Origin of the sequence: Sphingomonas sp. NCPPB 2930 (assembly GCF_042867205.1) — a bacterium.
GTDB lineage: Bacteria > Pseudomonadota > Alphaproteobacteria > Sphingomonadales > Sphingomonadaceae > Sphingomonas.
The window spans coordinates 115,344-172,658 of sequence record NZ_JBHZQU010000004.1 but is presented as its reverse complement, the minus strand read 5'-3'; the positions used below and the strand labels follow the sequence as shown (position 1 = coordinate 172,658).

Sequence of the window (57,315 nt, the reverse complement as noted above, 5' to 3'; positions counted from 1 at the left end):
CGTCGCGTCGGGCTCGCGCGGACGGACGGTGAACGGCAGGAAGGGCGGAGCGCCCGGCGTCACTCGGAACTCCCGTCCCGACCACCCCGCCAGAGGATCACAAGCCCCACGCCCGTCAGGATCGCCAGACCGAACCAAGTCAGCGCATAGGACAGATGGCTGTTGCGGAAGGTGACGACGGTCAGTCCGCCGACCGGATAGCCGCCCGGATTGGCCGTGGCGTCGGCATCGATGAAATAAGGGGCGACGGGACCAAGGCGCTTGGCGGCGGCAATGGCGGCGACGTCGCGTGAGTACCAGCGATCCTGCACGGGATCGTTGGAGCGCAGAAAGCCCCCCTTGGGCTCGGTCATCCGGATCAGGCCGGTCACCGAAACCGGGCCGGAGGGACGATCGTGAACGACGCGCCTTTCCGCCGGAACGAAGCCGCGATTGACCAAGACGGTAAATTGCGGGCCGACCAGTGGGGTCAGCACCCAATAGCCGGGACCGCGCTCGGTCACCGCCTGGACGAAGGTTTCGCGATCGTTGCGGAAGACACCGCGTGCCGTCACGCGGCGATAGGTGTCGTCGGCATCGGCGACGGGCGGGGCCGCCACCGGGGAGGCATGGAGCCGCGCCTCGACACGGGCGATCAGGTCCAGCTTCCAGACCCGGCGTTGCAACTGCCAGACGCCGAGGGAGACGAAGCCCGCGATCAGGGCGATCCCGATCGCGGACAGGATCGCCAGCCCCAGCGGCGAGCGGCCCCGCCGCTCACCGCTTGTGCCGGCGTCCGTCATTACATGCCACCGCCCATCTGGGCGGCCATGTCGGGCATCATGTTGGTGTTCATGTGATACATGACCCAGATCGACCCGCTGAGCGTGATGACGACTAGCACGGCGGTAAAGACCAGGGCCATCATCGTCCAGCCCCCCTCCGACTTGGTGTTCATGTGGAGGAAGTAGATCATGTGGACGACGATCTGGACGAAGGCCAAACCCATGATGACGAGCGCGGTCGTCTGGGTATCGCCCAGCGCGCCGGTCATGACCGCCCAGAACGGGATGGCCGTCAGGATCACCGACAGCACGAACCCGATCATATAGCCCTTCATCGAGCCGTGACCATGCGTGTCGCCATGCGCGTGGAGGTCATGGTCCAGATTGGCGTGATCGCCATGGCCATGCGGAGGACGAGCGCTCAACGGAGAACTCCCAGCAGATAGACAAAGGTGAAGACGCCGATCCAGACGACGTCCAGGAAGTGCCAGAACATCGACAGGCACATCAGGCGCCGCTTGTTCGCCTCGATCAGGCCGAAGCGGCCGACCTGCACCATCAGCGTGACCAGCCAGATCGAACCGAAGGTGACGTGCAGACCGTGCGTGCCGACCAGCGTGAAGAAGGACGATAGGAAGGCCGAACGCTGCGGACCCGCGCCCTCATGGATGAGGTTGGCGAATTCGTAGAGCTCGATCGACAGGAAGGCGAGACCGAACAGGCCGGTGATGCCCAGCCAGATCAGCGTGTTCGACTTCTGGTTCTTCTCCATCGCGATCATGGCGAAGCCATAGGTGATCGACGACAGCAGCAGCATCGAGGTGTTGAGCGCGACCAGCGGGAGTTCGAAAATCTCCCGCGGGGTCGGCCCGCCCGCATAGCTGGTGCCCAGCACGCCATAGGTGGCGAACAGGATGGCGAAGATGAGGCAGTCGCTCATCAGGTACATCCAGAAGCCGATGGCGGTCGAGCCACCGGATTCGTGATGATGATCCTCGTCCTCGACCAGATAATAGGTCGGGTTCTTCGCCGGATCGGCGCTCAGAACATCGGTCGACATGGATCAGGCCCCCTGACCGAGCAGGCGACGCCGCTCGTTTTCCGTTGCCACGACTTCATCGACGGGGATGTAGTAATCGCGGTCATAGTTGAACGTGTGCCAGATGGCGACGACGACGACACCGATCAGCCCCAGGGCGGCGAGCCACCACATATACCAGATCATGCCAAAGCCCGCGGCGGTCGACAGACCGGCGATGATGACGCCGGTACCCGTATTCTTGGGCATGTGGATCGGACGATAGCCCTCGGCCGGAGCCTGCGCCTTCTTGTCCTTCATGTCGTACCAGGCATCCAGTTCGTGGATGACGGGCGTGAACGCGAAGTTGTAGTCCGGCGGCGGCGACGAGGTCGCCCATTCCAGCGTACGGCCGTCCCAGGGATCGCCCGTCACGTCGCGCAGCTCTTCCTTCTTCCAGATCGACACGCCGATCTGAACCAGGAAGGCTCCGATGCCGCCCGCGATCATCAGCGCGCCGAGCAGCGCGACGACGAAATAGATCTGCAGCGACGGATCGTCGAAGTGATGGAGGCGACGCGTCACGCCCATGAAGCCCAGGATGTAGAGCGGCGTGAAGGCGACCCAGAAGCCGACGACCCACAGCCAGAACGACACCTTGCCCCAGAACTGGTTGAGCTTGAACCCGAAGGCCTTGGGCCACCAATAGTTGATCGCGGCGAAGGCGCCGAACAGCACGCCGCCGATGATCACGTTGTGGAAGTGCGCGATCAGGAACAGCGAGTTGTGCAGCACGAAGTCAGCGGGCGGAACGGCCAGCAGAACGCCGGTCATGCCACCGATGGTGAAGGTCAGCATGAACGCGATGGTCCACATCATCGGCAGCTCGAACCGGATGCGCCCCTTGTACATGGTGAACAGCCAGTTGAAGATCTTCGCACCCGTCGGGATCGAGATCACCATGGTGGTGATGCCGAAGAACGAGTTGACGCTCGCGCCCGAACCCATGGTGAAGAAGTGGTGCAGCCAGACGAGGTACGACAGGATCGTGATGACGATCGTGGCATAGACCATCGAGGTATAGCCGAACAGACGCTTGCCCGAGAAGGTCGAGGTGACCTCCGAGAACACGCCGAACAGCGGCAGGATCAGGATGTAAACCTCCGGGTGGCCCCAGATCCAGATCAGGTTCACGTACATCATCGGGTTGCCGCCGAGATTGTTCGTGAAGAAGTTGGTGCCGACATAACGGTCGAGCGACAGCAGGACGAGGGTGGCGGTCAGCACCGGGAAGCTGGCGACGATCAGGACGTTCGCGCACAGCGAGGTCCAGCAGAACACCGGCAGCTTCATCATGCTCATGCCCGGCGCGCGCATCTTGATGATGGTCGCGATCAGGTTGATGCCCGACAGGGTCGTACCGACACCGGCCACCTGGAGGGCCCAGATATAATAATCGACGCCGACATCGGGACTGAAGTCCAGTTCCGACAGCGGCGGGAAGGCCAGCCAGCCGGTCCGCGCGAACTCGCCGATGAACAGCGAGGCCATGACCAGCACGACGCCGCCCGCGGTCATCCAGAAGCTCAGATTGTTGAGATACGGGAAGGACACGTCGCGCGCACCGATCTGGAGCGGCACCACATAGTTCATCAGGCCGGTGATGATCGGCATCGCCACGAAGAAGATCATGATGACGCCGTGTGCGGTGAACACCTGATCATAGTGGTGCGAGTTCAGGAAGCCCTGATTGTCGCCGAACGCGATCGCCTGCTGGCCGCGCATCATCAGCGCGTCGGCAAAGCCGCGCAGCAGCATCACGATGCCCAGGATCATGTACATGATCCCGATGCGCTTGTGATCGACCGTGGTGAACCACTCCTTCCAGAGATAGCCCCACAGCTTGAACTTGGTGATGAGCGCCAGCACCGCGATGCCGCCGACCGCGACACCCAGGAAGGTGCCGACGACGATCGGCTCGTGGATCGGCAGCGATTCGATCGATAGCCGTCCGAAGATGGTCTTTATGATGTGTTCCATGATGGCGTGCCTCAGCCGCGACCCGCACCGGCATGACCAAAGGTCTGCGGGCCGGGGGTCTGCGGGATGGAAAGGAAGGACATGCGGCGGTTCTTCATCTCACCGGGCTCCTGCACGCCCTTCGACGGGACAGGCTCCTTGCTCTGATGCGGCGAGGTCTGGATTTCCTCCGGCGACTTTTCGAGCGCGCCCTTGGTCCGATCACCGTGCATGGGGCCGGTATTGTTGACCGGCGGATTGCCTTCGCCGACCTTCATCTTGTGCGGGTCGCCGCCACCGGTCATCCGGTCGTGCATCATCACGTCCGACATGCACGGCGTGTTGTCCGCGACGCAGCGGTTGACGACGCGATCGAACAGGCCGCCCTGCACGCCGTTGAAATACATGGCGGGCACATATTCGCTGGGCTTCTCGACCGTCAGGAAGGCGGCGCGGGTCAGCTGGCCATGGCCCTTGCCCTGACCGGCCTGCGAGGTCCGGACCTTCTCGACCCACTGGTCGAAGCCGTTCGCCTGGAGCGCATACACCGGGAAGTGCATGCCCGAGAAACCGGCGCCGCTATAGTGCGACGACAGGCCCTTGAACGTGCCCTCGCGGTTGATGACCGCATGCAGCTGCGTCTCCATGCCGGGCATGGTGTAGATCATGCCGGCCATGGCGGGGACGTAGAAGGCGTTCATCACCGAGGTGCCGGTCAGGCGGAACTCGACGGGCCGGTCGACCGGCAGCGCCAGTTCGTTGATCGTGGCGATGCCCTGTTCGGGATAGATGAACAGCCATTTCCAGTCGAGCGCGACGACCTGGACCTCGAGCGGCTTGACGTTGGAGGCGATCGGCTGGCCGGGGGCCGTCCGTTCGATCGGGCGATACGGGTCGAGCAGATGGGTGCTCGTCCACGTCACCGCGCCCAGGCAGATGATGATCAGCAGCGGTGCCGACCAGATCACCAGCTCGAGCATGGTGGAGTGATCGAACTCCGGATCATATTCGGCCTGCGTGTTGCTCTTGCGATAGCGCCACGCGAACAGCACCGTCAGCGCCATCACCGGAATGATGATGAGCAGCATCAGGGCCGTCGCGATCAGCACCAGATCGCGTTGCTGCACGGCAACGTCACCGGCAGGGTTTAGCACGACCGCATCGCATCCCCCCAGCATGGCCAGGAGGGGCAAGGCGGCCCAGCGAAGAGGGCGCAGGCGCGCAAGGCTCGACGAATGAGACATATGGCAAGGGCCGCTACGCCTTTGCTGCACCTGCGCACATTGGACAGTTTGTCCAATCCCCCCGGCCCGTCGAAAGGCGCATAGGCGCAACAGAATGGCGGTTTTGTGCGGTCGTTTTGCGCCGCCACCGTTCCGCCGAGATGAAAATGCAAGAAATCAGGACTGGCAGCCGATGAGCGCAGAGTTAACCGCATCGACCTCGACGCCCCTTGAGCGGGACGCGCGGCTGGTCAATGCCCGCGATCCGCACCATGTCGCCCCGGGCGACATCGCCATCGGCGTCATCATCGGGCGTACGTCGGAGTTCTTCGACTTCTTCGTGTACGCCATCGCCTCGGTGCTGGTGTTCCCGTCGCTGATCTTTCCCTACGTCGACGCGCTGACCGGCACGATCTATTCGTTCGCGCTGTTCGCGCTGGCGTTCATCGCCCGCCCGATCGGCACCTTCATCTTCATGGCGGTCGACCGCAATCTCGGTCGCGGCGTCAAGCTGACCATCGCACTGTTCCTGCTCGGCGGGTCGACCATGGCGATCGCCTTCCTGCCCGGCTATGCGCAGATCGGCACGTCGGCGGCCGTGCTGCTCGGCATCTTCCGCGTCATGCAGGGCCTAGCGCTGGGCGGGGCGTGGGACGGCCTGCCCTCGCTCCTGTCGCTCAACGCGCCAGAGCGTCGTCGCGGCTGGTATGCGATGATCCCGCAGCTGGGCGCGCCGCTCGGCCTGCTGGTGGCCAACGGCCTGTTCGCCTTCTTCCTGACCACCCTCAGTCGGGCGGACTTCCTCGACTGGGGCTGGCGCTATCCGTTCTTCGTGGCGTTCGCGATCAACGTCGTGGCGCTGTTCGCACGCCTGCGCATCGTCGCCACGCCCGAGTTCCAGCGCCTGTTCGAAAGCCGCGAGCTTCAGCCCGCGCCGGTCGGCGAGACGCTGAGCACCGAGGGCCGCACCGTCCTTCTGGGCGCCTTCGCGCCGCTCGCCAGCTTCGCCATGTTCCACATCGTGACCGTGTTCCCGCTGTCCTGGGTCGTCCTGTTCAACAAGGAGCGCCCGCAGGACTTCATGATGATCGAGATCATCGGCAGCATCGTCGGCGTGTTCGCCATCCTCGCCTCGGGCAAGATCGCCGACCGGGTCGGCCGTCGCACGCTGCTGGGCTTCTCGGCGGCGGGCATCGCGGCCTTTGCCGGCTTCGCGCCGCAGCTGCTGGATAATGGCGGCACGGGCGAGACGATCTACATCGTGCTTGGCTTCCTGCTGCTCGGCCTGGGCTTCGGCCAGTCGTCGGGTGCGATCAACTCGGGCTTCTCGTCGCTTCGCCGCTATACCGGCGCCGCGATCACCTCGGACCTCGCCTGGCTGATCGGTGCGGGCTTCGCACCGCTCGCCGCGCTGCTGCTGTCGAGCCATTTCGGCCTGCTGTCGGTCGGCGCCTATCTGCTGTCGGGTGCGGTCGCCACGCTCGCCGCGCTGGGGATCAACAAGGAACTCGCCAAGCGCGCGTCCTGATCCCGATCGACCAATCTCATGCGGGCGGCCGGTGGAGCGATCCGCCGGCCGTTTTGTTTTGGCCGGATCGCGCCCTACATCGGTTTTCGACAGGGGATGCATGACGGGAAACAGGATGACGAACAGGAAGCGCTGGATAGCAATGGCCGCCGCGGCGATGGCAGGGATCGGCATGGCCGGAGCGGCGGACGCGCGGGTGCCTGCGGGCACCTGGGCCAATCCGTCCAACACCGTGCAGGTCCGCTTCGCCCCCTGCGGCCGTGGCCCCGACGCGGAGCTGATGTGCGGCACGGTGGTCTGGGCGAGCGAACAGGCCAAGGCCGATGCCGCGCGCGGCGGCTCGCCCCGCCTGGTGGGCACGCGGCTGTTCACCGATTTCGAGGAGGAAGAGCCGGGGCGCTGGGCGGGCACGGTCTTCGTGCCGGACATCGGTCGCGAGGTCGAGGGCACGATCACCCAACTCGATGCGCGGACTTTGGTCGGCGAGGGATGCCTGCTCGGGCGGCTGGGCTGTCGCGAGCAGCGCTGGCACCGGGTAAAATAACCGCACTCGATCAGGGAACCCGGGGGCGTCTGCCGCGTCCCCGTCGCGAACATTCAGGAAAGGCACGCCATGGCGGACGACACGCTGACGGTTATCAAGGAAACGGTCGAGGACAATGTCGCGGACCGGCAGGTCGAATTCGTGGCCGAGCTGGAGGGCGAGGAATATCAGTTCGCCGTCCAATACGACCTGCTCGAAGCCCTGAGCGGCGACGTCCCCGATGGCGATGCCGTCGAGATGTTCGATCGCTACTCCGACGATATTCTCGACGCCGCGCTGACCGCGCTGGGCCGGGACATGGAGCAGGCGCTGGTCGTGGTCAGTGAGAATGATCTCGACTGAGCGTCAGACGCCGAACAGCCGATCGATCTGCTGGGCGAGCTCCGCAAGCGTATAGGGTTTGCGGAGCAACGCGAAGCCATGGCTCCCCTCGTCGGCAATCACCCGGCTATAACCGCTGGTGAGCAGAATGCGCAGCTGTGGGTGGAGCCGGGCGATATCGTGCGCAAAATCGATGCCCGACTGGCCCGGCATCATGACGTCGGAAAATACCAGGTCGAACCGCTCCGCCCCGGCCTTCAGTTCCTCCATGGCCGCCGCCGCATTGGTCGCGATGACCGTGCGATAGCCCAGCGTCTGTAGCGCCTCGACCGCGAACTGCCCGACCTCCACATTGTCCTCGACCACCAGCACGCAGCGCTCAGTCCCGTTCGCTGCGCGCGGATCGCCCTGCTGCCGATCGGCGGCGGGCAGGCCGTCGGTCCGGGGCAGGACCAGGGTGAAGGTCGCGCCCTGCCCCGGCGTGCTCGCGACATGCACATCGCCGCCGGACTGGCGCGCAAAGCCGAACACCTGGCTGAGACCCAGGCCGGTGCCTGCCCCCAGCCGCTTGGTGGTGAAGAAGGGTTCGAAAATCTGGTCGAGCCGGTCGGCGGGCATGCCCTCGCCGGTATCGATGATCGCGATCCGGACCTGGTCCGCTCCTTGCGGCTCCGCCTCCGACCAGACGCGGATGGTCAGCGTCCCCTTCCCCGCCATCGCGTCGCGGGCATTGACCGCCATGTTGACGATCGCGGTGTCAAACTGGCTGCGGTCGACATGGGCATGGCACGGCCGATCCGGCAGATCGAAGACCAGCCGGATGCCCGGCCCCGACAGCGTGGCGATCATGTCGGACAGCGTCATGATGCTTGCCCCGACATCGACCACCTCGGGCGTCAGCGGTTGCCGCCGGGCAAAGGCCAGCAACTGTGCGGTCAGCTTGGCGGCGCGGTCGGCGGCATCCGCGATCGCCTCGATCTGGCGCTGGCGGCGCTCGGGCGGGAACTGGGGGCGGCGAATCAGGTCGATCGAGCCGCGAATGACGGTCAGCAGATTGTTGAAGTCGTGCGCGACGCTGCCGGTCAGCTGGCCGATCGCCTCCAGCTTCTGCGCCTGACGCAGCTGCTCCTCGGTCTGACGCAGCGCCTCCTCCGCCGCTTTCTGCTGGGTGATATGGCGACCGACCGCGAAAACTTCGCGCGCGCTGGAGGCGCCGACCCAGGCGATCCACTCGTAATCGCCCTGGGCGTGGCGCATTCGAACCTCGATTCGCGAGACCTGCCGGGTCAGCGAATTGCTGAGGGCCTCTTGCGCCCCGGCCAGATCGTCGGGGTGAACCAGTTCCATCACCGACCGTCCGACCAGCGCCTGTCCGCCATAGCCGAGCAGCTTGCCCCAGGCCGGGTTGGTCCGCTGGATCACGCCTTCGGCATCGAGCACGGCGAGCAGGTCGGGGGATACGTCCCACATGCGGTCGCGCTCGGCGGTCCGTTCGATGATCCGCTGTTCGAGCGTGACGTTGAGCCCGCGCAGCTCCTCCAGCGCCTGCGACAATTGCAGCTGGCTGTCACGCAGAGCTGCGTCGGCATGGACGCGCGCCGTCGTCTCGTTGGTGAAGATGAACAGCCCCGCGACATCGCCCTGGCCGTCGAGAACGCGCGAATAGGAAAAGGACCAGAAGGTGTGCGCCTCGCCCCGGTCGGTATCCAGCTTCCAGGGCAGATCGACGAAACGCTGGGTCCGCCCTGCCAGCGCATCGTCGATGATCGGCCGCGCCTGTTCCAGCGCGTCGGCCCATACCTCGTCGAAACGCGCGCCCATCGCCCAGGGCAGTCGGGGACCGAGCAGCGGAAAATAGGTTTCGTTGAAGAAGAAATGAAGATCCGGCCCCCAGGCCAGAATCATCGATTCCGGTGAGTTGAGCACCAGGCTGAGCGCGACGCGGAACGTTTCCGGCCAATTTCGGGGCGGTCCCAGAGGATGGTCGGTCCAGTCGCGCGCGAGGATCAGGCGCGTCGCCTCGCCGCCCCCGTCGAGGAAGGCCAGGGCGGGATCGGGCTGGGCGGCGGTCATCGCCCCGCTGCTAGCAAGTCGGCCGCGGGTCCGCCACCATGCTCGGCTAGAGTTCCTCGCCCGCCAGCGTGGCCGCCGCCTGAATGACCGCCAAATGGGTCAGCCCCTGCGGCATGTTGCCCAGATAATGCCCCGTCTCGGGATCGATCATCTCGGCATAGAGCCCCGCCCCCCGGCTATCGAGAGCCTGTGTCGCGGCGTCGAACGCGGCCTGAGCCGCATCCTGCTGGCCCAGGATCGCGCGCGCCTCGATCATCCAGAAGGTGCAGGCCAGGAAGCATGCCTCCTCCTTCTCCACGCCCGAATAGCGATAATGGAACGCCCCCGCCCCCAGTTCGCGGTCGAGCGCGTCCAGCGTCCGGGCCAGCCGGTCCTGCCCATCGAACCGGAAGCGCACGGCAAGCGCCAGACTGGCGTCGAGCGCTTCGCTGTCGGGGTGCATCAGATAGGCGCCACGCGCTTCCGACCAGCAATGCTCGCCGATCCACGCCTCGATCCGGTCCCGCTCCCGCGCCCAGCGGTCGCGACAGGTGGTGGGAATCTGTCCCTCGTCGGCCAGCTCCACCGCGCGGGCCAGCGCCTGCCAGCAGCTGATCTTGGACATGGTGTAATGCCGTTCCTCCGGCAATTCCCAGATGCCCGCATCGGGCTGGCGCCAGCGATCCGCGCAGGCATCGGCCAGATGCGACAGCGTCTCGGCACTGGAGGTGTCGAGGAAATTGCCGCACGCGACGAAGCGGCTCGCCGTCTCGAATATGTCGCCATAGATGCCGTGCTGATGCTGGCCACCCGCCAGATTGCCGACACGCACCGGCCGGGAATGGCGATAGCCGCTCACCGCGATCTCGCGCTCCGCGGGCACGGGGCGTCCGTCGAGCGTGTAGCAGACCTGAGGCTGTCCCTCGCCCAGCCGCTTGAGCAGCCAGGTAAAGGCTGCCTTCGCCTCGGCATGCGCGCCGATCCGCAGGAACGCCTTGATCGTATAGCCCGCGTCGCGAACCCAGGCGTAGCGATAGTCGTAATTCTTCTGCCCGCCGATCCCCTCGGGCAAGGAGGTCGTCGCCGCCGCCGTGATCGCGCCGGTGGGCGAATAGAGCAGCAGCTTCAGCGCGAGCGCGCTGCGTAACACCCGGTCGCGCTGGGCCTCCAGCACTTTCAGTCCGGCGGCCCATTGCCGCCATTCGGCGTCGGACAGGTCGATCCGAGCATCGATCTGTTCGATGTCCTGGCAGACCAGCGGCTCGTCCTCCCCGGCGATCAGCGCGATCCGGGCGCGATCGCCCGGCGCGACCGAGGTATGGCCCGTCACCAGCCCATCCTCCAGATGATCGATCACGACATGGCCGCAATGCCGGAATATGCCGAGCACCCGGTCGACATGGAAGACATTATGCCCCCCGGCGGGCGCGAAATAGGGGCTGACCGTGTCCGCGCGTCGGCTGAAGCGCAGGGTGATGCCGAAGCGGACATGGCCGTCCAGCCCCTCCACCCGCCGCGCCAGCTCCGCCCAGGGCAATCGCCCCGCCGTGCCGCTGTTGATCGACTCGACCAGCTTGGCGCGGCCCGAGGCGGTGGTGAAGATCGTCTCCAGCACGTTGCTGTCGGGGCGATAGCGGCGCTCGACCGTGAACGGCTCGACCGGGGTGATCGCGAAGGTGCCGCCGCGTTCGGCGTCGAGCAGCCGGTCGAACAGCGGCGGGGAGTCCATGTTGGGCACGCACCACCAGTCGATCGCTCCGTCCGCCCCGCTCAGCGCCACGCTACGCCCGTCACCGAGCGCGGCATAATCTTCGAGGTGCAGAAAGCCGTGCTGGTCGCGAAGCGGGTCGGGGTGCTGATCGGGCAGTGTCACGATGGCGCAGGCTCCGCTGGCGGAAAGACAATCTAGGTTAGGAGCATGGAAACTCGCCAGAACCGTTAAATCTCCGTGGGACCTTCCCGTGATTTGCGCGTTGCAACATCCGACCTGTCTATTGGGAGCATCGCCATGAGCCTGGCATCGGCATTCGGATTCGGCACCAAGAAAGTGCGCTACGCAGTCGTCGGCGCGGGCGACATCACTCAATCGGCGATGCTGCCCGGCATCCGCCATACCGGCAATTCCGAGCTGACCACGATCGTCACCGGCGATGCGGAAAAGGGACGCCTGCTTGCCGAGAAATACGGTGTCGAGCATGTCTATTCCTATGACGAGTTCGGCAAGCTGCTGACCGCCAATGTCTGCGATGCCATCTATCTGGGCACGCCCAACTGGCGCCATGCCGAATTCGCCATTCCGGCGCTGGAAGCGGGCATCCATGTCCTGTGCGAAAAGCCGCTGGAAATCTCTGTCGAACAGGGCCGCGCCATTCAGGACGCAGAGCGCCGCTCCTCCGCCAAGCTGATGACCGCCTATCGCCTGCATTTCGAGCCGGGCACGCTCGATGCGATCGAGAAGATCCGCAACGGCGAATTGGGCGAACTGGTCGCCTTCACCTCCTGCTTCGGGCAGAAGCTGGACCCCGACAACCACCGCGCCAAACATGGTCTGGAGGCCGGGCCGCTGTTCGACATGGCGCCTTATCCGATCAACGCCATCCGCTATCTGTTCGGCGCCGAGCCGGTCGCGGTCGAAAGCGCGGTCGCCACGCGCCAGCCGAGCGCGGGTCTGGGCGATCTGGACGACACCTTCGCCGTCGTGCTGCGGATGCCGGGCGACAAGCTTGCCAGCTTCACCGTCAGCTATGCGATGAACGATGTCGACAGCCTGATCGTCGCAGGCATGAAGGGCTCGATCCATATGAGCCCGGCCTATGGCTTCCAGTCGGCGATCGAGCAGAATGTGACGATCGACGACAAGAAGAGCCACGAAGCCTTCAAGCACACCGATCATTTCGGCGGCGAGATGCGCTATTTCTCCGACTGCATCCTGAACGATCGCGATCCGGAGCCGGATGCGGAGGAAGGATTGTCCGACCTACGCGTGATCGAGGGAATCAAGCAGGCGCTGAGGACCGGCGGCCGGGTGGAACTGCCGCCCTTCACCCGTACCCGGCGGATCGATCCTGCCAGCCAACGCCAGACCCTGTCCGCGGTCGATCGCCCCGCGCCGGTCAAGGTCAAGTCGCCCACTGGCGCCAGCTGATCATTATCTATTCGCTTCTTGGGGAGCGGAATGACAGGATCAATCGTTACGCTGCCGATGACAATTGACGTCACTTCAAGGAGTCGATGGTGGACAACAGGGACGAACAGCTTCGCGAACGGGCCTATGGCATCTGGCAAGCCGAAGGCGAGCCGCATGGGCGCGACCGCGAACATTGGGAAATGGCGGAACGCGAACTGGCCGGTGCCGACCCCTCACCGGCCGCCCCCGAGCCTGTCCAGACCGAGGACAAGCCCCAGGCTGCGGAACCCGCTCCCCAGCCCAAGGCCGCCGTCACGCGTCGGAAAAGCAGCAAGCTGACCTCCCCGGCCGAAACCGAAACCACGGCTCCCGCCCCCAAGGCGAAGGCGCGCAAGCCGCGCGCCGCCAAGACCGAATAACGCCGCCCGCCTGGCGGGTGGTTCAAGAGCGACGGGCCGGATGCGGCCCCTCGCTTCCCCCTTCTTGCGTTGACCCCACGGATAGTCATTCGACTTTTGCCGGAGACCCTCTTTGACCGCTTTGCCCGACCAGATGCTTGCCGGTTCGCCCCATCCGCTGGGTGCCACGTTCGATGGCGAAGGCGTCAACTTCGCCGTCTTCTCCGCCAATGCCGACCGGATCGAACTCTGCATCTTCGACCCTCAGGGCAAGCGCGAGTTGCGCCGCTATACGCTGCCCGAATGCACGGACGAGGTGTGGCACGGCTATCTGCCCGATGTCGGGCCCGGCCTCCTCTACGGCTACCGCGCGCATGGCCCCTATGAGCCGGAGGCGGGACACCGCTTCAACCCCAACAAGCTGTTGCTCGACCCCTATGCCCGCAAGCTGCATGGCGAGATCAAGTGGACCGATGCGCTGCACGGCTATCAGATCCGCTCCAAGAAGGAGGATCTGAGCTTCGACAAGCGCGACAGCGCCGCCGCCATGCCCAAGGCGGTGGTGGTGGACGATCATTTCGACTGGTCGCGCGATGTAAAGCCCAACACGCCCTGGTCGGAAACCGTCATCTACGAAGCGCACGTCAAGGGGCTGACCAAGCTGATGGAACTGGTGCCGCCGCGCGAGCGGGGCACCTATGCCGGGCTCGGCCATCCGGCGGTCATCAAGCATCTGAAGCGGATCGGCGTCACCGCCATCGAACTGCTGCCGATCCACAGCTTTACCCAGGACCGTTTCCTTCAGGAAAAGGGACTGCGCAATTATTGGGGCTATAACACGCTGGGCTTCTTCGCGCCCGAGCAGGCCTATTTCGCGACCGATACGCAGGACGAGCTTCGCCGTGCGGTCCACCGGCTGCACAAGGCCGGGATCGAGGTGATTCTCGACGTCGTCTACAACCATACCTGCGAAGGGTCGGAAAAGGGCCCGACTTTGTCGTGGCGCGGTCTCGACAATGCCAGCTATTATCGGCTGGTCCAGGATCAGCCGCGCTATACGATCAACGACACCGGCACCGGCAATACGCTGAACCTGTCCAAGGCGCGGGTGATCCAGATGGTCGCGGACTCGCTGCGCTATTGGGCGACCAGCTTCGGGATCGACGGGTTCCGCTTCGACCTCGGCCTGACGCTGGGGCGCGAGGCCGACGGTTTCGATCCGGGCTCGGCCTTTTTCGACGTGCTGCGACAGGACCCGGTACTGGGGCGGCTCAAGCTGCTGACCGAGCCTTGGGATGTCGGCCCCGGCGGCTATCAGCTCGGCAATTTCCCGCCCGGCTTCTCCGAATGGAACGACAAGTACCGCGACACCGTGCGCAAATATTGGCGGGGCGACCCCGGCCAGCGCGGTGATCTGGCGGCGCGACTGGCCGGATCGGGGGACCTGTTCGACCGGCGGGCGCGGCGTCCCTGGGCCAGCCTCAACATGCTGGCGGCGCATGACGGCTTCACCCTGGCCGATACCGTCATGTACGAAGAGCGGCATAACGAGGCCAATAAGGAAGACAATCGCGACGGCCATTCCGAGAATTACTCGCGCAACTGGGGCGCGGAGGGGCCGACCGACGATCCGGGCATCAACGCGGCGCGCGGCCGGGTGATGCGGTCGATGATGACGACGCTGCTCACCTCGCTCGGCACGCCGATGATCGTGGCGGGGGACGAGTTCGGCCGGACGCAGCGCGGCAACAACAACGCCTATTGCCAGGATAACGAGATCAGCTGGCTCGACTGGAAGGCGGCGGCGTCGGAGGATGGCGAGACGATGATCGCCTTCACCGCGCGGCTGGCCGAGTTGCGCCGCCGTTTCCCCGTGCTGCGCGCACCCCAGTTCCTGTATGGCCAGGATACGCCGGGGCACGGGATCAACGATATCGAATGGTGGGACGAGCGCGGCAATCAGCTGTCGCCCGAGGACTGGCAGAACCCGGAAGGCCGCGCGCTGATGATGCGCCGGGCCTCGGTGACCGAGGATGGCGAGGTCGAGGCGGTGTCGCTGCTCCTCAACGCGTCGGCCGATCCGATCACCTTCACCCTGCCCCCGCCCCATGCCGACCGCACCGTCCTGATCGACAGCGCCAAGCCGGAGCAGGGCGAGGTCGCGATCGACGACAGCTATGAGGTCGAGCCGCAAAGTGCCGTGCTGGTCACCTGGCGCAATGGGATCGCGGCATGACGCATTGGGGCCCCGAACTGCGCGACGGCGCGGATACCCGCTTCCGTCTGTGGGCACCGGACCGGCCGTCAGTCACGCTGGAGATCGACGGCGGCGGCGAGGTCGCCATGGTGCGCGACCCCGATGGCTGGTTCACCGGCGAGGCCCCTGCCCCGCCGGGCACCCGCTACCGGTTCAGGGTCGCCCCCGATCTTGCCGTTCCCGATCCCGCCTCACGGCTCCAGTCGGGCGGCGTCCATGGCTGGAGCGTGGTCGTCGATCCGTCCTTCGCCTGGAGCGCGACCGAATGGCGCGGACGCCCTTGGGAAGAGACGGTGCTGCTGGAGGTGCATGCGGGCACGCTTGGCGGCTTTTCGGGCGTTCGCGAACGGCTGGGCGCGATGGCTGCGTCGGGGATCACCGCGATCGAGCTGATGCCGGTCAACGCCTTTGGCGGCACCCGCAACTGGGGCTATGACGGCGTCCTGCCCTACGCGGTGGCCGAAGCCTATGGTTCGCCCGCCGAGTTGAAGACGCTGGTCGACACCGCGCATTCGCTGGGCCTCTCGGTCTTTCTCGACGTGGTCTATAACCATTTCGGGCCGGACGGGAATTATCTGGGCGCCTATGCCGGTGCCTTTTTCCATCAGGATGTCGATACGCCCTGGGGCGGCGCGGTGGCGGTCGATGCCGATCCGGTCCATCGCTACTTCGTCGACAACGCCTTGATGTGGCTGCGCGACTATCGGATCGACGGACTGCGGTTCGACGCGGTCCATGCGATCGAGAATGACGGCTTCCTCGACCGGATGGCAGCAGAAATCCGCGCCGCCCTGCCCGAGCGGCATGTCCATCTCGTGCTCGAAAACGAGAAGAACGATGCGGAGCGCCTGACGCCGGGTGGCTATGACGCGCAGTGGAACGACGATTTCCACAACGTCCTCCATGTCCTGCTGACGGGCGAGACGAGCGCCTATTATGGCGACTTCGCGGATCGTCCCGCCGAGCGGCTGGCACGCTGCCTGAAGGAAGGCTTCATCTATCAGGGCGAGGGTTCGCCCAATCATGACGGCAAGCCGCGTGGCAAGCCGTCGGGCGACCTGCCCAGCACCGCCTTCGTCGCGTTCCTTCAGAACCACGACCAGGTCGGCAACCGGGCGATGGGCGAGCGGCTGATCCGGCTGACCGACCGCGAACGGCTACGCGCGGCGACCGCGCTGCTGCTGCTCGGGCCGCAGATCCCGCTATTGTTCATGGGCGAGGATGAGGGGAGCGAGAGCCCGTTCCTGTTCTTCACCGATTTTCATGACGAACTGGCCGACGCGGTGCGCGAGGGGCGTCGCCGCGAATTCGCCAAGTTCGACGCCTTTGCCGACGAGGCGGCACGCGCGCGCATTCCCGACCCCAATGCGCACTCGACCTTCGAGGCGTCAGTCCCCGAGCCGGGACCGCAGGCGGGCGAGTGGCGGGCGCTGTACCGCGAATTGCTGAGCCTGCGCCACGCGCATATCGTGCCGCGCCTGAAGGATACGGTCGGGCTGGCGGCGGAGGTCTGCGGGCCGGCGGCGGTCAAGGCCCGCTGGCGGATGGGAGACGGCGCGACGCTGACCATCGCGATCGATCTGGGCGAGGCGCCGTCGCCGATCGGTGACGAGGAGGCGGAACTGATCTATCGTGAAGGCGACCGCTTCGCCGCATGGATCGCACGATGAGCGACCTTCACGCCCGCGCCGAAGCCGCCGGTCTGTCGGTGGCGTGGCAGGATGCCAAGGGCCGGGACCAGCAGGTCTCGGACGAGGCACTGGGCGCGATCCTCGACCGGCTGGACACTAGGGTCGGGGAGGAGACGTTCGTCTCCGCCGATCTGGGCGATGCCGTCCTCCTGCCGCCGGATTGGTGGCCGGGGAATGCGCGGCTGATCCTGGAAGATGGTGAGGCTTGCCCTGTCGTCCTGACCGGCCATGCCGACCGGGTGTCGCTCCCCGCACCGAGGTCATGGGGCTATCATCGACTGGAGCAGGACGACCGCTTCGTGACGGTCGCCGTCGCCCCGCTTCGCTGCCCGGCACCGCCCGCCGGACGCCATTGGGGCAGCGCGGTCCAGATCCCGTCGCTTCGGGAAGGCGGCGGCGCCTATGGCGACTTCGCGAGCCTGGCCTCGGCGGCGGGAGCAATGGCCCATGCGGGGGCTTCCGCCCTGGCGATCAGCCCGGTCCACGCCCTGTTCCCCGCCGAGGCCCGCCGGTTCAGCCCCTATGCGCCGTCGAGCCGCCTGTTCCGCAACGTCTGGCTGGCGCCGGCCGGGGAGCCTGTGCCGAATCAGCCCGAGCTGATCGACTGGGCCAGCGCCGCACCGGACCGGATGCGCGACCTTCGCGTGGTCTTCGACCGATTGGCCGGGACAGATCGGCAGGCGTTCCAGCACTGGCGCGACCAGCAGGGCGAGGTGCTGGAGCACCAGGCCCTGTTCGACGCGCTGCAAGGCTATTTCCACGCCCGCACCGGCGCGCAAGGGTGGCGCGACTGGCCCGCGCATTATCGTGATTTCGCCGGTCCGGCGGTGCAGGCCTTTGCCGACGAGCACCGGGATGCGATCGCCTTCCATGCCTTTGCCCAGTGGCACGCCGACCGCGCGCTGCACGACGCTGCCATGGCGGCCCGCGATGGCGGGATGGGGATCGGGCTGATCGCTGATCTCGCCATCGGCGTGGCCGGGGACGGCGCGGACGCCTGGAGCCGCCCCGACGAGCTGCTCACCGGCCTGTCCATCGGCGCGCCGCCGGACCCGCTGGGCCCCGACGGACAGAATTGGGGGATCACCGCGCTGTCGCCCTTCGCGCTGCGCAGACAGGGGTTCGCGCCCTTCATCGCCACGCTGCGCGCCGTGTTCGCGCATGCCGGTGGCGTGCGGATCGACCATGCGCTCGGTCTGTGCCGCCTGTGGGTCATCCCCGAAGGCGCCGCCGCCGATCAGGGCGCCTATCTGGCGATGCCGTTCGAAGACATGCTGCGCATCCTGAAGATCGAGGCGCACCGCGCCAATCAGGGACGCGGCGCCATCGTCATCGGCGAGGATCTGGGCACCGTGCCGCCAGGATTTCGCGACAGCATGGCAAAGGCCGGGATGCTCGGCATGCGGGTCCTGCCCTTCGAGCGGGACTCGGACGGTGGCTTCATCCCGCCGGAGAAATGGGATGCCGAGGCCATTTCGATGACCGCGACCCATGACATTGCGACGGTCGCGGGATGGTGGCGCGGCCGCGATCTCGAATGGCGGGCGCGGATCGCGGGCAAGTCGGTGTCTGACGAAGACGCCGCGAGCCGCGATAGCGAACGCGAGGCGCTATGGGTGGTGATCGGCGATGCCGCTCCCCTGCCCGACGACCCCGCCGCCGTCGTCGGTGCCGCGATCGCGGCGGTGGCCGCCACCCCCTGCCCGCTCGCGATCGTGCCGATCGAGGATCTGCTGGCGCTGGAGGAACAGCCCAACCTGCCCGGCACCACCGACGAGCACCCCAATTGGCGCCGCCGCCTGCCCGACAGGCTGGAGCCGCTGCTGGCGGACCCCGACGTCGCCGACCGCATCGCCACGCTCAACGCCCGCTGACCCGCTCGAACCAAAGGACGTCGCCATGACGCCGCGCGCCACCTATCGATTCCAGTTCCACAAGGACTTCCCCTTCGGTCGTGCGGAAGCGCTGCTGCCCTATCTCGATCGACTGGGGATCAGCCATGTCTATGCCTCGCCGATCACCACGGCCACGGCGGGGTCGATGCACGGCTATGACGTGATCGACCCGACGCGGATCAATCCCGAACTGGGGGGCGAGGATGGCTTCCGGTCACTGGCCCTGGCGGCGCGGGCGCGAGGCATGGGCGTCATCATCGATATCGTCCCCAACCATATGGGCGTGGCGGGCGGCGGTAACGAATGGTGGAACGACATGCTGCGCGCGGGGCCCGACAGCCGCTATGCCCGGTTCTTCGACATCGACTGGTCGCAGAGGCTCGTCCTGCCCATCCTGGGGGACCCGCTCTCCCACGTCCTGGCCGAAGGACAGATCACCGTCGAGCGGACCGACGGACGGGCGGAGGTCGTCGCTTATGGCGAACACCGCCTGCCGATCCGCGACGCCGATCAGGACGAGGCCGAAATCCTGTCGATCGCCGAACTGCTCGACCGCCAGCATTACCGGCTGGCCTCGTGGCGCGTGTCCAATGACGAACTCAACTGGCGGCGCTTCTTCACGATCAACGAACTGGCCGGGCTTCGCGTTGAGGACGATGCCGTATTCGAGGAGACCCATGCGCTCTATTTCCGCCTCTATGCCGAGGGACTGATCGACGGCGTGCGGATCGACCATATCGACGGGCTGACCGACCCGATCGGCTATGGCCGGAAACTGCGCGCGCGGTTCGATGCCATCCCTCGCGACGACGGCAACCGCGCCTATATCGTGGTCGAGAAGATCCTCGGCGCCGACGAGGAGATGGGCCGCGGCTGGGGGGTGGACGGCACCAGCGGCTATGATTTCATGGAAGAGGTCGCCGCCCTTCTCCATGCGCCGGAAGGCACGCGACCGCTCGCCGAACTCTGGGCACAGCTGAGCGGACGGACGGCCGATTTCGCGCCCGAGGAATTGCAGGCGCGGCAGGATTTGCTGGCCTGGCAGTTCGCAGGACAGCTGGACGGATGCATGGCGGCCTTCGCCGCGCTGACGGCATCCGACCCGGCGCTGGAGGGGGCGATCACGACCGCCATGCTCCGCCGCGCGATCGAGCGCTTGCTCTGGGTCTTCCCGGTCTATCGCACCTACGGCCCCGACGCGCCCGCGACGGATGCCGAGGTGCGCGGGCAGGCCCGGTCACGGGTCGAGCATTTCATCCCGCCGGGCGAAACCTTCGTGGTCGACCAGATCCTCGCCTGGCTGGCGGGCGAAGGTGACGCGGACCGCGCCCTGCTGGCCGAGGCGGTGCGCCGTTTCCAGCAATTGTCCGCGCCGATCGCCGCCAAGGCGGTCGAGGACACCGCCTTTTATCGGCACGGTGTCCTGCTCTCGCGCAACGATGTCGGGTTCGACGCGGGGCGGATGAGCCTGCCGATCGCGGCCTTTCACGACCGGATGTCGGGAAGGGCCAAGACATTCCCGCATGCGATGCTGACCACCGCCACCCATGACCATAAGCGCGGCGAGGATGTGCGCGCCCGCCTTGCGGTGTTGAGCGCGATCCCGGACGACTGGCGCATCGCGGTCGAAGGGTGGCGGCAGGACACGCTGGCCCTGTCCGAAGGGGTCGATCCAGCGGACTGGTACATGCTCGTCCAGACACTGATCGGTGCCTGGCCCCGGCCGGAGGATCTGGGCGATTTCGCGGAGCGGGTGACGGCGTGGCAGGAAAAGGCGTTGCGCGAGGCCAAGCTGCGCTCGTCCTGGGAAGCCCCGGACGAGGATTATGAGGGGCGCTGCAACGCTCTGGCCGAAGCCCTGATCGACGGCGCGGAGGGTGAGCCATTTCGAGCGCGCCTGCACGACCTGTTGCGGCGGATCGCACCGGCGGCCTCGGCCAATTCGCTGGTGCAACTGGCGCTGCGCTATACGGTGCCGGGCATACCCGATTGTTATCAGGGTACGGAGTTCGCCGATCTCAGCCTGGTCGATCCCGACAATCGTCGTCCGGTCGACTATCCTGCTCGCGAAAGGGCACTGGCAGAAGGCGGCTGTCCGAAGCTGGACCTGCTCGCCGGGTTTCTCGACGCGCGCCGTCGATACCTCGCGCTGTTTGCCGAGGGCGATTACCGGCCGCTTCCCGTCAAGGGGCATGGCCGCGACCGGGTGATCGCGTTCGAGCGACGGCACGGCGATGCGGTGCTGACCTGCGTCATGGGGCTTCGCCTGGCCCCGCTGATGGATGCGCAGGGCCAGGTCGATTGGCGGGATACCGCCGTGATGCTGGCGGACGGCTCCCGCCTGGTGGCCGATTTGCTGGCCGACGGGCCGGTCTGGTATGATGTCCGGCCTGGCACCGACAAAGGATAGGCATGGCCGTCACCGATATCGCGACACGGACATGGGACCATGGCTGGCGGCTTGATCCCATCGTCCGCAGCCTGCTGGACACCGATTTCTACAAGCTGCTGATGCTTCAGATGATCCGGAACCTCTATCCGGATACGCAGGCGACATTCGCGCTCCACAACCGGACGCGATCGGTTCGCCTGGCGGACGTCATCGACGAGGCGGAGCTGCGCGCGCAGCTCGACCATGCCCGGACGTTGCGCTTCACGAAGAAGGAACTGATCTGGCTGGCCGGTAACAGCTTTTACGGCCAGACCCGGATGTTCGCGCCGGATTTCCTGGCATGGCTGGCCGATTTCCAGCTTCCCGAATACGAGCTGAGCCGCCGCGACGGACAGTTCGAGCTGCGCTTTCACGGCCCCTGGTGCGCGACGACGATGTGGGAAATTCCCGCGCTCGCCATCGTCAACGAACTCCGTGCCCGTGTGGCGCTGCATGCCAAGGGCCGTTTCGCGCTCGATATCCTCTATGCCCGCGCCAAGGCCAAGCTCTGGGGCAAGGTCGAGCGGTTGCGGGCGCTTCCCGATCTGGCCATTTCCGATTTCGGTACGCGGCGACGCCATGGTTTCCTGTGGCAGCGCTGGTGCGTGGAGGCGTTGAAGGAAGGGCTTGGCGACCGGCTGATCGGCACCTCGAACGTGCTGCTGGCGATGGACAATGATCTGGAGGCGATCGGCACCAACGCGCATGAGCTGCCCATGGCCGTCGCGGCGATGGCGCGGACCGATGACGAGCTGCGCCAGGCCCCCTACCGCGTCCTTCAGGAATGGCGGCAGCATTATCACGGCAACCTGCTGATCGTCCTGCCCGACGCGTTCGGCACCGCCGCATTCTTGCGCGATGCACCCGATTGGGTCGCCGACTGGACCGGCTTCCGACCCGACAGCGCACCGCCGATCGAAGCGGGCGAGGCGATCCTGGACTGGTGGCGCCAGCATGGCCGCGATCCGCGCGACAAGCTGCTGATCTTTTCAGATGGCATGGACGTCGACACGATCGAGCGGACCTATCGGCATTTCAACGGCCGCGTCCGGATGAGCTTTGGCTGGGGCACCAACCTGACCAACGACTTCCGCGATTGCGATCCCGACGGGCTGCCGGGGCTGGAGCCGATCTCGCTGGTCGCCAAGGTGATCGAGGTAGATGGCCGCCCCGCCGTCAAGCTCTCCGACAATCCGGCCAAGGCCAATGGCGATCCCGCGGAGATCGCGCGCTATCTGGCGGTCTTCGGCAATGACGGGCGAAAGGCCCGCACGACCGAGGTATGATGCCGCTGCCGCCCGACTTTTACGGGCAGGAGGTCGATGTCGTCGCCCGCGCGCTGCTCGGCGTGACCCTGCTCGTCGACGGCGTCGGCGGTCCGATCGTGGAGACCGAGGCCTATGACGCCGCCGATCCGGCCTCGCACAGCTTCGCCGGCCGGACCGCGCGCAATGCGGCGATGTTCGGAGCGGTCGGCCATGCCTATGTCTATCGCATCTACGGGCTGCATCATTGCCTCAACATCGTCTGCGGCACGCCGGGCAGCGCCGTCCTCATTCGCGCCATCGAGCCGGTCCATGGCCTGGAGGTCATGCACCGGCGGCGCGGCGGGCGGGTCACCATCAGGCAGCTTTGCGCCGGACCCGGGCGGCTGTGCGCGGCCCTGGGCGTCGACCAGAGCCTGGACGGGGCCTTTCTCGGCGAGCACCCCTTCAATCTGCTCCTGACCGCCACCGATGTCGCGATCGTCAGCGGAGCGCGCATCGGCATTACCCGCGCTGCGGAACGCCACCGCCGGTTCGGCATTGCCGGATCTCCGTGGCTGAGCCGCCCATTTCCTCAAGGTCCTGACGCGGTGCAGCATCGATCGGGCAAGTAATGCCATGCGGTGCAGCATCTATTTTGCTTGATCTCACCCCTATTTGTCGCGAGCCTCCCGGGGATAACGATAAGGGGACGAGTCGATGGAGTGGATCAAGGTCCTGGCGGTGGTCGCCATGGTCTATGGCGTCTGGGCGGCCTATCGTTCGCTGGGCGCACCAGTTCTTCACAACGGCAATCGCTATTTCCGTCAACCCGACGGCAGCTTCCGCCGCTGGTATGGCGGCCAGCGTTTCAGCGCGTCCGATGTCGGGGTTGCGGATCAGGGCTGATCGCGTCACGGTCAGCAACGGTACAGACGGATTCCGCGATATAGCCTAATCCGGCCTTTTCCTGGCTCGACAAGGATATAGCGGTTTCATGTTTGTCGATTGGGGCATCCCCACGCCCTTGCTGCTCGTCGTCGTGGCGATCGTCGTCGCGGGTATCGTCGCGCGTCGCGTGCCGTTCCTGCGGTTGGCGATTAACCTGGTCAGCTGGCTGGTGCTGGGCGGCCTGCTTCTGGTCGTTCTGCAACAGCGCGAACAGTTCGATCCCTATATCCAGCGGGCGATGCAGGTCCTCAATCTGCAGGACCAGAGCGTCGTCGGTGACACGGTGCGCATCCGGATGTCGCCGGACGGGCATTTCTGGGCACGGGTCACGCTCGACGGGGTCAGCCGACGGATGCTGGTCGACAGCGGGGCGACGCTGACCGCCTTGTCGACCGACACCGCGCGCGCCGCCGGGCTGCGGCCGTCCGCCCCGGTCTTTCCCGTGGTGCTCAACACGGCCAACGGCATGATCCGCGCGCAGACCGGACGCGTGAAGACGCTGGAGATCGGTACGATCCGTGCCGACGGCATCCCCGTCGTCATCTCTCCCGCATTCGGCGAGACGGACGTGCTGGGCATGAACTTCCTGTCGCGGCTCAAGAGCTGGCGGGTCGAGGGATCGACGCTGATCCTGGAGCCGCACCATCCACAGCCATTAACCCACCGGTCATCGTCAACATGACAAGAAGATGATGGAAATCAGTGCAATCGGCGACACCGCCGATTGACTTGGCGGTTTAGCTTACCCATGCGTCAATCCATGAACACTCCCCTGTCGCGAATGCTGCCGCTCCCGGCGCAGCTCGACCGATATGTCGTCCATGCCATTGAAACCGGCCGCTTTCCCGACGAGCACGCGCTGCTGGTCGCGGCGATCGAACGGCTGCGCGCGGAGCAGCCTTTCGACGCGGCGACCGCCTGGCTGGTCGGCGGCGGCGAATGCGGGCAGCGGGTGCGCGATCATGACTGGGCCGCCACGGCGCTGGGGCCGATCGGCGGCTGGCCCGCCGCGCTGCGCACGACCGTGGCGAACATCGTCCATTCGCCGATCGCCAAGGTCCTGATGTGGGGTCCGGATCATGTGATGATCTATAACGACTCCTATCGCACCATCGCCGGGCCGCGCCATCCGTCGGCGTTCGGTGGTCTGGTGCCGGAGGTCTGGCCCGAAATATGGGACTGGAATCGCGATATCCTGTCGCGGGGATTCCAGGGCGAGGATCTGGCCTTTCACGATCAGAAGCTGATCGTCACCCGTGCAGGGCAGCCCGAAGAGGTGGTGTTCGACCTCTATTACACGCCGGTCTATCTCGACCATGGCGATGTCGGCGGGGTGATGTGCACCGTCGTCGAGAATACCGGGCGGGTCGCGGCGGAGCGGCGACTGGCGGAGAGCGAGGCCGAGCTGCGGGTAATCACCGACTCGCTGCCCGTGCTGGTCGCTTTTGTCGATCGCGAGGAACGATACCGCTTCGCCAACAGCTATTACCGCGAGTTCCTGGGCGTCGACCCCGACGCCATGCTGGGCACCCGGATCAGCGACGTGCTGACCGACGAGGATTATGCCGAGCGACGCCCGCTGATCGAGCGGGCACTGGCGGGCGAGACGGTGGTCGCCGACGTCCGGATCCAGCACCGCGACGGCAGCCATCGGCGCGCCGAGACGCGCTATATTCCCCGCCGGGACGAACAGGGCGCGGTCGTCGGCTTTCATATCCTGGTCTTCGATGTCGACGAGCGGATGCGCCACGCCGAGGTGATCGAGCGCAGCAATCGCCGGTTCCGCGCCGCGATGGACGCCGTCCACGGGGTGCTGTGGACCAACAGCGCCGATGGACGGATGGTCGGCGAGCAGCCCGGATGGGCCGCGATCACCGGCCAGACCCGCGAGGAATATCAGAATTTCGGTTGGGCGAATGCCGTCCATCCGGACGATGCGGCGGACAGCATCGTCGCCTGGAACAAGGCGGTGGCCGCCAAGGGCATGTTCGTTCACGAACACCGCGTCCGTCGCCATGACGGCGAATGGCGTACCTATGCGATCCGGGGCCTGCCGATCGTCGGGGCCGATGGTGAACTGGTCGAGTGGGTCGGCGTGCATACCGACATCACCGAGCAGCGCGCGGCCGAACAGGCGCTGCGCGACCAGGCCAATGTGCTGGCGCGTCAGGTCCATCACCGCGAACGCGCCGAGGCGCAGCTCCGCCAGCTCAACGAGACGCTGGAAAGCCGCGTCATCGAGGAGATCGCCGAGCGCCGCCAGGCCGAGATGAAGCTGGCCCAGGCGCAGAAGATGGAGACGATCGGCAAGCTGACCGGCGGCGTCGCGCACGACTTCAACAATCTGCTTCAGGTCGTGTCGGGCAACCTCCAGCTGCTGGGCAAGGACGTGGCGGGCAACAGCCGTGCCGAACAGCGGGTTGCCAACGCCATGGCGGGCGTCTCGCGCGGGTCGAAGCTGGCGTCGCAATTGCTGGCCTTCGGGCGGCGGCAGGCGCTGGAGCCCAAGGTCGTCAACGTCACCCGCTTCGTGCAGGGCATGGACGACATGCTGCGCCGTGCGATCGGCGAGGGCGTGGAGATCGAGACGATCGTCGGCGGCGGCCTGTGGAACACCTTCATCGACCCGGCCCAGATCGAGAATGCGCTGCTGAACCTGGCGATCAACGCGCGCGACGCGATGGATGGTCAGGGCAAGCTGACCATCGAGCTGGGCAATGCGCATCTCGACGACGCCTATGCGCGCACCCATGACGAGGTGGTACCGGGCCAATATGTCATGCTGGCGGTATCCGACACCGGCAGCGGCATGTCCGAGGACATCATCCAGAAGGTGTTCGAGCCCTTCTTCTCGACCAAGAGCGAGGGCAAGGGATCGGGGCTGGGCCTGTCGATGGTCTATGGCTTCGTCAAACAGTCGGGCGGCCATGTGAAGATCTATTCCGAGGTCGGCCACGGCACCACGATCAAGCTCTATCTGCCGCGCGCGATGGAGGCCGAGGATGTCGAGGTGGCGGTCGACACCGGCCCGATCACCGGCGGCACCGAAACCGTGCTGGTCGTCGAGGACGATGCCGAGGTGCGCGCGACCGTGGTCGAGCTGCTGTCGGACCTGGGTTACCGCGTCCTGAAGGCGGTCGACGCGCAGAGCGCGCTCAACGTCATCGAGAGCGGCATTCCGATCGACATGCTCTTCACCGATGTCGTCATGCCCGGCACGCTGAAAAGCCCCGAACTGGCGCGCAAGGCGCGCGAGCGGCTGCCCGATATCGCGGTGCTGTTCACTTCTGGCTATACCGAGAATTCGATCGTCCATGGCGGACGGCTGGACAAGGGCGTCGAGCTCCTGTCCAAGCCTTATACCCGCGAGGCGCTGGCGCGGAAGTTCCGCCATGTCCTGGCCAATCAGCGGCAACGCAAGATGCCCAGGGACGATGCGGGCCACGCCGCACCGGGCGACCCGGTCGACAGCCAGCCGGTCGTCCATCCGCTGCATGACGGACAGACCATCCTGCTGGTGGAGGATGACGATCTGATCCGCGCCAATACCGCCGAGGTGTTGCAGGAAGCGGGCTTCGTCGTGGTCCATGCCGTGACCGCTGAGGAAGCGATGACCGCTCTTCAGACGGCGCAGATCAACGTGCTGGTGACCGACATCAACCTGCCGGGCGAATCCGGGATCGAGCTGGCGGGACGGGCGCGGCTATTGCGGCCGACGCTGTCGATCGTGTTCGCGACGGGCGACGGCGGAATGGCGGGCGATGCAGCGGAACTGGACGCGGCGCTGCTGACGAAGCCCTATTCGGCGGGGCAGCTGCTCAACGCGATCCGGGGCCGGCTGGGTGTTACGGAGCAGGCGGCCCGACCCTGAGGTCGGACCGCCCACCCCCTTCGATCGGGCTCATGCCGGAGGGGGGCGGCAGGGGAGCCCGGACGAAACCGGTAAGGGGTTAGCGGGCCTTCCAGCCCTCGATCGCGGCGAAGGTGATGATCACCGCGAGCACCAGCAGGGCACCCTGCAATTCCAGTGCGGTCAAATCAAACTCCATCGTCATCGGTCATGCTCCCGAATGATGTCAAAACAACGAACCGTTCGGCGGCCTCTCCGCAAGATGCGGGTGACCGTCGCAGGATGGCACCGAAGCAGAAAGGCGCATCGGCATTCGTGACGGACCGTCGACCTTGCGCCTCTTCCATGATCGCTGACTTCAATACTTCCGAAGCCGGTCATGGCCGCTGATCGACGACCCGTCACTCCTCTCCTCTAGAGACAGGATATACGCGTTGTTTTTTGCTGTCGTGCAGCGCGTTCGTGACAAATCATGTCCGACAGTGCGGCAGGCGAATTTCCGCGCACAGCCCGCCTTCGGGCCGATTGGCGAGGGTCAACTCCCCGCCTTCGGCCGCGACGACCCGCGCGACGATCGACAGACCAAGGCCAAAGCCCACTGTGTCGCGCCGCCGCGCCGCGTCCAGCCGGACGAACGGTTCCAGGACCAGTTCGAGCGACTCCTCGGGAATGCCGGGTCCGTCATCCTCGACCCGAATGCGCACCGCGTCGCTGCGTTCGACGTCCAGCGTGATGACCGCATGCTGGCCATAGTGCAGCGCGTTCTCGACCAGATTGGTCAGCGCGCGCTTCATTCCGAAGCGGCGAAGACGACAGTCGAAATGATCGGGCCCGGCATAGCGGACGTCGCGCCCGTGATCGGCGGCGTCATCGGCCAGATTGGCGCACAATATGGCCAGGTCGGTCAATTCGGGCTGTTCGACATCCCCTTCCCCGCCCAGGAACGCCAGAAGCGACGAGACCATCGCTTCCATTTCCTCGATATCGTTGCCGATCGCATCGCGAACCTCGGCCTCGCGGATGGAATCGGCCCGCAAGCGCAATCGCGCGAGCGGCGTGCGCAGGTCATGGCCCACCGCGGCCAGGGCACGCGTCTGTTCGTCGATCAACCGCCCGATCCGCGCCTGCATCCGGTTGAAGGCACGGGTCACGTGGCGCACCTCCTTGGGGCCCCGCTCGGGCACGATCAGGGCACTGGCACCCTGTCCGCGCCCCAGCTTGTCGGCCGCGCGGGCCAGCGTGCGGAGCGGATGCAGGATCCGCCCGATCAGCGCGCCGCTGACGAACATCAGCGCGATCGCCGGGATCAGCGCCAGCAGCACCCGTCCCAGGGCCAGATCGAGCGTCCGAACCCCCTCGCGCATCCGGAAGCTCAGCAACGACCCGTCATCCAGCCGCAAGTCCCCCGACACCATCGAGGTCCGCCCCGGCGAGGTCAGCCGCAGATGAATGTCGGTCGCGGCCAGCGACGGCTCCCAATCGACGATCTGGCGGCGCATGCTGTCCATCGCAGGCGCAATGGTCGGGCGCGGCGGGGTCTGGGTGGACCAGCCGACGATATAGCGGTCGGTGGTCAGTTCCTCTGCCACTTCAGGGCGTTCGATCGCGGGGCGTTCGTTGAGGACGCGGCGCGCGACGATCAGATGCTCGGCCAGCCGCCGCGCCTCGTCGTCACGGACCGAGACATGGCTGGCGCGCTCGTAGAGATAGGTGGAGACGGCGAACTCGATCGTCACCGCCAGCAGCAGGATCGCGACGATCCGGCCGAGCAGGCCGACCGAGGGGCGGATCACCGCCGCTCCACCGGCACGTTGAGCATGTAACCGACGCCGCGCACCGTGACGATCGGCGCGGCACCCCCCGCCCCCGACAGCTTGCGGCGCAACCGGCTGACCAGCACGTCGATGCTGCGATCCGAACTGTCGCCGATCCGCGCGCGCGACAGCTCGATCAGGCGTTCGCGCGCGATGACGCGCTGGGCATTGTCGAGAAAGGCGACGAGCAGGTCGAACTCGGCCCCCGTCAACTCGACCTGGGCGCCCGATGGCGACATCAGCTCGCGCCGGGGCAGGTTGGCGGTCCAGCCGTCAAAGCCCAATATGCCCGCCTCGCGCTCGCCCGGCGTGCTCTCCAGCCCGCCGCGACGCAGCACCGCGCGGATGCGGGCGACCAGCTCGCGCGTGCCGAACGGCTTGGCGAGATAATCGTCCGCGCCCAGCTCCAGCCCGACGACGCGGTCGACCTCGCTGCCCTTGGCGCTGATGAAGATGATCGGGACCGGACTCTTCTGGCGCACCTGACGGCACAGGTCGATGCCGCTGGTGCCGGGCAGCATGATGTCGAGCAGGATCAGGTCGATCTGGCCGACCTCCAGCGCTTGCCACATTTCGGGCGCGGCATTGGCCAGCTTGACGGCAAATCCGTTCTCCTGAAGCGCGCGCGCGGTCAGGGTGCGGAGGGCGGGATCGTCCTCGACGATAAGGATGGTAGGCGGCGTCACCCCATCTGGCTAGGCAGGTGCGACGCCGTCGTCAACGGCCGCTCCGGACCGATCCCCGTCAAGTCGCTGCAACTGCACGGCATATCGCTGCGCACGGTCGGCATAGCCGTCCGCCGACCGCCGCAGCCGCGCCAGATCTTCGGGCGTAAGCATCCGGATCGCCTTTGCGGGCGCACCCACGATCAGGCTGGCGGGCGGGAAGACCTTGCCCTCGGTCACCAGCGCGCCCGCGCCGACCAGCGAACCGGCACCGATCACCGCATCGTTGAGGATGGTCGCGCCCATGCCGATCAGACAGCCCGCCTCGACGGTGCAGCCATGCAGGATCGCCCGGTGGCCGATGGTGCAGTCCTGTCCGATCGTCAACGGGCTGTCCGGATCGGAATGCAGCACCGCGCCGTCCTGCACATTGGTCCGCGCGCCGACCCGGATCGGCGTGTTGTCGGCGCGCACCACCGCCCCGAACCAGAGGCTCGCCTCCGCCTCGATCACCGCCTGTCCGATGACATCGGCGGAAGGGGCGATCCAGGCGCTGGCATGGACGTCCGGGCGATGCGCGCCCAGGGCATAGAGCGGCATCAGGCGGCCTCCCCCAGTGCCGAGCCCTGTTTTGCGGCCTGGCGGAAACGATGGAGCAGCGGCTCGGTATAGCCGTTCGGCTGCGCCACCCCCTCGAAGATCAGCGCACGGGCCGCGGCGAGCGCCAGGCTGTCCGCCCGTCCGGCCATCGGACGATAGGCCGGATCGCTCCGGTTCTGGGTATCGACCTTTGCGGCCATCCGCATCAGCGCCGCCTCGACCTGGCCCGCATCGACGATCCCGTGATGCAGCCAGTTGGCGATATGCTGGGCGGAAATGCGCAGCGTCGCGCGATCCTCCATCAATCCGATGTCATGGATGTCGGGCACCTTGGAGCATCCAATGCCCTGGTCGATCCAGCGGACCACATAGCCGAGCAGCCCCTGCGCATTATTTTCCAGCTCGTCGGCGATCTGGTCGGCTGTCCAATCGGGATCGACCGCGATCGGCGGCGTCAGCAGGCGTTCGAGCGCGGCGACCGGCTCGTCCGCACGGGCTCGCTGGCGAGCAGCGACGTCGACGCGGTGATAATGGATCGCGTGGAGCGTCGCGGCGGTCGGCGACGGAACCCAGGCGGTCGACGCGCCGCTCATCGGATGCGCCTGTTTCTGCGCGAGCATGTCGGCCATCCGGTCGGGTGCGGCCCACATCCCCTTGCCGATCTGCGCCCGCCCGGCAAAGCCGCAGGCCAGGCCGATCTGGACGTTGCGATCCTCATAGGCGGCGATCCAGTCGCATGCCTTCATCGCGCCCTTGCGGACCACCGGACCGGCCTGCATCGCGCTGTGGATCTCGTCGCCGGTCCGGTCAAGAAAGCCGGTGTTGATGAAGACGATCCTATCCTTCACCGCATGGATGCAGGCCGCCAGATTGGCCGAGGTCCGGCGCTCCTCGTCCATCACCCCGATCTTGATCCGGTGCCGGTCGAGCCCCAGCATATCCTCGACCGCGTCGAACAACCGGTCGGCGAAGGCGGCTTCCTCGGGGCCGTGCATCTTGGGCTTGACGATATAGATCGAACCCGTCCGCCCGTTGCGAAAGGGCGCTCCGTTCCGGCCGTCGCGCATCGCGATCAGGCTGGTGACGATCGCGTCGAGAATGCCTTCCGGTGCTTCGGCGCCATCGGCCAGGCGGACGGCGGAGGTGGTCATCAAATGCCCGACATTGCGCACGAAGAGCAGGCTCCGACCGGGCAAGGTGAAGGCCGTCCCGTCGGTAGCGCGATAGGCGCGGTCCCCGGCCAACCGCCGGGTGGTCGTGCGACCGTTCTTCTCGACCGATGCGGTCAGCGTGCCGTCGATCAGCCCCAGCCAATTGGCATAGCCCGCCACCTTGTCGGCCGCGTCGACCGCCGCAACCGAATCCTCCAGGTCGCAAATGGTGGTCAGCGCCGATTCCAGCACGACATCGGCGATCCCCGCCGGGTCGCTGCGACCGATCGGATGGCTGCGGTCCACCGTCACCTCGATGTGAAGCCCGTGATGGCGGAACAGCCATCCCGTCTCGCTCCGCCCGACGAATTGCGACGGATCGTCCAGCGCGGCGACTGCGGCGGCCAGATCGGTCACCGCCGACCAGCCGCCCGCGACCGGCATCGCCGTATCCAGGAAAGCGCGGGCCCAGTCTATCACCGCCGCCCCGCGTTCGGGGTCATAGCCCCCGGCAGCTCCGATGGGGGCGATGGCATCGGTGCCGTAGAGCGCGTCATACAGGCTTCCCCAACGCGCATTGGCCGCGTTGAGCAGGAACCGTGCATTGAGCATCGGCACGACCAGCTGCGGCCCGGCGAGCAGGGAGACCTCGGGATCGACCTTATCGGGGGCGATGGTGAACGACGGCGGTTCGGGGACCAGATAGCCGATCCCGGTCAGGAAGCGCCGCTGCGCTGCGCCGTCATGTGGGCCGCCACCGCGATACCAGTCGTCGATCGCCACCTGCATCGCGTCGCGCTTGCGCAACAGCGCGGCGTTTTCCGGCGCGAAGCGAGCCATGACGGCGGCCATGCCGGTCCAGAAGCGATCCGCATCGATCCCGCTTCCCGGCAAGGCGCGTTCCTCCAGGAAGCGGACCAGTTCCGGCGCGACGGACAGGCCCTTGCGATCGATCATCGATACTCTCCCGAACTGGCATTTCGGGGGTCAGGATAGGCCATCGCCATATCCTTCGGTAGAGGGCATAATCGTAACGCTGTCGATCGCCCGAGGAACGAATGGACCCCGATATCGCCCTGTTCGTCGATGTGGTGCGCGAGGCCAGCCTGGCGGGCGGGGCGCGGGCATGGCGGCTGTCCCCCGCCATGGTGTCCAAGCGGATCGCGCGGCTCGAGGCTCGGCTGGGCGTCCGGCTGCTTCATCGCACGACGCGACGGCTGTCGATGACCCAGGCGGGAGAGGCCTTTCACGCGGATGTCGCGCCGCTGGTCGCCGGGCTCCGCATGGCCGAGGCGCGGATCAGCCAGACCGCCGCCGCCCCGGCCGGGCCGTTGCGGCTGACCGTTCCGACCTCTTTCGGGCGGCTCTGGGTCGCGCCCTGTCTGCCCGCCTTTCTCGATCGCTATCCGGCGGTCCGGCTGCAATTCGATCTGTCGGACGATTATGTCGATCTGGCTGCGGCGCGGGTCGATCTGGCGATCCGGATCACCACCGCGCCGCCGCCGGGGCTTGCCGGGCATCGCTTTGCCGACAATCGCCGCCTGCTCTGCGCCAGCCCGGCCTATCTGGAGCGCGAAGGCCGTCCCGCGACGGTCGCGGAGCTTCGCCGACACCGGCTGATTGCCGCACAGGGGCAATTGCCCTGGCGCCTGACCGGCGCGACGGTCGAAGGCGAGAGCCGGGTGGAAACCAATTCCAGCGAAGCCGTGCGGGAACTGGCGCTGGCGGGCGCGGGCATCGCGCTTCGCTCGCTCTGGGACGTGGCCGATGCGCTGGCCGACGGACGGCTGGTTCGCGTGCTTCCCGAACGGCAGGGATCGGTCGAGGTCGGCATCTGGGGCCTCCACGCGCCGGTCGGCGCCCCCGCCGCGGTTCCCGCGCTGATCGCCCATCTGACCGAACAATGGCGCGGGGCGGCCTGGATGACATGACGGTGCCGTCATTTTTCCGTGCATCGGCCCGACACAGGCTTTAGGCACTGCCCATCAATTTGGGGAGTTACGGTTCGATGGCAGGGGGTCTGGTCGCATTGCTGGACGACGTGGCGGCGATCGCCAAGCTGGCGGCGGCGTCGCTCGACGATGTCGCGGCGGCCTCCGCCCGCGCCGGGGCCAAGGCCGCCGGGGTGGTGATCGACGATACCGCCGTCACGCCGCGCTATGTCGTCGGGCTGTCGCCCCAGCGCGAACTGCCGATCATCGGCAAGATCGCGCTGGGGTCGCTGCGCAACAAGCTGTTGTTCCTGCTTCCCGCCGCCCTGCTGCTCAGCGCCTTCGCGCCCTGGGCGATCACCCCGATCCTGATGGCGGGCGGTGCCTTTCTGTGCTTCGAGGCGAGCGAGAAGATCCTCGAATTGCTGATCGGCGGGCATGGCGAGGCCGAGGAGGAAACGGCGGTCGATGCCAGGACGCTGGAGGATCGGCAGGTTTCGGGCGCGATCCGCACCGACCTGATCCTGTCCGCCGAGATCATGGCGATCGCGCTATCCGAACTGCCCGACCTGTCGATCGGGACCCAGGCGATCGCGCTCGCGCTGGTCGGCATCGCCATCACCGTCGGCGTGTACGGGCTGGTCGCCGCCATCGTGAAGATGGACGATATCGGCCTGCACCTGGCGCAGCGCGACAATGCGCTGGCGCAGACGGTCGGGCGCGGGCTGGTCAAGGCGATGCCGGTCTTGCTACGTATCCTGGCGATCGTCGGCACCGCCGCGATGGTCTGGGTCGGCGGCGGGATCATCGTGCACGGCATGGAAGAGTTCGGGCTGACCACCCTGCCCCATCTGATCCACGGCACCGCGCACCATGCGGGCGAGGCGCTGCCCTTTGCCGGGGCCGCCATCGCCTGGATCGTCAGCGCGATCGGTGCCGCCATCGTCGGACTGATCGTCGGCGGGGTGATTGCGGGCGGGCTTCACCTGCTCCCGTCCCGCAAGGGCGCGCACTGATCCGATCAGGCGGCACGGACGCCATCCGCCTCCAGCAGGTCGGGGCCGAGCAACCGGCCGGTGATCGTCACCGACTTGCCGACATGATCGACGGGCACGCGCGACAGACGCAACTCGAATGTCGCACCGTCATCGCACTGCAGGGTGAAGGCGCCGTGCCGCCGCACCAGCCGGCCGGTCAGCGAGTGGGTGGGCGTGTCCGAAAGGGCGTCGTCGCTCGTCATCATCGGGCCAACGGTGGCGCCCACCTGCGGTTCCCGCAAGGTCATCCATCGGCCCTTTCCAGATCGCGGGCCTGCTCCACCCTGTCGCGGCCGCCCCGCTTCGCGCGGTAGAGCGCTTCGTCCGCGCGGCGCATCAGGTCGCCCGCGATATTGCCTGCCCGCCAATGGGCGACCCCCGCGCTCATCGTGACGGGCACCGGGCCATGTTCGGCCATGACCGGAGATTCGGCGATCTGGCGCCGCAGCCGCTCGACGATGGCGGTGGCGATCTCGAGCCCGGTGTCGGGAAACAGGATCGCGATCTCTTCCCCGCCATAGCGCGCGACGCAGTCCTTTGCGCGCACCGCGCCCTGGATACGTCGCGCCACCTCGACCAGGACCGCATCGCCGACGCTGTGGCCATGCTCGTCGTTGATCCGCTTGAAATGGTCGAGGTCGAGCAGCGCGAAGGCGAAGCCGCCGCCCGAACGGCATGCCCGCTCGGCGGCCTGCTCCATTTCGTTCATCAAGGTGCGGCGATTGGCCAGCCCGGTCAGCGGGTCGGTGCTGGCCAGCCGGTCGAGCTGGGCGTTCGCGACGCGCAGCGCGCTGGTCCGCTCGGCCACGATCGCCTCCAGCACGTCGGCCCGCCGCCGGATCACCGCCGTCACCAGCCAGAAGGCGCCGCTGATCGACACCAGCAGCAACAGGCTCAGGCCGATCCGGGCGGGCCAGGTTTCATACCATTGCGGATCGACGGTGATCCGCACCTGTCGCGTCACCGTCCGCGCCGCCAGCCCCGGCACATGCGCGCTGAGCGTCAGCCAGTAATCGCCCGAGGGCAGGTTGGTATAGATGGCGGTGGCAGGGGTGCCCGCAGGCACCGTCATCCAGTCGGCATCGAACCCCTCGAGCCGATAGCGATAGCGTATCTCCTCGGGCGCCGCATAATCGGTCAGCGAAAAGCCCAGCCGCAACGTCCGGCCCTGACGATCGAGATGCACCACCGGGTCGCGCGCGACCGAGTCGATCGCCAGTAGCCGCCCGTTGATATCCGCCTGGCTGACGATCAGCTGGGCGGTATCGCTCCTGTCCCGCCGTTCCAGCAGCAGATCGGGTTGCAGGACCATCAACCCCTCGGGCGAGCCGAACAGCAACGATCCGTCGTTCATGGTGGCCGCCGCACGCTGGTTGAACGCACGCATCGGCATGCCGTCGCGCTGGCTCATTTCCAGGACATGGAGCGAAGTCGGATCGATGACCGATATCCCGCCCGCGCTCGCCGTCCACAGGCGACGCCGGGCGTCGGGCGTCAGCGAGGCGACATTGTCGCCCGCCAGCCCCTGCGCCTCACCGATCGCGCGGAATTTCCAGCCGTCGCGCGTCGTGCGGCCAAGCGCCACGCCGCCATAGGTGCCGACCCACAATCTACGTCCGTCGGGCACCATCGACCCGACATAATCCTGCGGCAGGCTATAGGGATCGTTCGCCCGATTGGCATAGCAGACGAACCGGCCGCTGCGCGGATCGAACTGTCCGATCCCGCCGGGCGTGGCGACCAGCACCTGGCCATCGGGCCGCGGCAGGATGTTGATGACCTCGTTATTCGGCAGGCTGCGCGGGTCCGCCGGGTCGTGCCGGTACACCGTCACCCGCCCGGTCGCCCGGTCGCGCTTGTACAGTCCCTTATAGGTGCCGATCAGCAGATCGCGCTTCGTCTCGGCCAGCGAGATGACCGGCAGGTCGCCAAGCTCGGGAATGGCGAGATCATGGGTGGCCAGCGTCCGGGGATCGATCGCCACGACGCCGCGCGCGCCGATCAGGATCGAGCCATCCGACGATTCGAGCAGCGCCTTGATATCCTGACCGGCATGATGCCCGGCAAGCGCAAGGTGGCGCACCTGCCCCGCCGCCCGGTCGAGCCGATCGACCGAGCCGTTGCTGAACCCCAGCCATATCTGCTGGCGACGATCGACCAGCACGCCCCGGACATTGTCATCGGCCAGCGACAGCCGGGGGTCGTGCATCGCCGAACCGATACGCAGCACGCCGCCCCCCGGCCCCTGGGTCCGCGACGCGCCCAGTTCGGTCGCGGCCCAGATTCCGCCGCCATCGTCCATCGCAAGGGCTCGCACCGTATCCCCGGCCAGCGCCAGCGGATTGCCCATGTCGTGACGCAGCCCGCTAGCGGCGAACCCGCGCGCCGGGTCGAGCAGCACGATGCCCATGCCGTCGGTCGCGATCCATATCCGCCCGAGCCGATCCTCGACAAAGGCGCGGATCGTCCGGTGCCCGATCAACGGCGCATCGCTGGTCAGCGTGGGCAGCTGGACGAAATGCCGGGGATCGCCATTCTCGGACAGGAACACGCCATCCGACCCGGTACCGACCCAAAGCCGCCCCCGGCGGTCGCGCAGGATCGACCAGACATCGCCCGATGGCTTGTGCGCGCCCAGCGGAACATGGGTGAACGGGCGCGTCCCCGGCGCACGCCTCAATAGTCCATGGTCGGAGCCTGCCCACAAGGTGCCGTCGCCGTCGCGGAACACCGCAAAGGCGCCCTGGGGGCGGCCATCGGGCGAGGGTATCGCGCTGTCGGTCATCGGATCGACGCGATCGAGCCTGGCGATATAATGGTGCACGCCGCCGTCCGAGCCGATATAGGCGCCGCCCGCTCCGTCCGGCGTGAAGCTGAAGATGCGGGCTCCGATCGCCCCGTGGGTCGGCTTGAGCCGGATGAACGCGTCCCGTTGCGGGTCGTAGCGGGCCAGGCCGCCGACATTGGTGCCGATCAGCACGCCCCCGCCCGGCAGCGCCATCAGCGAGCGGACATAATTGTCGGGCAGCGAATGGGGATCGGCCTGGCGCTGCTTGAAGGTCCGCACCCGCTGGCCGTCATAGCGGGTCAGGCCGCCGCGGGTTCCGATCCACATCGTCCCGTCGCGCGCCCGCACGACCGCGGTGGTCGTGATATGCGGCAGGCCGATCGCTTCGCCGAGGCTCGCGAACGACGTCCATCGCCATGCCGCCCACGAATCGGCCGCCTGAAGGCGCCCAAAAGGCAGGATCATGACCGAAAGGAACAGGGCCAGCACGGCCAGGGGACGGTATGGCTTCATAGGCTTATGCTGGGAACCCGTATCACGCGACCTCATAAAACCGGGTTAATTGCGCCATGCGCCGCGTATCGGCCTTTCCCGGCGAGCGGCGGGATCCGACTTGACGAACCGCCCGCGTTCCTGTTTCGTTTCCGGGGCCGTACCTGATCGGCCGACGAACCTGACGAGCTGTTTTCCGTGTCGCTCCAGCCCCCTGCCCCCGACGCCGTCGGCGACAACCGCAAGATCATCCATGTGGATATGGACGCCTTCTATGCGTCGGTCGAACAGCGTGACGATCCGGGTCTGCGCGGGCGGCCGGTCGCCGTGGGGGGATCGCGCGCGCGGGGCGTGGTGGCGGCGGCCAGTTACGAGGCGCGGGGTTATGGCGTCCGGTCCGCAATGCCGTCGGTCACCGCGCTGCGCCGCTGTCCCGACCTGGTGTTCGTCCCCCCGCGCTTCGATGTGTATCGCAGCGTTTCGCAGCAGATCCGGGCGATCTTCGCGCGCTATACCGACCAGATCGAGCCGCTGTCGCTGGACGAAGCCTATCTGGACGTCACCAGCGACCGGGCCGGGCTGGGTTCGGCCACCGCGATCGCCGAGGCGATCCGGGCCGCCATTCGCGAGGAGACCGGGCTGACCGCCTCGGCCGGGGTCAGCTACAACAAGTTCATCGCCAAGCTCGCCTCCGATCAGAACAAGCCCGACGGCATTTGCATCATCCCTCCGGCGCAGGGACCGGCCTTCGTCGCCGCCCTGCCGGTCAAGCGTTTCCACGGCGTCGGTCCGGTCACCGCGCGCAAGATGGAGGCGCTGGGCATCCTGACCGGGCAAGACCTGCGCGAGCGGCCGCTCGACGTCCTGCAACGCCATTTCGGTAGCTATGCCGACTATCTGCACGGTGCGGCGCGCGGCATCGACCATCGCCCGGTCCGTGCCCATCGAGAGGCCAAGTCGGTAGGCGCCGAGCGGACCTTTGAGAACGACCTGACCGAACGCGACGCGCTGCGGGCCGCGCTGGAGCGGGTGGTCGAGGCCGCATGGGTCCGGATAGAGCGGAGCGGCGTCGCCGGACGGACCGTGACGATGAAATTGCGGTACAGCGATTTCCGTACCATCACCCGCGCCCGCTCGACCGGCCAGCCGATCACCGAGCGAGCGCAATTCCTGGCGATCGGTCTCGACCTTCTCGACCAGCAATTGCCGGTGGCTGGCGGCGTCCGGCTGTTGGGGCTGACCCTGTCGGGCCTCAACGTGGCGCATGGCGGCGGGGATGGGCCGAGCCAGGCCGAACTGCCCTTATAGGCCTTTGGTCACACGGCCCGGTCGGCGTCCGCTTCCGTCTCCTCGGCGGCCTCGAGGACCAGGATCGCGACCGCCCCCAATCCTTGTCCATGGCTATGCAGTTCGAGCGATCCGCCCATCGCGGCCGTCGAATTGGCGCACCAGTGGAGGCCCAGCCCGCCGGATTTCTCGGTCCGGGTGGAAAAGCCCGACCGGAACAGCTTGGTCGCCAGCGCCGGATCGAAACCCTGCCCGTCATCCATGATCCGCACCGTCACCCGGCCACCCTCCGATTGGATGGTGACGGTGATCGCACCATGGTCACGCCCGGTTTCGGCGATCGCCTCGATCGCATTGGCGAACAGATTGCCGACCACCTGGCTCAGGATCACCCGATTGGCCAGCACGGGAAAGGGCCGGGCGGGAAAGGCGAAATGGATCGAGGCCGCCTGCGAATAGCGGGCGATGGTGGCGTTGCGTGCGATGATGTCGGTGACGTCGCAGCGTTCGCGTGGAGGGCGTTCATGCGCTCTGGCCTGTTGCGCCCCGATGATCTCCAGCGTCTGACGCATCGCATCGCGCCCGATATCGATCCGCGCCCGCACCGCCTCGCGCGCCTTGGCCTCGGCATCGAGCGCGCCCGCGACGAACGCCACCAGCTTGACCCGGCGTTCAGGCGGAACGCCCTCCCCCGCCAGTTCCGCCAAGGCCCGGTCGATCAGCGCGCGATCATAGGCGGGCGACCGATCGCCGCCATGGCTGAGGATGGCGCCGAGCGGGGATAGCGCGTTGCGGACATTGTGCAGCACCGCCACCGCGCTTTCCGATCGGCCGAGCGCGAAGCTCTGTATCTCATTTTGTTCGCGCAGGTCCTTCAACTGGCTGAGCATCGCATTGAAACTGCGGCCGAGCGAACCGAATTCGTCGTCGCGCCCCTCCCTGTCGTGATAGGGGGAAAGGACACCCGACGCCTGGACCCGCTGCATATGGCACTCGACCCGGCCGAGCGGTGCCAGCACCAGCCATCCCAGCGCACGCCGCAGCATCAGCAGCGTGAAGACCAGGAGCAGGATCGATCCGGCCGTCGCCAGCAGGAGCACCCGACGGCCAAGCAGCGTGACCTCACGCGAGATCCGGAACCGCGCCATACCGACCGCGCGACCATCCAGGCCCGCAACCGGAACGGCAATCTCCATGCCCCGCGTCTCCTTCGACATGGTCCGGTCGGTTCCGGATGCGGGGCCGGTCAGGCGGGCCGTCTTGTGCATCGCGCGGGACAGGTGGGCGGGGGTCAGAACGCGGGCGACGGCGAGATAGTCGCGTGGTCGTCCCACCACGCCGGTGACGGTGGCGATACCGATGGCGGCGATCCGCCCGCGCAGCGGCAGATAGAAGCTGTTCGAATCTCGTCCTTCAAGCAGCTGCGAAAGGTCCCGGCGGTTCAGCGCATCCGCCAGCGCCGACGCCATGGCGGCCGCCTCGTCCGGATGTCCGGGATCGCGCCACCGTGCCTTCCACCGCCCATCGGCAGCGGTCCGATAGGCCACACCCTGGATCGGATGGTTGGGAAACACATCCGGCACGATACCAGCATGATCGCGCGCGATCTCCTCGACCCGCTGGGTGATATCGGCCAACAGGGTCTGCGCTCGTTGGCGATAGCCCATGATCGCCTGCTGCTCCAGCCGATCGAAACTGGGTGAGATCACCAACGCCAGAAAGGTCGCGACCGCCACCGCACCGCCGATCCCGGTCAGCGTCAGCATCGCGACCATCGTGTTGCGCAGCGATCGACGACGCGACCATTCGCCCAACCACCGGATCGCGGTGCGCATCAGGGTTAGCCTTGCATACCGGCCAACGGGGGTTGGGTGGGCGGCGTACCGTCCAGCGACATGTGGCGCTGTACCGCCAGCGCCCGCGCCTGTGCGGCGGGAACCGGGTGGGAGAAGAGATACCCCTGCAGGTGACTGGCCCCGGCGACGCGCAGCGCCTGGGCCTGCGCCTCGGTCTCGACCCCCTCGGCGATCACGCCCAGCCCAAGGGCACGGCCGAGATGGATGATCGAATGGACGATCGCGGCGGACTCGCGCTCACGCCCCATGCCGTCGATGAAGCTGCGATCGATCTTCAGGCAGTCGAGCGCGAATTTGCGGATATTGTACAGGCTGGAATAGCCCGTACCGAAATCGTCGAGAGCGATGCGGAAGCCCAGGTCGCGCAGTTCGCACAGCGTCTCGGCCGCGCGCTCGGCATCGTCGAAGATCGCGGTTTCGGTAATCTCGATCTGGACCCGACCGGGGGCGACCCCCGCCCTCTGCACGCTGTCGAGGACATGCGCGACGAAATGCGAACGGCGGAACTGGATCGGGCTGAAGTTGACCGAGACATATTGATCGGGCCAGTGGCGCAACTCGGCCAGCGCATGGTCGAGCACCCAGTCGCCCAGTTCGTGAATGAGATTGCTCTCCTCGGCGATGGGGATGAAGATGGTTGGGCTGACCGCGCCATGTTCGACGGTGTCCCACCGGACCAGCGCCTCGAACCCGACAATGTCGAGATCGGCGCGCCCGACGATCGGCTGGAAGGCCAGGGTCAGCTCGTCACGGGCGATCGCCTGAGTCAGCCCGGCCTCGACACCGCGACGCAGGCGAATGCCGTCGTCCATCTGCGCATCGAACAGCCGGACGACGCCGCGCCCGGCGCGCTTGGCCTCGTTCAGCGCCATGTCCGCCTGGCGGATCAGGTCGATCGAATCGCCATCGGCGCCGCCCTGCCGAACCACCAGTCCGCATGACGCGCCGCAGCGCACCGAATGCCCCAATATGCTAAAAGTGGTCGCACAGGCGGTCACGATCCGCTCGCACGCGGCGACGGCCTCCTCATGATGCGCGCTGTCGAACAGGATACCGAACTCGTCGCCGCCCAGCCGGGCGATCAGCGCGCCGGCGGGTGCGGCCTGGTTCAGCGTGGCATAGACCTCGCGGATCAGTTCGTCGCCCGCCAGATGGCCGAGCGTGTCGTTGACCAGCTTGAACCGGTCGAGGTCCAGCATCGCCGTCACGAACCGTCCGCCCCGGCGACCCCGCTCGTCCAGCGCGCGCAGAAAAGCGACGCGATTGGGCGCGTCGGTCAAGGCATCATGCAGCGCCAAATGCATGGCGCGGCTCTCATTGGCCTCCAGCTCGGCGGTCTTTTCCTCCAGCGCGGCGACCTGCGCGGCCAGCAGGACCCGCGTCGCCGCCAGCTCGCGCTCATTCTGCCAGCGACGACACAGCGCCAGCGCGGTCTGCCAGATCTCGGCGACCTCGAACGGCTTGGCGATGTAAAAGATTTTGTCGGCAGGCCCGGCGACCTTGCTGATCTCGACCGGCGAGAAGTCGGAATAGCCGGTGACGATCACCAGATGGATATCGGGGTCCAGCGCCCTGATCCGCCGTGCCGTCTCGCGTCCGTCGAACCCCGGCGGCATCCGGATGTCGATGAAGGCGACGGCAAAGGGCGTGCCGTCGGCCAGTGCCCGCTCGACCGCCGCGACGGCATCATGGCCCTGGCGATAATGGTGACGCTCGAACACCGCGTCGCCTTCGTCATCCGATGCTTGGGGCTTGCCAAACAGGTCGGCGGCCATGGCGTCGAGCATCGCGTCCTGCGCCAGACCCTGGCCGGAAAAGCACAATGCATAGCTGTCGTGGATTGCCGGTTCGTCGTCGACGATCAGTATGCGCATCCGGTCACCATGAATCCATCGATCCCCGTTATATGGATCAATGGTAACCGGATACGCTTAAAGTGACGTAAATGGTCAGGTCTGGCCCCCCGTCACTCGACGGTGACGCTCTTGGCCAGGTTGCGGGGCTGGTCGACATCGGTGCCCTTGGCGACCGCGACATGATAGGCGAGCAGCTGGACCGGCACCGCATAGACGATCGGCGCGATCAGCGGGTGGACCTTGGGCATGGTGATGGTCGCGATACAGCCCTCGCCCGCCGCCTCGATCCCGTCATAGTCGGAGATCAGCACGACCTTGCCGCCGCGCGCCTGGACCTCCTGCATGTTGGAGACGGTCTTCTCGAACAGCGGGCCGGACGGAGCGATGACGATCACGGGGACATGCTCGTCGATCAGCGCGATCGGGCCGTGCTTCATTTCGCCCGCCGCATAGCCTTCGGCATGGATATAGCTGATTTCCTTGAGCTTTAGCGCACCCTCCAGCGCCAGCGGATAGTCGGTGCCACGGCCCAGATACAGCACGTCGCGCGCGCCCGCGACGGTGCCCGCCATGCCCTCGATCGCCTCGTCATAGGCCAGCGCGCCGTTGATCGCGGCGGGGGCCTCGGCCAGATGACGGACGATCTGGCGTTCCTCGTCAGCCGACAGCCGCCCCTTGGCCTTGGCGAGATTGGCGGCGAGCGCGGCCAGCACGCTCAGCTGGCAGGTAAAGGCCTTGGTCGAGGCGACGCCGATTTCCGGCCCGGCATGGGTCGGCAGCAGCAGGTCGGCCTCGCGCGCCATCGAGCTGGTCGGCACGTTGACGACGGCGGCGATCGTCTGCCCCTCGGCCTTGGCGTGGCGAAGCGCGGCGAGCGTGTCGGCGGTCTCGCCCGACTGGCTGATGACGATCATCAGCCCGCCCGGCTCCATCACCGGCGCGCGGTAGCGGAATTCGGAAGCGACATCGAGGTCGACCGGCACGCGCGCGAACTGCTCGAACCAGTATTTCGCGACCATGCCCGCATAGAAACTGGTGCCGCATGCGACGATGGTGACACGCTTGATCCCCGACAGGTCGAATTCGGGGATGGGAAGTGCGATCTTGCCCTCAAGCCGCTGAAGATACGAGCGAAGCGTCTGGGCGACGACGATCGGCTGCTCGTAAATCTCCTTCTGCATGAAGTGGCGGTGATTGCCCTTGTCGATCAGCGCGCCGGTCACGCCCGAGATCGTGACGGGCCGATCGACCGGGTTATTGTCGCGGTCATAGACCTGCGCGCCCTCGCGGGTGCAGACCACCCAATCGCCTTCGTCGAGATAGGCGATGCGCTGGGTGAGCGGGGCCAAGGCCAGTGCGTCCGATCCCAGATAGGTTTCGTCATCGCCATATCCCACAACCAGCGGCGAGCCCAGTCGCGCGCCGATCAGCAGATCGGGCTGGTCGCGAAACAGGATGGCGAGCGCGAAGGCACCATGCAGGCGCGGCAGCACCTCGCGGACCGCCGCGACCGGATCGAGCCCCTGTTCGACCTTCTCGCTGACCAGATGGGCGACGACCTCGGTGTCGGTCTCGCTGGTGAAGACATGGCCACGACCGATCAGTTCGTCGCGCAACGCCTTGAAATTCTCGATGATTCCATTGTGGACCACCGCGACATGATCGGTCGCATGGGGGTGTGCGTTGTTGGTGGTGGGGCCGCCATGCGTCGCCCAGCGGGTATGGGCGATACCGATGGTGCCGGGCAGCGGATGCGCGGCAAGCTCGCGCGCCAGATTGACCAGCTTGCCCGATGCGCGGCGCCGCTCGATCGAACCCTGGTCGATCGTCGCGATGCCCGCCGAGTCATATCCACGATATTCCAGGCGACGCAGCCCGTCGAGCAGCCGCTCGGCAACGTCGTCACCGCCCAGAATTCCTACGATACCGCACATAAGCCTTTTACTCCCCAGCCTTTTTCGCGGCCTTCCTAGCCGTCATCATCTCTCTGAAACGCTTGGCCCAACCCGCCTTGGTCTGCCGCTCCGCCCGGACCAGCGCCAGCGCGTCGGCCTCGACATCGCTCGTCACGACCGAACCCGCGCCGACGATCGCGCCCGCGCCCACCTGGACCGGGGCGACCAGCGCCGAGTTGGAACCGATGAACGCGCCCTCGCCGATCACGGTGCGATATTTGAGGAAGCCGTCATAATTGCAGGTGATCGTGCCCGCGCCGATATTGGCGTTCGCGCCGACCTCGGCATCGCCCAGATAGGTCAGGTGGTTCGCCTTGGCACCGGGGCCAAGCACCGCCTTCTTCATCTCGACGAAATTGCCGACCCGTGCGCCCTCGCGCACATCGGCACCGGGGCGGAGGCGTGCATAGGGGCCGATATCGGCGCCGCTCGCCACGGTCGCACCCTCCAGATGGCTGAAGGCATGGATGGTCACGCCGTCCGCCACATGGACGCCGGGGCCGAAGACGACATGGGGTTCGATCACCACGTCACGGCCGATCCGGGTGTCATGGGCGAACCACACCGCGTCCGGCGCGATCAGCGTGGCACCGTCGGCCATCGCACGGGCGCGGCGACGGACCTGCCAGTCGCCTTCCACCACCGCCAGCTCGGCGCGGCTGTTGACGCCCGCCACTTCCCCGGCGCTCGTCTCGATCACCGCCGAAGGACGTCCATCGCCGGCCGCCAGCATGACGATATCGGGCAGATAATATTCGCCCGCCGCATTGTCGTTGCCGACCCGGTCGAGCAGGCCGAACAGGTCCTCCGAACGGACCGCCATAAGGCCGGAATTGCAAAGGGTTACGGCACGCTCTTCGGCACTGGCATCCTTGAACTCAACCATTCGGTCGATGCGCCCGTCGGCATCGGCGATCACCCGGCCATAGGCGGCGGGGTCGGCGGGTCGGAAGCCAAGCACTACCGCCGCGGGACTGTCCGCCTCGGCCAGCCGCTCGATCATCCGGCGCATCGTCGCGGTCTCGACCAGCGGCACGTCGCCATACAGGATCAGCACATCGCCCATAAAGCCCGACAGCGCGTCGCGCGCCTGCGCCACCGCATGCGCCGTACCGAGCTGCTCGGCCTGAAGCGCGGTCCGGACGCCCAGCGGCGTCACGGCCGCCTCGACCTGCTCGCGCCCGGCGCCCGTCACCACGACAATGCGTTCGGGCGAGAGCGCCCCGACGCTGTCGATCAGGTGGAGCAGCATCGGCCGTCCGGCGATCGGGTGAAGGACCTTGTGCAGGTCCGACTTCATGCGGGTGCCCTTGCCCGCGGCAAGGATGATGGCGGCGACTGGTCTCGTCATGATGGTTGCGCCTGCCATGGATTTCTTGCCAAAGCCATACCAAGACTTGGCGCAGGATGGCTCATGGACGCGAATTCACCCGACCGTTTTCCCTTTTCCATCGTGGGCTTCGATCTGGACGGCACCTTGCTCGACACCAGCGGCGACCTGGCGGCGGCGGTCAATCATGCGCTGGCCTCGATCGGGCGCCCGGCCCTCGATGTCGAGGCGGTGAAGCCGATGATCGGCGGGGGTGCGCGGCGGATGCTGGAACATGGGCTGGCGGCGACCGGGGGATGCGATGCCGAGACGCTGGATGTGCTCCACCAGCGGCTGCTGGACCATTATGAGGCGCATCTGGCGGATCATACATGCCCCTTTCCGGGCACGCTGGCGGCGCTCGACGAACTGGCGCTGCGCGGCGTCCGGCTGGGCGTCATGACCAACAAGCTGGAACGCTTCGCACGGGCGATCCTGAACGGACTGGGGCTGACCGACCGGTTCGATGCGATCATCGGCGGCGACACGATGGGCGTCGCCAAGCCCTCGCCGGTGCCGATCCAGGCGCTCGTCGCCCGGTGCGGCGGCGGGGCGGCGGCCTTTGTCGGCGATTCGATCTTCGACGTGCAGGCCGCCAAGGCCGCCGGCCTGCCGGTGATCGCCTGTTCCTTCGGCTTCCTCAGCCAGCCGGTCGAGACGCTGGGCGCCGATGCGATCATCGACGGCTATGAGGGCCTCATCCCGACGCTGGAGCGGCTCGCGCCTTCCGCCCCTTGATCCACAGGTGCCGCAGGAGGAGCGGCAGGGGCATCCGGATCAGGTGCGAACGCAGATAGAAGGCCAGACGGGTCAAGGGATGCCGCCCGCGTCCCCAGCCGTCACGCGCCAGGATGCGGCGGCGATAGAGACGGTCGGCCAGCGTCAGCGCCTGCCATTGCGGCGGCACGGGCGTGCCGAACAGCGCATGGCTCAACCGCATCGCGCGGGCGACGGCCCGGTCCAGCCCATGGTGGCGGGCCCGCTCGGCCAGCCCTCCGCAGCCCCCTTCGCCGACCAGCGCGTGGATATCCCAAAGATTGCGCAGCCCGCCCGTCAGGTCGCCATCGGCGAACAGATGCGCGGCAGCATGGACGATCATGTCGAGGTGCGACAATACGGCCAGCCCTTTGGTCAGCGGCACCGCCCCCGCGATCAGCCCGGCCGCGTCGGGCTTGGGTCGCGCGGTCGGGGGCAGGATCGTGTGATGCACGTCGAGCATCCGGTCGCGGTCGCGATGGATCAGCGGCGGCAGTTCATGCATCCATCGCCGGTAGTAAAGATCGTCATAGGGGTCGGGCTTGACCCACTCCCATCCCGCCTCGATCAGCCAGGTCTCGGCCCGGTCCAGATCGGCCTGGGGTAGCAATATATCGCAATCGCCGATCGATCGCCCACACCCCGCCGCCAGCCCCGCCGCCACGAAGGCCGTCCCCTTCAGCAGGATGACCGGACGACCCAGCGGGGCCAGCGCATGGGCGACGCGGTTCGCCTCCCACAGCGCCGCACGCCGCCCCTCCTCCGCCGCAGCCTTCGCATCGGCCAGGCACAGGGCGACGCGCGGCGGCAGGTCCAATCCGTCCAGCCGATAGGCCAGCGTGCCGATCAGCAGCTCGGCCCGCGCGACGGTCAGCACCGCCGTCCAGTCGCCCGCCGTCAGATGCCGCGCGCATCCCGGCTCTCGCAGCAAGGCGATCAGCCGCTTGGCGGGGGTCAGAGCGGGGGTCACAGGGCGGCCCATAGCGCCTCCACGGCGGCGATCCCCGCTTCGCCATCGGGATAATCGACGGCGACCGCCGGAACCTCGGCACGCAGGCGGGTCAGGGCGCGGAACCCCGGCTCGCCCATCGCGACATAATTGGTCGATGCTTGGGTCAGCCGCACGAAACATTCGGCCGGGGGCAGCGGGCGGATCGCCAAGGGGAAGCCGAAACGGGGAAACAGCAACAGGGCGGGCCGCGCGGGTTCGTCCATCGCGGCGATGGCGGCGCGGTCGGGGGCGACATGGCGGATGTCGCCCTTGGGCGTTCCCGACAGCAGCGGTCCGGTGACCCGGCCTGCCGGGATGGCCGCCAGGCTCTCATTTTTCAGGCTGACCGGGCGGGGGAAGGGAAAGGCGAGCCCCGATGCGGGATCGATCAGCGCGAACTCGTCGCCCATGAACCGCCAGCCCCGCTCGGCAAGGAGCAACGCCAGCGTCGACTTGCCCGCACCGGAGATGCCGCTCATCACGATGGCCTTGCCGCCGCGCGCCACCACCGAGGCATGCAGCAGCAAATGCCGTCGATGCCCCAGCGCCATTTGCAGGTTCATGCCCAGCTCGGCCGCCAGCAGCCCCTGGGCCAGCGGCAGCGGCGCCGCCTCCGGCAAGCGATAATCGCCGCCGATATGGATGGATGGGCGAAGCCACCGCCGCCAGGGCTGCCCGGCCTCCAGTCGCACGCTGAAATCGGCGAATTCGGCACGCGGATAATCGCGGTACAGCGCCTCGACCGCCGCGATCGGCCCCCGCCAGTCGGAGCCGATGCGAAAGCCGACCGGCCCGACGCGCAGGGTCGTTCGATACCTCATAGCCTCTCGACCAGCCCCGCCGCCTCCAGCTCGGCCAGCCGGGCCAGCAGCATCGCCTCCGCATCGCCCGGCTCGCCCAGATCGAAGTCCCGCGACAGCCGGGCCAGCAGCGCCCCGGCGTCCAGCGGCGCATCCGCCAGCGCGCGCAGGATCTGCGGCGCGGGTTCGGTCAGCAAATGGGTGATGCCCGACGGCCGGTGGAAGACGGCGGTGAACATGTCCAGCGGCTCGACCAGCAACAGCTCCGCCCCCGCCGCGCGGTAGCGCGGAGCGGCCATGGGTCAGCCGCCCGGCATCTGGAGCGAGGCATAGCAGGTGAACCCGCCCTGCCCCCGCTGCAACCGGCGGATATAGTTGAGATAGGCCCGGTTGCTGAGCGAGTTGGAATTGGGCAGCTGGCCGCCCTGCAGGGCGCGCTTCACTTCCTCGCCGGTATAGGGGCGGCCGGGGGGCGCGAACGAACCCTGCGTGCGCGCGGGCACGGTGGACCCGTCGCGCGCGATATAGCTGCCCGCGCGCCCCGGATCGGGAACGGGAATCTGGCAGTTCAGCACCGAGCCCGTCGTCTGCGCCAGCGCGGGGCGGATCGCGACCACCGTGCTGACCCCAATCGCCCCCAGCATCAGCGCGCGGCGGCTGGATGTGGCGGCACGCAATGGTTCGGGGCCGTCATCGTCGGTCCGGTAGGGCTGGGGCGTCTCGTCCATGTGGAGTGGATGTCCCATATTCGCGCTTTCGCGACAAGCACCTGAGCGATCCCGCCTGCCCCGCATCGGGAGAGGGCGGATGATGCGGGAAGACAGGGCGACCCGCGCCCGCTACATCGGCGACATCATGGGATTCGGCATTCGCACCTTGTGGGGCATCGTGGTGGCGGTGGTCGCTGCGATCGTGGTGTTCCTGACCGCCGGGCCGGGGCCCGCGATCATCACGCTGGTCGGCGGGATCGCCGCCGCGCTGGTCGCGAGCGAGGGCGAGGCGACCGACGCGGAAGAGGACGACAGGCAGGTCGAGGACGGCGATACGCTGTCCCCCCTGCTGACCGAGGCGCTGGATGCGATCGTCGAGCCGGTGCTGCTGATCGAACGCGGCCAGGTGACGCTGGCCAACCGCGCCGCCCGCACGCTGCTAGGCGCGCATATCATTGGTGAGGATGCGCGGATCGCCATCCGCCATCCCGCCGCCGCCGAGCGGTTGATGGCTCCGGGTGCGACCGCCCCCGACCATCCCATTTCGCTCGTCGGGCTCGGCTCGCTCGACCATCGCTGGGAGATGCGGCTCGCCGACACCAGCGGTGGGCAGCGGATCGTCCATCTGATCGATCAGACCGCGCACGACGCCGCCGAGCGGATGCGCGTCGATTTCGTCGCCAATGCCAGCCACGAACTGCGCACCCCCCTCGCCTCGATCCTGGGGTTCATCGAGACGCTGGGCGACGAGGCGGGCGAGGATGCCGAAATTCGCGCGCGGTTCCTGAAGGTGATGTTCGACGAGGCGCGTCGGATGCAGCGGCTGGTCGAGGACCTGATCTCGCTCAGCCGGATCGAAGCGGACAAATATCGCCAGCCCGCCCAGCCGGTCGCCATGGCCGATCTGGTCCAGCATGTCTGGGACGAGTTCCTCGACTCCGGCTCGCCGCGCGCCGAAGACATCGGCTGCGACGTGGCCGAGGGGTTGCCGCCGATCGCAGGCGATCGCGCGCAATTGTCGCAGATGCTCCACAATCTGATCGGCAATGCGATGAAATATGGGCGCGCCGAAACCCCGGTGCGCGTCACGCTGGACCGCGACGGGCCCATGCTGCGCCTGACGGTGGCGGACCGGGGCGAGGGCATCGCGCCGGGCCATATCCCCCGCCTGACCGAGCGTTTCTACCGCGTCGATTCGGGGCGCAGCCGCAGCATCGGCGGCACGGGGCTGGGGCTCGCGATCGTCAAGCATATCGTCGAGCGGCATCGCGGACGGCTGGATATCGCCAGCGAGGTCGGGGTGGGAACGACCGTCACCGTCCGCCTGCCCCCGATAAAATCCAGCGAGAAACCCGTTTCCGAGGGCACTGTCACAAAAACGCAATAGAAATGTCACACGGAGGTCCGGTGGGCGTGGCAGCGCCGGCCCACACCCGTTCCGGTGTGTTCAAGGATCATGATGCGCCTGCCCTGCCTTCTCGCCGCGATCGTCGCGCTGGCGGCCTGTCACGATCAGGCCAATGGCGGCGGTGCGGGCGTGCGGGATCAGATCACGGCGGTCGGCTCCTCCACCGTCTATCCCTTCACGACCATCATCGCCGAGCGTTTCGTCACCGCCGATCCCGATGCCAAGGCGCCGGTGATCGAGTCGACGGGCACGGGCGCGGGCATGAAGCTGTTCTGCGCCGGGATCGGTGCGGCGCATCCCGATATCGAAAACGCCTCGCGCCGGATGAAGGCCGCCGAATATCGCGATTGCGCCGCGCATGGCGCGGCCGCGCTGCTGGAGATTCCCATCGGGATCGACGGCATCGCCTTTGCCGAATCGAAGCGCGGGCCGCGCATGGCGCTGAGCACCGTCGACCTATACCGGGCGCTCGCGGCGCATCCCGGCGGGCGGCCCAACACGGCGCGGACCTGGCATGACGTCAATCCCGCCCTGCCCGCCATTCCGATCCAGGTCTATGGTCCCCCCGCGACCAGCGGCACGCGCGACGCGCTGGCCGAGCTGATCCTGATGCGTGGGTGCGATGCGGTCGAGCCGGGCGCGGCGACGCTGGCGCATCGCGATCCCGATGCCCACCGCCTGCTCTGCACCCGCGTCCGCGACGACGGCGCCTATATCGATGCAGGCGAGAACGACAATCTTATCGTCCAGAAGCTGCAATCCAACCCCGATGCGCTGGGCGTGTTCGGCTATTCCTATCTCGAGGAAAACCGCAACACGGTGAACGGGGTGGCGATCGACGGCATCGCCCCCAGCTATGAGGCGATCGCCGCCGACCGTTATCCGGGTTCGCGGCTGCTCTATCTCTACGTCAAGAAGGCGCATCTCGATGCCATTCCGGGGTTGCGCCAGTTCCTGTCGCTCTATGCCGCCAATTGGGGGCGTGGCGGGCCGCTGGTCCGGCGCGGGCTGATCGCGGCGCCTGCCGGGGTCCAGGCACGGGCGCGGTCGATCATCGCGAACGAGACCGCCCTCGATCCGGAGACCCTGCCGTCATGAACGGCGTCATCCTTCTGGTCCTGATCGTCGGATTGGGTGTCATCGCCTGGGCGACCACGCGGATGCGCGCGCTCGGCTTTCGGCGGCGGACGGGCGGACGGGTCCGCTCGCTGCCCCATCATCATGGCTGGTATGTCGCGCTGTGGACCGCCGCGCCGCCGCTGATCTTCCTGGCGGTCTGGGCCGCGACCTCGCCCGCGCTCGTCACCGATATGGTGCTGGGCACGCCCGCCGCCGGACGCTTGCCGCCGCCGGGCTTCGAGCGGGCGGCGATCCTGTCCGAAGCGCGGGCGCTCGCCGCCGGACAGGCGCACGGGGCCTTCCATACGCTTTCGCGCACCCTGGCCCCCGCTTACGCAACCGCCCAGACGCGCATCGACTGGATCGCGACCGCCATCGTCCTGCTGCTCGCGCTGGCGGGCGGTGCCTATGCCTATCTGCGGGTCCGACCCGAATTTTCGGCGCGGACGCGGATCGAGCGGGTGGTGCTGGGGCTGCTGCTCGGCGCCTCGCTCATCGCGATCCTGACGACCGCCGGGATCGTCGCCTCGCTGCTGTACGAGGCCGGGCGCTTCTTTTCGGTGGTGCCCATCACCGACTTCCTGTTCGGCACGCATTGGAGCCCGCAGGTCATCGATCCTCGCGATCCGGGCGCGTCGCTGGGTGCGGTGCCGCTGTTCTGGGGAACGTTCTTCATCGGCGCGGTGATCGCGATGGCGGTGGCCATTCCGTTCGGGCTGATGAGCGCCATCTACCTGACCCAATATGCCCAGCCGCGCGCGCGCCGGATCATGAAGCCGGTGCTGGAGGTGCTCGCGGGTATCCCGACCGTCGTCTATGGCTATTTCGCCGCGCTGATCGTCGCGCCCGCCGTCCGCCAGTTCGCGGTGTCGATCGGCATCGAATGGGCATCGTCGGAAAGCGCGCTGGCCGCCGGGCTGGTCATGGGGGTGATGATCATCCCCTTCGTCTCGTCCATGGCCGACGACAGCCTGGCGGCCGTGCCCGATTCGATGCGCGACGGCAGCCTGGCGATGGGGGCGACCCCGTCCGAGACGATCACCCGCGTCATGCTGCCCGCCGCCCTGCCCGGCGTGGTCGGCGGCGTCCTGCTGGCGGTCAGCCGCGCGATCGGCGAGACGATGATCGTCGTCATGGCGGCAAGCGGGGTTGCGACCCTGACCGCCAATCCCTTCGCCAGCACCACGACCGTCACCCGCCAGATCGTCGACCTGCTGACCGGCGAGGCGGAGTTCGACAGCCCCAAGACGCTCGCGGCCTTCGCGCTGGGGCTGACGCTGTTCGTCATCACGCTGCTGCTCAACATCATCGCGCTGAGCGTGGTGAAGCGTTACCGGGAAACCTATGAATAGCCCGCCCCCTTCCCCGGCGGACGACGCCCCCACCATCTGGAACAGCCCCGCCATGACGCGCCGCCTGCGCCGTCGCTATGCGGCGGAGCGGCGGTTCCGGTTGATCGGCATGGCGGCGGTCGCCCTGTCGGCGGCGTTCCTGGCCTTTCTGCTGATCACCATGGTGGCGCAGGGGATTGGCGGCTTTACCCAGACGCGCGTCACCCTGCCCGTCGACCTGGCCGCCGCCGAACTACCGGTCGAGCCCGCGCGACTGAAGGGACGCGGTGCCGACCTCGCGCTGGCGGGCGCGGGGCTGGAGCATGCGGTCGACGGCGCAGCGACCCTGGCCTTCGGCGCCGACGGCACCGACCTGTTGTCGCCGGGTGCGTGGATCGTGGTGCGCGATGCGGTCAAGGCGGACCCGGCCCTGTTGCGCGGCACCACGCGCTTCTCGCTGCCCGTCGCCAGCGCCTATGACGTCGCGGCCAAGGGCGAAGGCACGCCCGAGGCCGAGGCGGTGGTCGCGCGGCTCAAGGCCCGCGGCGTCCTGTCGACCGGGTGGAACCTGACCTTCCTGACCGATGCCGATGCGACCGATCCGACCCGCGTCGGCATCTGGGGCGCGGCCAAGGGATCGCTGCTGACCATGCTGGTCACGCTGGCGCTCGCCTTCCCGATCGGGGTGCTCGCCGCGCTCTATCTGGAGGAATATGCGCCGAAGAACCGCTGGACCGACCTGATCGAGGTGTCGATCAACAATCTCGCGGCGGTCCCGTCGATCATCTTCGGCTTGCTGGGGCTGGCGGTGTTCCTGGGCACCTTCGGCCTGCCGCGTTCGGCTCCGCTCGTCGGCGGGCTGACGCTGGCGCTGATGACGATGCCGGTCATCGTGATTGCCGGGCGCAACGCGATCAAGGCGGTGCCGCCTTCGATACGCGACGCGGCGCTGGCGATCGGCGCCTCGCGGGTTCAGGTGATCTTCCACCATGTCCTGCCGCTCGCGCTGCCCGGCATCCTGACCGGCACGATCATCGGCATGGCCCGCGCGCTGGGCGAGACCGCGCCGCTGCTGATGATCGGCATGCGCGCCTTCATCGCCGCGCCGCCGCAGGGGCTGACCGATCCGGCGACGGTGCTGCCGGTGCAGATCTTCCTGTGGTCCGATCAGGTCGATCGCGGCTTCATCGAAAAGACCTCCGCCGCGATCATCGTCCTGCTCGTCTTCCTGCTCGCGATGAACGGGCTGGCCATTTACCTCCGCAATCGGTTCGAGACACGCTGGTGAGCATTCCCAAGATAACCGCGCGCAACGTCAGCGTGTCCTACGGCGCCAAGCAGGCGATCCACGACATTTCGATCAATGTCGAACGGGATCACGTCATCGCCTTTATCGGCCCGTCGGGCTGCGGCAAGTCGACCTTCCTGCGCACGCTCAACCGGATGAACGACACCATCCCCTCGGCGCGGGTGTCGGGGGACGTGCGGCTGGACGGGCAGGACATCTATGCGCCCGAGATGGACGTAGTGCAGTTGCGCGCTCGCGTCGGCATGGTGTTCCAGAAGCCCAACCCCTTCCCCAAGTCGATCTACGAGAATGTCGCCTATGGTCCGCGCATCCATGGGCTGGCCGCGTCGCGCGGCGAACTCGATATGATCGTCGAGCGCTCGCTGACCCGTGCCGGGCTGTGGAACGAGGTGAAGGACCGGCTGTCGGAAAGCGGCACCGCGCTGTCGGGCGGGCAGCAGCAGCGTCTGTGCATCGCACGCGCCATCGCGGTCGACCCCGAGGTGATCCTGATGGACGAGCCGTGCAGCGCGCTCGACCCGATCGCGACCGCGCGGATCGAGGAACTGATCCACGACCTGCGCGGCCGCTACGCCATCGCGATCGTCACCCACAATATGCAACAAGCGGCCCGCGTGTCGCAGCGCACCGCCTTTTTCCATCTCGGCACGCTCGTCGAGTACGGGAAGACGTCCGACATCTTCACGAACCCGAAGGAAGAGCGGACGAAGGACTATATTACCGGCCGTTACGGCTGAGGACGAGGATCATGGACCACACCGTAAAGGCATTCGACAACGATATCGGCCGCTTGCGCGGACTGATCAGCCAGATGGGCGGATTGGCCGAGGAAGCGATCGCCAATGCGATCCGCGCGCTGCAACGCTCCGACCTGGAACTGGCGCGAAAGGTTCGCGAGGACGACAAGGCGATCGACCTGATCGAGGCGGAGGTCGAGCGGCTGGCCGTGCGCACCATCGCGCTGCGCGCGCCGATGGCCAACGACCTGCGCGAGGTCGTCGCCGCGCTGAAGATCGCCAGCGTCGTCGAGCGGATCGGCGACTATGCCAAGAACATCGCCAAGCGCGTGCCGATGATCGAGAGCGAGGACCGGATCGAGCCCGTCTCCATCCTGCCCGCCATGGCCAAGATCGCCTCGGCGATGGTGCATGACGTGCTCGACGCCTTTGCCGCGCGCGATGCCGAGGCGGCGGTCCGGGTCCGCGACAGCGACAACGCACTCGACGATTTCTACGATTCCATCTTCCGCACGCTCGTCACCCATATGGTCGAGAATCCCAAGACGATCGGACAGGTCGCGCACCTGCTGTTCATCGCCAAGAATCTCGAACGCATCGGCGACCATGCGACGAACGTCGCGGAGATGGTCTATTTCGCCGCCACCGGTACCCAGATGGGTGAGCGGGATCGCGGCGGTACTTGGCCTTCTTGAGGGAACAGGCACCATGGCACGGGTAAAGATGTTGCTGGTCGAAGACGATGCCGCGCTGGCGGAACTGCTCGTCTTCCATTTCAAGCGCGAGGATTTCGAGGTCGCCCACACGCCCGACGGCGAGGAGGCGCTGTTGCTGGCGCGCGAGAGCACGCCCGACATCGTCCTGCTCGACTGGATGGTCGAGGGGATTTCGGGGATCGAGGTCTGCCGCCGCCTGCGCCGTTCGCCCGAGACCGCGAACGTGCCGATCATCATGCTGACCGCGCGCGGCGAGGAAGAGGACCGGGTGCGCGGGCTGGAGACGGGCGCGGACGATTATGTCACCAAGCCCTTTTCCCCGCGCGAACTGGTCGCGCGGGTCGGCGCGGTGCTGCGCCGCGTGCGCCCGGCGCTGGCGGGCGAGGCGCTGACCTATGCCGATATCGAGATGGACACGGTCGGCCACAAGGTCCGCCGCGCGGGCGAGGTCGTCTCGCTCGGGCCGACCGAGTTCCGCCTCCTGAAGCACTTCCTGGAGCACCCAGGCTGGGTCTTCTCGCGCGAGCGGCTGCTCGACGCGGTATGGGGCCATGATTCGGATATCGAGAGCCGGACCGTCGACGTCCATATCCGCCGTCTGCGCAAGGCGATCAATGTCGGCGACCGGCCCGATATCATCCGCACTGTGCGCTCGGCGGGCTATTCGCTCGACGCCGGGGGCTGAACGTGAACGGGCCGTCAGAATTGGGCCGGGTGCGAAACGATGGAGCCAAGTCGCGGGTGGGGCGTTCAATCCACCGCGCTAACGCACTTGCGCTTCTGAACAGGAGATTCGCATGAAGCTCGTAATTCTGGCGGCCGCCACGCTGATGGCAGCCCCCGCCCTCGCCCAGACGACCACCCAGGCGGACGCCACGGCCCAGGCCGGTGCCAGCACCGGACAGACCGGCACCACCGCGTCGGCCGACGCCTCGATGCAGGCCAGTGCCTCGGCCGGGACGGAGACGCCGGGCGGCTATCAGCCCGCGCAGCCGCCGATGGCGTCGCCCCCCGCCCCCGGCGTGCCGGTCATCTTCAAACAGGCGCCGAGCCCCGAACAGGCCTATCCGGCCCCGGCCGCGCTGAAGAGCTATCCGATCTGCAAGAAGGGCCAGTTCGACCAGTGTCGCCAGCGCGGCGGCAAGTGATCGCCTGCCCCGATTGCTCCGACGAAGCGCCGATCCTCTCGCGAGGGTCGGCGTTTTGCTGTCGGAGCGGCTATTCCTCGACCAGCTTCATCAGGCGGCGCTCGACCGGCGCCAGCACCGGCCCCAGCTCATGCCCGCGCTTCAGCACCGCCCCGGCCTCGCCGATCAGCGCCCAC

At 67.2% G+C, this 57,315-nt stretch carries 49 protein-coding genes (2 of these 49 running past the window's edge); 26 read left to right on the top strand and 23 right to left on the bottom strand.

Translation table 11 applies throughout. The features are described 5' to 3' along the window. The 6 genes in view from ACFX59_RS07240 to cyoA are tightly spaced (at most 11 nt apart) and all read right to left on the bottom strand, a layout consistent with a single transcriptional unit that may run on beyond the window. Positions 1-63, bottom strand: partial view of an ATP-binding protein gene (locus ACFX59_RS07240; protein ID WP_354293022.1) — the start only. 1,251 nt of this gene lie to the left of the window's left edge; the window shows 63 of its 1,314 coding nt (coding positions 1-63); its start codon is at positions 61-63; the stop codon falls past the left edge of the window. Then, a complete protein-coding gene (locus ACFX59_RS07235; RefSeq protein WP_387431038.1) occupies positions 60-782 on the bottom strand; it encodes an SURF1 family protein in 723 nt (240 codons plus the stop codon). Before ACFX59_RS07235 ends, ACFX59_RS07240 begins: the two co-directional genes overlap by 4 nt. Beyond that, a complete protein-coding gene (cyoD, locus tag ACFX59_RS07230; RefSeq protein WP_387431035.1) occupies positions 782-1,189 on the bottom strand; it encodes a cytochrome o ubiquinol oxidase subunit IV in 408 nt (135 codons plus the stop codon). Before cyoD ends, ACFX59_RS07235 begins: the two co-directional genes overlap by 1 nt. Next, a complete protein-coding gene (cyoC, locus tag ACFX59_RS07225; protein WP_007403230.1) occupies positions 1,186-1,824 on the bottom strand; it encodes a cytochrome o ubiquinol oxidase subunit III in 639 nt (212 codons plus the stop codon). The genes cyoD and cyoC overlap by 4 nt, the downstream gene beginning before the upstream one ends. 3 nt (positions 1,825-1,827) lie before the next feature. After that, positions 1,828-3,822: a cytochrome o ubiquinol oxidase subunit I gene (gene cyoB / locus ACFX59_RS07220; RefSeq protein ID WP_387431032.1), complete on the bottom strand. Its 1,995-nt coding sequence runs from the start codon at positions 3,820-3,822 to the stop codon at positions 1,828-1,830. Between the two features lie 11 nt (positions 3,823-3,833). Then, complete coding sequence (gene cyoA, locus ACFX59_RS07215) at positions 3,834-5,045, bottom strand: ubiquinol oxidase subunit II (RefSeq protein ID WP_387431030.1); 1,212 nt, start codon at positions 5,043-5,045, stop codon at positions 3,834-3,836. A gap of 172 nt (positions 5,046-5,217) precedes the next feature. Between cyoA and ACFX59_RS07210 the strand changes: the two genes are divergently transcribed. The 3 genes from ACFX59_RS07210 to ACFX59_RS07200 all read left to right on the top strand — a co-directional run bounded on the left by ACFX59_RS07210 (position 5,218) and on the right by ACFX59_RS07200 (position 7,438). After that, complete coding sequence (locus tag ACFX59_RS07210) at positions 5,218-6,552, top strand: MFS transporter (RefSeq protein ID WP_309695553.1); 1,335 nt, start codon at positions 5,218-5,220, stop codon at positions 6,550-6,552. Positions 6,553-6,667: 115 nt separating this feature from the next. Further along, on the top strand, positions 6,668-7,096 hold the full coding sequence (locus ACFX59_RS07205; RefSeq protein ID WP_307098884.1) for a DUF2147 domain-containing protein: 429 nt from the start codon (positions 6,668-6,670) through the stop codon (positions 7,094-7,096). A 69-nt stretch (positions 7,097-7,165) separates the two neighbouring features. After that, positions 7,166-7,438, top strand: a complete 273-nt coding sequence (locus ACFX59_RS07200) for a DUF1488 family protein (protein WP_307098886.1) — start codon at positions 7,166-7,168, stop codon at positions 7,436-7,438. 3 nt (positions 7,439-7,441) lie between these two features. Here ACFX59_RS07200 and ACFX59_RS07195 read toward each other — a convergent pair whose 3' ends face one another. Together ACFX59_RS07195 and ACFX59_RS07190 are read right to left on the bottom strand one after the other, a co-directional pair. Beyond that, positions 7,442-9,490: an ATP-binding protein gene (locus ACFX59_RS07195; protein WP_387431027.1), complete on the bottom strand. Its 2,049-nt coding sequence runs from the start codon at positions 9,488-9,490 to the stop codon at positions 7,442-7,444. Positions 9,491-9,536: 46 nt separating this feature from the next. Beyond that, positions 9,537-11,342 (bottom strand): glycoside hydrolase family 15 protein, encoded by a 1,806-nt coding sequence (locus ACFX59_RS07190; RefSeq protein ID WP_387431025.1) that lies wholly within the window; start codon positions 11,340-11,342, stop codon positions 9,537-9,539. 135 nt (positions 11,343-11,477) lie between these two features. Between ACFX59_RS07190 and ACFX59_RS07185 the strand changes: the two genes are divergently transcribed. The 11 genes from ACFX59_RS07185 to ACFX59_RS07135 all read left to right on the top strand — a co-directional run bounded on the left by ACFX59_RS07185 (position 11,478) and on the right by ACFX59_RS07135 (position 27,334). After that, positions 11,478-12,614, top strand: coding sequence for a Gfo/Idh/MocA family protein (locus ACFX59_RS07185; RefSeq protein WP_387431022.1), 1,137 nt, complete (start codon positions 11,478-11,480; stop codon positions 12,612-12,614). 86 nt (positions 12,615-12,700) lie between these two features. Further along, positions 12,701-13,015 carry a DUF2934 domain-containing protein gene (locus ACFX59_RS07180; RefSeq protein WP_387431020.1) on the top strand — a complete coding sequence of 105 codons (315 nt, stop codon included), beginning with the start codon at positions 12,701-12,703 and terminating at the stop codon, positions 13,013-13,015. A 133-nt stretch (positions 13,016-13,148) separates the two neighbouring features. Further along, the gene (gene glgX, locus ACFX59_RS07175) at positions 13,149-15,230 is read left to right on the top strand and encodes a glycogen debranching protein GlgX (RefSeq protein WP_387431204.1); all 2,082 of its coding nucleotides are present in this window, start codon (positions 13,149-13,151) and stop codon (positions 15,228-15,230) included. Further along, positions 15,227-16,921 (top strand): malto-oligosyltrehalose trehalohydrolase, encoded by a 1,695-nt coding sequence (treZ, locus tag ACFX59_RS07170; RefSeq protein WP_387431018.1) that lies wholly within the window; start codon positions 15,227-15,229, stop codon positions 16,919-16,921. Before glgX ends, treZ begins: the two co-directional genes overlap by 4 nt. Beyond that, positions 16,918-18,816, top strand: coding sequence for a 4-alpha-glucanotransferase (malQ, locus tag ACFX59_RS07165; protein WP_387431015.1), 1,899 nt, complete (start codon positions 16,918-16,920; stop codon positions 18,814-18,816). Before treZ ends, malQ begins: the two co-directional genes overlap by 4 nt. 25 nt (positions 18,817-18,841) lie before the next feature. Beyond that, positions 18,842-21,247, top strand: a complete 2,406-nt coding sequence (treY, locus tag ACFX59_RS07160; protein WP_387431013.1) for a malto-oligosyltrehalose synthase — start codon at positions 18,842-18,844, stop codon at positions 21,245-21,247. Between the two features lie 2 nt (positions 21,248-21,249). After that, positions 21,250-22,554: a nicotinate phosphoribosyltransferase gene (pncB, locus tag ACFX59_RS07155; protein ID WP_387431011.1), complete on the top strand. Its 1,305-nt coding sequence runs from the start codon at positions 21,250-21,252 to the stop codon at positions 22,552-22,554. Beyond that, entirely contained in the window at positions 22,551-23,147 is a 597-nt protein-coding gene (locus ACFX59_RS07150; RefSeq protein WP_387431008.1) for a DNA-3-methyladenine glycosylase, read from the top strand. Before pncB ends, ACFX59_RS07150 begins: the two co-directional genes overlap by 4 nt. 85 nt (positions 23,148-23,232) lie before the next feature. Continuing rightward, a complete protein-coding gene (locus ACFX59_RS07145) occupies positions 23,233-23,421 on the top strand; it encodes a hypothetical protein (protein ID WP_309695581.1) in 189 nt (62 codons plus the stop codon). Between the two features lie 88 nt (positions 23,422-23,509). Beyond that, positions 23,510-24,145, top strand: coding sequence for a TIGR02281 family clan AA aspartic protease (locus tag ACFX59_RS07140; protein ID WP_387431006.1), 636 nt, complete (start codon positions 23,510-23,512; stop codon positions 24,143-24,145). A gap of 78 nt (positions 24,146-24,223) precedes the next feature. Next, the gene (locus ACFX59_RS07135) at positions 24,224-27,334 is read left to right on the top strand and encodes a PAS domain-containing protein (protein ID WP_387431004.1); all 3,111 of its coding nucleotides are present in this window, start codon (positions 24,224-24,226) and stop codon (positions 27,332-27,334) included. Positions 27,335-27,783: 449 nt separating this feature from the next. Here ACFX59_RS07135 and ACFX59_RS07130 read toward each other — a convergent pair whose 3' ends face one another. The 4 genes from ACFX59_RS07130 to ACFX59_RS07115 are packed head-to-tail and all read right to left on the bottom strand — an operon-like array spanning position 27,784 to position 32,500. Continuing rightward, positions 27,784-29,106, bottom strand: coding sequence for an ATP-binding protein (locus ACFX59_RS07130; protein WP_307098914.1), 1,323 nt, complete (start codon positions 29,104-29,106; stop codon positions 27,784-27,786). Further along, positions 29,103-29,813: a response regulator gene (locus ACFX59_RS07125; protein WP_307098917.1), complete on the bottom strand. Its 711-nt coding sequence runs from the start codon at positions 29,811-29,813 to the stop codon at positions 29,103-29,105. The genes ACFX59_RS07130 and ACFX59_RS07125 overlap by 4 nt, the downstream gene beginning before the upstream one ends. A gap of 9 nt (positions 29,814-29,822) precedes the next feature. Next, positions 29,823-30,392, bottom strand: a complete 570-nt coding sequence (locus tag ACFX59_RS07120) for a gamma carbonic anhydrase family protein (protein ID WP_387431001.1) — start codon at positions 30,390-30,392, stop codon at positions 29,823-29,825. Continuing rightward, positions 30,392-32,500: a malate synthase G gene (locus tag ACFX59_RS07115; RefSeq protein WP_387430999.1), complete on the bottom strand. Its 2,109-nt coding sequence runs from the start codon at positions 32,498-32,500 to the stop codon at positions 30,392-30,394. The genes ACFX59_RS07120 and ACFX59_RS07115 overlap by 1 nt, the downstream gene beginning before the upstream one ends. A gap of 101 nt (positions 32,501-32,601) precedes the next feature. On the opposite strand from ACFX59_RS07115, the gene ACFX59_RS07110 reads away from it, so the two are divergent. Further along, complete coding sequence (locus ACFX59_RS07110) at positions 32,602-33,474, top strand: LysR family transcriptional regulator (protein WP_387430997.1); 873 nt, start codon at positions 32,602-32,604, stop codon at positions 33,472-33,474. Between the two features lie 77 nt (positions 33,475-33,551). Next, positions 33,552-34,490: a DUF808 domain-containing protein gene (locus tag ACFX59_RS07105; RefSeq protein ID WP_387430995.1), complete on the top strand. Its 939-nt coding sequence runs from the start codon at positions 33,552-33,554 to the stop codon at positions 34,488-34,490. Positions 34,491-34,495: 5 nt separating this feature from the next. Here the strand turns inward: ACFX59_RS07105 and ACFX59_RS07100 are convergent, their stop codons facing one another. Then, positions 34,496-34,759, bottom strand: a complete 264-nt coding sequence (locus ACFX59_RS07100) for a DUF5818 domain-containing protein (protein WP_387430993.1) — start codon at positions 34,757-34,759, stop codon at positions 34,496-34,498. Next, positions 34,756-37,812, bottom strand: a complete 3,057-nt coding sequence (locus ACFX59_RS07095) for a diguanylate cyclase (RefSeq protein ID WP_387430991.1) — start codon at positions 37,810-37,812, stop codon at positions 34,756-34,758. Before ACFX59_RS07095 ends, ACFX59_RS07100 begins: the two co-directional genes overlap by 4 nt. A gap of 177 nt (positions 37,813-37,989) precedes the next feature. Here ACFX59_RS07095 and dinB point away from each other — a divergent pair, with 177 nt between their 5' ends. Beyond that, positions 37,990-39,099, top strand: coding sequence for a DNA polymerase IV (dinB, locus tag ACFX59_RS07090; protein WP_387430989.1), 1,110 nt, complete (start codon positions 37,990-37,992; stop codon positions 39,097-39,099). Positions 39,100-39,107: 8 nt separating this feature from the next. Here dinB and ACFX59_RS07085 read toward each other — a convergent pair whose 3' ends face one another. The 4 genes from ACFX59_RS07085 to glmU all read right to left on the bottom strand — a co-directional run bounded on the left by ACFX59_RS07085 (position 39,108) and on the right by glmU (position 46,096). Beyond that, positions 39,108-40,913, bottom strand: coding sequence for an ATP-binding protein (locus tag ACFX59_RS07085; protein WP_387430987.1), 1,806 nt, complete (start codon positions 40,911-40,913; stop codon positions 39,108-39,110). Positions 40,914-40,918: 5 nt separating this feature from the next. Beyond that, positions 40,919-42,808 (bottom strand): putative bifunctional diguanylate cyclase/phosphodiesterase, encoded by a 1,890-nt coding sequence (locus ACFX59_RS07080; RefSeq protein WP_387430985.1) that lies wholly within the window; start codon positions 42,806-42,808, stop codon positions 40,919-40,921. 92 nt (positions 42,809-42,900) lie between these two features. Then, positions 42,901-44,724, bottom strand: coding sequence for a glutamine--fructose-6-phosphate transaminase (isomerizing) (gene glmS / locus ACFX59_RS07075; RefSeq protein ID WP_387430983.1), 1,824 nt, complete (start codon positions 44,722-44,724; stop codon positions 42,901-42,903). A 7-nt stretch (positions 44,725-44,731) separates the two neighbouring features. After that, positions 44,732-46,096, bottom strand: coding sequence for a bifunctional UDP-N-acetylglucosamine diphosphorylase/glucosamine-1-phosphate N-acetyltransferase GlmU (gene glmU, locus ACFX59_RS07070; protein WP_387430980.1), 1,365 nt, complete (start codon positions 46,094-46,096; stop codon positions 44,732-44,734). Positions 46,097-46,159: 63 nt separating this feature from the next. On the opposite strand from glmU, the gene ACFX59_RS07065 reads away from it, so the two are divergent. Continuing rightward, entirely contained in the window at positions 46,160-46,852 is a 693-nt protein-coding gene (locus tag ACFX59_RS07065) for an HAD-IA family hydrolase (protein WP_387430977.1), read from the top strand. On the opposite strand, the gene ACFX59_RS07060 is transcribed toward ACFX59_RS07065, so the two are convergent. From ACFX59_RS07060 to ACFX59_RS07045, 4 genes are read right to left on the bottom strand one after another with little or no spacing between them, the layout of a single operon-like run. Beyond that, the gene (locus ACFX59_RS07060; RefSeq protein ID WP_387430975.1) at positions 46,812-47,852 is read right to left on the bottom strand and encodes a nucleotidyltransferase family protein; all 1,041 of its coding nucleotides are present in this window, start codon (positions 47,850-47,852) and stop codon (positions 46,812-46,814) included. The genes ACFX59_RS07065 and ACFX59_RS07060 overlap by 41 nt on opposite strands. Continuing rightward, positions 47,837-48,682 carry an HprK-related kinase A gene (locus tag ACFX59_RS07055; RefSeq protein ID WP_387430973.1) on the bottom strand — a complete coding sequence of 282 codons (846 nt, stop codon included), beginning with the start codon at positions 48,680-48,682 and terminating at the stop codon, positions 47,837-47,839. The genes ACFX59_RS07060 and ACFX59_RS07055 overlap by 16 nt, the downstream gene beginning before the upstream one ends. Continuing rightward, on the bottom strand, positions 48,679-48,960 hold the full coding sequence (locus ACFX59_RS07050; protein WP_309702514.1) for an HPr-rel-A system PqqD family peptide chaperone: 282 nt from the start codon (positions 48,958-48,960) through the stop codon (positions 48,679-48,681). Before ACFX59_RS07050 ends, ACFX59_RS07055 begins: the two co-directional genes overlap by 4 nt. A gap of 3 nt (positions 48,961-48,963) precedes the next feature. After that, a complete protein-coding gene (locus ACFX59_RS07045; protein WP_387430969.1) occupies positions 48,964-49,407 on the bottom strand; it encodes a hypothetical protein in 444 nt (147 codons plus the stop codon). A gap of 64 nt (positions 49,408-49,471) precedes the next feature. On the opposite strand from ACFX59_RS07045, the gene ACFX59_RS07040 reads away from it, so the two are divergent. From ACFX59_RS07040 to ACFX59_RS07005, 8 genes are all read left to right on the top strand, one after another. Then, positions 49,472-50,758: a sensor histidine kinase gene (locus tag ACFX59_RS07040; RefSeq protein WP_387431203.1), complete on the top strand. Its 1,287-nt coding sequence runs from the start codon at positions 49,472-49,474 to the stop codon at positions 50,756-50,758. Between the two features lie 72 nt (positions 50,759-50,830). Beyond that, on the top strand, positions 50,831-51,877 hold the full coding sequence (locus ACFX59_RS07035) for a substrate-binding domain-containing protein (RefSeq protein WP_387431201.1): 1,047 nt from the start codon (positions 50,831-50,833) through the stop codon (positions 51,875-51,877). Next, entirely contained in the window at positions 51,874-53,250 is a 1,377-nt protein-coding gene (gene pstC, locus ACFX59_RS07030) for a phosphate ABC transporter permease subunit PstC (protein WP_387430967.1), read from the top strand. The genes ACFX59_RS07035 and pstC overlap by 4 nt, the downstream gene beginning before the upstream one ends. Positions 53,251-53,302: 52 nt before the next feature. Next, the gene (pstA, locus tag ACFX59_RS07025; RefSeq protein ID WP_354293067.1) at positions 53,303-54,517 is read left to right on the top strand and encodes a phosphate ABC transporter permease PstA; all 1,215 of its coding nucleotides are present in this window, start codon (positions 53,303-53,305) and stop codon (positions 54,515-54,517) included. Beyond that, positions 54,514-55,275 carry a phosphate ABC transporter ATP-binding protein PstB gene (gene pstB, locus ACFX59_RS07020; RefSeq protein WP_387430964.1) on the top strand — a complete coding sequence of 254 codons (762 nt, stop codon included), beginning with the start codon at positions 54,514-54,516 and terminating at the stop codon, positions 55,273-55,275. The genes pstA and pstB overlap by 4 nt, the downstream gene beginning before the upstream one ends. 11 nt (positions 55,276-55,286) lie before the next feature. Beyond that, positions 55,287-55,970: a phosphate signaling complex protein PhoU gene (phoU, locus tag ACFX59_RS07015; RefSeq protein WP_307098958.1), complete on the top strand. Its 684-nt coding sequence runs from the start codon at positions 55,287-55,289 to the stop codon at positions 55,968-55,970. Between the two features lie 13 nt (positions 55,971-55,983). After that, a complete protein-coding gene (gene phoB / locus ACFX59_RS07010; RefSeq protein WP_307098960.1) occupies positions 55,984-56,676 on the top strand; it encodes a phosphate regulon transcriptional regulator PhoB in 693 nt (230 codons plus the stop codon). 112 nt (positions 56,677-56,788) lie between these two features. Further along, positions 56,789-57,139, top strand: coding sequence for a hypothetical protein (locus tag ACFX59_RS07005; protein ID WP_307098963.1), 351 nt, complete (start codon positions 56,789-56,791; stop codon positions 57,137-57,139). Positions 57,140-57,209: 70 nt separating this feature from the next. Here ACFX59_RS07005 and ACFX59_RS07000 read toward each other — a convergent pair whose 3' ends face one another. Continuing rightward, a protein-coding gene (locus ACFX59_RS07000; RefSeq protein ID WP_307098965.1) for a DUF2794 domain-containing protein crosses the window boundary here: on the bottom strand, positions 57,210-57,315 show its final stretch. It continues 227 nt past the right edge of the window; only the last 106 of its 333 coding nucleotides appear in the window; its start codon lies beyond the right edge, outside the window; its stop codon occupies positions 57,210-57,212.

Excerpts from the sequence above, each read along its gene's own strand:
- ACFX59_RS07100 (WP_387430993.1), bottom strand. The coding sequence starts at position 34,759 with ATGACCTTGCGGGAACCGCAGGTGGGCGCCACCGTTGGCCCGATGATG.
- ACFX59_RS07200 (WP_307098886.1), top strand. The coding sequence starts at position 7,166 with ATGGCGGACGACACGCTGACGGTTATCAAGGAAACGGTCGAGGACAAT.
- malQ (WP_387431015.1), top strand. The coding sequence starts at position 16,918 with ATGAGCGACCTTCACGCCCGCGCCGAAGCCGCCGGTCTGTCGGTGGCG.
- phoB (WP_307098960.1), top strand. The coding sequence starts at position 55,984 with ATGGCACGGGTAAAGATGTTGCTGGTCGAAGACGATGCCGCGCTGGCG.
- ACFX59_RS07040 (WP_387431203.1), top strand. The coding sequence starts at position 49,472 with ATGCGGGAAGACAGGGCGACCCGCGCCCGCTACATCGGCGACATCATG.
- glmS (WP_387430983.1), bottom strand. The coding sequence starts at position 44,724 with ATGTGCGGTATCGTAGGAATTCTGGGCGGTGACGACGTTGCCGAGCGG.
- ACFX59_RS07115 (WP_387430999.1), bottom strand. The coding sequence starts at position 32,500 with ATGATCGATCGCAAGGGCCTGTCCGTCGCGCCGGAACTGGTCCGCTTC.
- cyoC (WP_007403230.1), bottom strand. The coding sequence starts at position 1,824 with ATGTCGACCGATGTTCTGAGCGCCGATCCGGCGAAGAACCCGACCTAT.
- ACFX59_RS07060 (WP_387430975.1), bottom strand. The coding sequence starts at position 47,852 with ATGGGCCGCCCTGTGACCCCCGCTCTGACCCCCGCCAAGCGGCTGATC.
- cyoB (WP_387431032.1), bottom strand. The coding sequence starts at position 3,822 with ATGGAACACATCATAAAGACCATCTTCGGACGGCTATCGATCGAATCG.
- ACFX59_RS07140 (WP_387431006.1), top strand. The coding sequence starts at position 23,510 with ATGTTTGTCGATTGGGGCATCCCCACGCCCTTGCTGCTCGTCGTCGTG.
- glmU (WP_387430980.1), bottom strand. The coding sequence starts at position 46,096 with ATGACGAGACCAGTCGCCGCCATCATCCTTGCCGCGGGCAAGGGCACC.
- ACFX59_RS07110 (WP_387430997.1), top strand. The coding sequence starts at position 32,602 with ATGGACCCCGATATCGCCCTGTTCGTCGATGTGGTGCGCGAGGCCAGC.
- pncB (WP_387431011.1), top strand. The coding sequence starts at position 21,250 with ATGGCCGTCACCGATATCGCGACACGGACATGGGACCATGGCTGGCGG.
- cyoA (WP_387431030.1), bottom strand. The coding sequence starts at position 5,045 with ATGTCTCATTCGTCGAGCCTTGCGCGCCTGCGCCCTCTTCGCTGGGCC.
- ACFX59_RS07005 (WP_307098963.1), top strand. The coding sequence starts at position 56,789 with ATGAAGCTCGTAATTCTGGCGGCCGCCACGCTGATGGCAGCCCCCGCC.
- ACFX59_RS07035 (WP_387431201.1), top strand. The coding sequence starts at position 50,831 with ATGCGCCTGCCCTGCCTTCTCGCCGCGATCGTCGCGCTGGCGGCCTGT.
- ACFX59_RS07135 (WP_387431004.1), top strand. The coding sequence starts at position 24,224 with ATGAACACTCCCCTGTCGCGAATGCTGCCGCTCCCGGCGCAGCTCGAC.
- treZ (WP_387431018.1), top strand. The coding sequence starts at position 15,227 with ATGACGCATTGGGGCCCCGAACTGCGCGACGGCGCGGATACCCGCTTC.
- treY (WP_387431013.1), top strand. The coding sequence starts at position 18,842 with ATGACGCCGCGCGCCACCTATCGATTCCAGTTCCACAAGGACTTCCCC.
- ACFX59_RS07055 (WP_387430973.1), bottom strand. The coding sequence starts at position 48,682 with ATGAGGTATCGAACGACCCTGCGCGTCGGGCCGGTCGGCTTTCGCATC.
- pstA (WP_354293067.1), top strand. The coding sequence starts at position 53,303 with ATGACGCGCCGCCTGCGCCGTCGCTATGCGGCGGAGCGGCGGTTCCGG.
- ACFX59_RS07120 (WP_387431001.1), bottom strand. The coding sequence starts at position 30,392 with ATGCCGCTCTATGCCCTGGGCGCGCATCGCCCGGACGTCCATGCCAGC.
- ACFX59_RS07105 (WP_387430995.1), top strand. The coding sequence starts at position 33,552 with ATGGCAGGGGGTCTGGTCGCATTGCTGGACGACGTGGCGGCGATCGCC.
- ACFX59_RS07145 (WP_309695581.1), top strand. The coding sequence starts at position 23,233 with ATGGAGTGGATCAAGGTCCTGGCGGTGGTCGCCATGGTCTATGGCGTC.
- ACFX59_RS07045 (WP_387430969.1), bottom strand. The coding sequence starts at position 49,407 with ATGGGACATCCACTCCACATGGACGAGACGCCCCAGCCCTACCGGACC.
- ACFX59_RS07085 (WP_387430987.1), bottom strand. The coding sequence starts at position 40,913 with ATGCGCACCGCGATCCGGTGGTTGGGCGAATGGTCGCGTCGTCGATCG.
- ACFX59_RS07185 (WP_387431022.1), top strand. The coding sequence starts at position 11,478 with ATGAGCCTGGCATCGGCATTCGGATTCGGCACCAAGAAAGTGCGCTAC.
- glgX (WP_387431204.1), top strand. The coding sequence starts at position 13,149 with ATGCTTGCCGGTTCGCCCCATCCGCTGGGTGCCACGTTCGATGGCGAA.
- ACFX59_RS07205 (WP_307098884.1), top strand. The coding sequence starts at position 6,668 with ATGACGAACAGGAAGCGCTGGATAGCAATGGCCGCCGCGGCGATGGCA.
- ACFX59_RS07065 (WP_387430977.1), top strand. The coding sequence starts at position 46,160 with ATGGACGCGAATTCACCCGACCGTTTTCCCTTTTCCATCGTGGGCTTC.
- ACFX59_RS07080 (WP_387430985.1), bottom strand. The coding sequence starts at position 42,808 with ATGCGCATACTGATCGTCGACGACGAACCGGCAATCCACGACAGCTAT.
- ACFX59_RS07050 (WP_309702514.1), bottom strand. The coding sequence starts at position 48,960 with ATGGCCGCTCCGCGCTACCGCGCGGCGGGGGCGGAGCTGTTGCTGGTC.
- ACFX59_RS07150 (WP_387431008.1), top strand. The coding sequence starts at position 22,551 with ATGATGCCGCTGCCGCCCGACTTTTACGGGCAGGAGGTCGATGTCGTC.
- pstC (WP_387430967.1), top strand. The coding sequence starts at position 51,874 with ATGAACGGCGTCATCCTTCTGGTCCTGATCGTCGGATTGGGTGTCATC.
- ACFX59_RS07195 (WP_387431027.1), bottom strand. The coding sequence starts at position 9,490 with ATGACCGCCGCCCAGCCCGATCCCGCCCTGGCCTTCCTCGACGGGGGC.
- ACFX59_RS07235 (WP_387431038.1), bottom strand. The coding sequence starts at position 782 with ATGACGGACGCCGGCACAAGCGGTGAGCGGCGGGGCCGCTCGCCGCTG.
- ACFX59_RS07095 (WP_387430991.1), bottom strand. The coding sequence starts at position 37,812 with ATGAAGCCATACCGTCCCCTGGCCGTGCTGGCCCTGTTCCTTTCGGTC.
- ACFX59_RS07180 (WP_387431020.1), top strand. The coding sequence starts at position 12,701 with ATGGTGGACAACAGGGACGAACAGCTTCGCGAACGGGCCTATGGCATC.
- phoU (WP_307098958.1), top strand. The coding sequence starts at position 55,287 with ATGGACCACACCGTAAAGGCATTCGACAACGATATCGGCCGCTTGCGC.
- ACFX59_RS07210 (WP_309695553.1), top strand. The coding sequence starts at position 5,218 with ATGAGCGCAGAGTTAACCGCATCGACCTCGACGCCCCTTGAGCGGGAC.